At 67.5% G+C, this 57671-nt stretch carries 51 protein-coding genes (2 of these 51 cut by a window edge); 18 read left to right on the forward strand and 33 right to left on the reverse strand.

Going from position 1 to position 57671, the window contains the following annotated elements:
- Nucleotides 1-415: the 5' portion of a TetR/AcrR family transcriptional regulator gene (locus ABTV10_RS24505; protein ID WP_499031356.1), read on the reverse strand. 194 nt of this gene lie to the left of the window's left edge; only the first 415 of its 609 coding nucleotides appear in the window; its start codon is at nucleotides 413-415; its stop codon lies off the left edge, out of view.
- A gap of 326 nt (nucleotides 416-741) precedes the next feature.
- Between ABTV10_RS24505 and ABTV10_RS24510 the strand changes: the two genes are divergently transcribed.
- Genes ABTV10_RS24510 through ABTV10_RS24520 form a run of 3 tightly spaced genes read left to right on the forward strand, consistent with a single transcriptional unit; the run spans nucleotide 742 to nucleotide 2711 of the window.
- A complete protein-coding gene (locus tag ABTV10_RS24510) occupies nucleotides 742-1533 on the forward strand; it encodes a cyclase family protein (protein WP_499031359.1) in 792 nt (263 codons plus the stop codon).
- 45 nt (nucleotides 1534-1578) lie between these two features.
- Nucleotides 1579-2511, forward strand: coding sequence for a fumarylacetoacetate hydrolase family protein (locus ABTV10_RS24515; RefSeq protein ID WP_499031362.1), 933 nt, complete (start codon nucleotides 1579-1581; stop codon nucleotides 2509-2511).
- Nucleotides 2512-2522: 11 nt separating this feature from the next.
- Nucleotides 2523-2711, forward strand: coding sequence for an AMP-binding enzyme (locus ABTV10_RS24520; RefSeq protein WP_499031365.1), 189 nt, complete (start codon nucleotides 2523-2525; stop codon nucleotides 2709-2711).
- 159 nt (nucleotides 2712-2870) lie between these two features.
- Here ABTV10_RS24520 and ABTV10_RS24525 read toward each other — a convergent pair whose 3' ends face one another.
- The 10 genes from ABTV10_RS24525 to rpsF all read right to left on the reverse strand — a co-directional run bounded on the left by ABTV10_RS24525 (nucleotide 2871) and on the right by rpsF (nucleotide 14327).
- The gene (locus ABTV10_RS24525; protein ID WP_499031368.1) at nucleotides 2871-3728 is read right to left on the reverse strand and encodes an SDR family NAD(P)-dependent oxidoreductase; all 858 of its coding nucleotides are present in this window, start codon (nucleotides 3726-3728) and stop codon (nucleotides 2871-2873) included.
- The gene (locus ABTV10_RS24530) at nucleotides 3706-5259 is read right to left on the reverse strand and encodes a class I adenylate-forming enzyme family protein (RefSeq protein ID WP_499031371.1); all 1554 of its coding nucleotides are present in this window, start codon (nucleotides 5257-5259) and stop codon (nucleotides 3706-3708) included. The genes ABTV10_RS24525 and ABTV10_RS24530 overlap by 23 nt, the downstream gene beginning before the upstream one ends.
- The gene (locus ABTV10_RS24535; protein ID WP_499031373.1) at nucleotides 5256-6503 is read right to left on the reverse strand and encodes a thiolase family protein; all 1248 of its coding nucleotides are present in this window, start codon (nucleotides 6501-6503) and stop codon (nucleotides 5256-5258) included. The genes ABTV10_RS24530 and ABTV10_RS24535 overlap by 4 nt, the downstream gene beginning before the upstream one ends.
- Before the next feature lie 2 nt (nucleotides 6504-6505).
- Nucleotides 6506-7807, reverse strand: a complete 1302-nt coding sequence (locus ABTV10_RS24540; protein WP_499031376.1) for an MFS transporter — start codon at nucleotides 7805-7807, stop codon at nucleotides 6506-6508.
- Nucleotides 7808-7954: 147 nt separating this feature from the next.
- Entirely contained in the window at nucleotides 7955-9106 is a 1152-nt protein-coding gene (locus ABTV10_RS24545) for a PucR family transcriptional regulator (protein ID WP_499031379.1), read from the reverse strand.
- 375 nt (nucleotides 9107-9481) lie between these two features.
- Nucleotides 9482-12121: a replicative DNA helicase gene (gene dnaB / locus ABTV10_RS24550; protein ID WP_499031382.1), complete on the reverse strand. Its 2640-nt coding sequence runs from the start codon at nucleotides 12119-12121 to the stop codon at nucleotides 9482-9484.
- A gap of 545 nt (nucleotides 12122-12666) precedes the next feature.
- Nucleotides 12667-13122, reverse strand: a complete 456-nt coding sequence (rplI, locus tag ABTV10_RS24555) for a 50S ribosomal protein L9 (RefSeq protein ID WP_280763022.1) — start codon at nucleotides 13120-13122, stop codon at nucleotides 12667-12669.
- 17 nt (nucleotides 13123-13139) lie between these two features.
- Nucleotides 13140-13382, reverse strand: coding sequence for a 30S ribosomal protein S18 (gene rpsR, locus ABTV10_RS24560; RefSeq protein WP_127917760.1), 243 nt, complete (start codon nucleotides 13380-13382; stop codon nucleotides 13140-13142).
- 40 nt (nucleotides 13383-13422) lie between these two features.
- The gene (locus tag ABTV10_RS24565) at nucleotides 13423-13950 is read right to left on the reverse strand and encodes a single-stranded DNA-binding protein (protein WP_499031385.1); all 528 of its coding nucleotides are present in this window, start codon (nucleotides 13948-13950) and stop codon (nucleotides 13423-13425) included.
- A gap of 89 nt (nucleotides 13951-14039) precedes the next feature.
- Entirely contained in the window at nucleotides 14040-14327 is a 288-nt protein-coding gene (gene rpsF, locus ABTV10_RS24570) for a 30S ribosomal protein S6 (RefSeq protein ID WP_433608474.1), read from the reverse strand.
- Nucleotides 14328-14509: 182 nt separating this feature from the next.
- Here rpsF and ABTV10_RS24575 point away from each other — a divergent pair, with 182 nt between their 5' ends.
- Nucleotides 14510-15856, forward strand: coding sequence for a glycosyltransferase 87 family protein (locus ABTV10_RS24575; protein WP_499031388.1), 1347 nt, complete (start codon nucleotides 14510-14512; stop codon nucleotides 15854-15856).
- Here the strand turns inward: ABTV10_RS24575 and ABTV10_RS24580 are convergent.
- The 3 genes from ABTV10_RS24580 to ABTV10_RS24590 form a co-directional block, all read right to left on the reverse strand.
- On the reverse strand, nucleotides 15815-17437 hold the full coding sequence (locus ABTV10_RS24580) for a glycosyltransferase family 87 protein (RefSeq protein ID WP_499031391.1): 1623 nt from the start codon (nucleotides 17435-17437) through the stop codon (nucleotides 15815-15817). The two genes, ABTV10_RS24575 and ABTV10_RS24580, sit on opposite strands and share 42 nt — an antisense overlap.
- Before the next feature lie 22 nt (nucleotides 17438-17459).
- Complete coding sequence (locus tag ABTV10_RS24585; protein WP_499031394.1) at nucleotides 17460-20048, reverse strand: transglycosylase domain-containing protein; 2589 nt, start codon at nucleotides 20046-20048, stop codon at nucleotides 17460-17462.
- A 78-nt stretch (nucleotides 20049-20126) separates the two neighbouring features.
- Nucleotides 20127-20555 (reverse strand): DUF5318 domain-containing protein, encoded by a 429-nt coding sequence (locus ABTV10_RS24590; protein ID WP_433608482.1) that lies wholly within the window; start codon nucleotides 20553-20555, stop codon nucleotides 20127-20129.
- 147 nt (nucleotides 20556-20702) lie between these two features.
- On the opposite strand from ABTV10_RS24590, the gene ABTV10_RS24595 reads away from it, so the two are divergent.
- The 7 genes from ABTV10_RS24595 to abc-f all read left to right on the forward strand — a co-directional run bounded on the left by ABTV10_RS24595 (nucleotide 20703) and on the right by abc-f (nucleotide 27560).
- Nucleotides 20703-21560 (forward strand): DUF1707 SHOCT-like domain-containing protein, encoded by an 858-nt coding sequence (locus ABTV10_RS24595; RefSeq protein ID WP_499031398.1) that lies wholly within the window; start codon nucleotides 20703-20705, stop codon nucleotides 21558-21560.
- Nucleotides 21560-22156: a hypothetical protein gene (locus ABTV10_RS24600; protein ID WP_499031401.1), complete on the forward strand. Its 597-nt coding sequence runs from the start codon at nucleotides 21560-21562 to the stop codon at nucleotides 22154-22156. Before ABTV10_RS24595 ends, ABTV10_RS24600 begins: the two co-directional genes overlap by 1 nt.
- A 90-nt stretch (nucleotides 22157-22246) precedes the next feature.
- Nucleotides 22247-23104 (forward strand): DUF1707 SHOCT-like domain-containing protein, encoded by an 858-nt coding sequence (locus tag ABTV10_RS24605; protein ID WP_499031404.1) that lies wholly within the window; start codon nucleotides 22247-22249, stop codon nucleotides 23102-23104.
- Entirely contained in the window at nucleotides 23101-23913 is an 813-nt protein-coding gene (locus ABTV10_RS24610; protein ID WP_499031407.1) for a DUF1707 SHOCT-like domain-containing protein, read from the forward strand. The genes ABTV10_RS24605 and ABTV10_RS24610 overlap by 4 nt, the downstream gene beginning before the upstream one ends.
- A 106-nt stretch (nucleotides 23914-24019) precedes the next feature.
- Nucleotides 24020-24583 (forward strand): PadR family transcriptional regulator, encoded by a 564-nt coding sequence (locus ABTV10_RS24615; RefSeq protein ID WP_433613761.1) that lies wholly within the window; start codon nucleotides 24020-24022, stop codon nucleotides 24581-24583.
- Nucleotides 24576-25670: an inositol-3-phosphate synthase gene (locus tag ABTV10_RS24620; protein WP_499031410.1), complete on the forward strand. Its 1095-nt coding sequence runs from the start codon at nucleotides 24576-24578 to the stop codon at nucleotides 25668-25670. The genes ABTV10_RS24615 and ABTV10_RS24620 overlap by 8 nt, the downstream gene beginning before the upstream one ends.
- A 279-nt stretch (nucleotides 25671-25949) precedes the next feature.
- Nucleotides 25950-27560, forward strand: a complete 1611-nt coding sequence (gene abc-f, locus ABTV10_RS24625) for a ribosomal protection-like ABC-F family protein (protein WP_499031413.1) — start codon at nucleotides 25950-25952, stop codon at nucleotides 27558-27560.
- 16 nt (nucleotides 27561-27576) lie between these two features.
- On the opposite strand, the gene ABTV10_RS24630 is transcribed toward abc-f, so the two are convergent.
- The 4 genes from ABTV10_RS24630 to ABTV10_RS24645 all read right to left on the reverse strand — a co-directional run bounded on the left by ABTV10_RS24630 (nucleotide 27577) and on the right by ABTV10_RS24645 (nucleotide 31441).
- Entirely contained in the window at nucleotides 27577-28173 is a 597-nt protein-coding gene (locus tag ABTV10_RS24630; RefSeq protein WP_499031416.1) for a M23 family metallopeptidase, read from the reverse strand.
- A 204-nt stretch (nucleotides 28174-28377) separates the two neighbouring features.
- On the reverse strand, nucleotides 28378-29139 hold the full coding sequence (locus tag ABTV10_RS24635; RefSeq protein ID WP_499031419.1) for an SDR family oxidoreductase: 762 nt from the start codon (nucleotides 29137-29139) through the stop codon (nucleotides 28378-28380).
- Nucleotides 29139-30212 (reverse strand): phosphotransferase family protein, encoded by a 1074-nt coding sequence (locus tag ABTV10_RS24640; protein ID WP_499031422.1) that lies wholly within the window; start codon nucleotides 30210-30212, stop codon nucleotides 29139-29141. Before ABTV10_RS24640 ends, ABTV10_RS24635 begins: the two co-directional genes overlap by 1 nt.
- Nucleotides 30209-31441 carry an acyl-CoA dehydrogenase family protein gene (locus tag ABTV10_RS24645; protein WP_499031425.1) on the reverse strand — a complete coding sequence of 411 codons (1233 nt, stop codon included), beginning with the start codon at nucleotides 31439-31441 and terminating at the stop codon, nucleotides 30209-30211. The genes ABTV10_RS24640 and ABTV10_RS24645 overlap by 4 nt, the downstream gene beginning before the upstream one ends.
- A 93-nt stretch (nucleotides 31442-31534) precedes the next feature.
- Between ABTV10_RS24645 and ABTV10_RS24650 the strand changes: the two genes are divergently transcribed.
- Nucleotides 31535-32128 (forward strand): TetR/AcrR family transcriptional regulator, encoded by a 594-nt coding sequence (locus ABTV10_RS24650; RefSeq protein ID WP_499031428.1) that lies wholly within the window; start codon nucleotides 31535-31537, stop codon nucleotides 32126-32128.
- A gap of 35 nt (nucleotides 32129-32163) precedes the next feature.
- Here ABTV10_RS24650 and ABTV10_RS24655 read toward each other — a convergent pair whose 3' ends face one another.
- From ABTV10_RS24655 to ABTV10_RS24670, 4 genes are all read right to left on the reverse strand, one after another.
- The gene (locus ABTV10_RS24655; RefSeq protein WP_499031431.1) at nucleotides 32164-33834 is read right to left on the reverse strand and encodes a hypothetical protein; all 1671 of its coding nucleotides are present in this window, start codon (nucleotides 33832-33834) and stop codon (nucleotides 32164-32166) included.
- Between the two features lie 89 nt (nucleotides 33835-33923).
- Entirely contained in the window at nucleotides 33924-35588 is a 1665-nt protein-coding gene (locus tag ABTV10_RS24660) for a hypothetical protein (protein ID WP_499031433.1), read from the reverse strand.
- Between the two features lie 69 nt (nucleotides 35589-35657).
- Nucleotides 35658-37700 (reverse strand): NAD(+) synthase, encoded by a 2043-nt coding sequence (locus ABTV10_RS24665; RefSeq protein WP_499031436.1) that lies wholly within the window; start codon nucleotides 37698-37700, stop codon nucleotides 35658-35660.
- A gap of 70 nt (nucleotides 37701-37770) precedes the next feature.
- Nucleotides 37771-39921: a transglycosylase domain-containing protein gene (locus ABTV10_RS24670; RefSeq protein ID WP_499031438.1), complete on the reverse strand. Its 2151-nt coding sequence runs from the start codon at nucleotides 39919-39921 to the stop codon at nucleotides 37771-37773.
- Nucleotides 39922-40095: 174 nt separating this feature from the next.
- On the opposite strand from ABTV10_RS24670, the gene ABTV10_RS24675 reads away from it, so the two are divergent.
- Genes ABTV10_RS24675 through ABTV10_RS24685 form a run of 3 tightly spaced genes read left to right on the forward strand, consistent with a single transcriptional unit; the run spans nucleotide 40096 to nucleotide 42412 of the window.
- The gene (locus tag ABTV10_RS24675; RefSeq protein ID WP_433608507.1) at nucleotides 40096-40476 is read left to right on the forward strand and encodes a GntR family transcriptional regulator; all 381 of its coding nucleotides are present in this window, start codon (nucleotides 40096-40098) and stop codon (nucleotides 40474-40476) included.
- 20 nt (nucleotides 40477-40496) lie between these two features.
- Entirely contained in the window at nucleotides 40497-41354 is an 858-nt protein-coding gene (locus ABTV10_RS24680) for an ABC transporter ATP-binding protein (RefSeq protein WP_499031440.1), read from the forward strand.
- Nucleotides 41351-42412: an ABC-2 membrane transporter-related protein gene (locus ABTV10_RS24685; protein WP_499031442.1), complete on the forward strand. Its 1062-nt coding sequence runs from the start codon at nucleotides 41351-41353 to the stop codon at nucleotides 42410-42412. Before ABTV10_RS24680 ends, ABTV10_RS24685 begins: the two co-directional genes overlap by 4 nt.
- Before the next feature lie 42 nt (nucleotides 42413-42454).
- Here ABTV10_RS24685 and ABTV10_RS24690 read toward each other — a convergent pair whose 3' ends face one another.
- From ABTV10_RS24690 to ABTV10_RS24705, 4 genes are all read right to left on the reverse strand, one after another.
- On the reverse strand, nucleotides 42455-42898 hold the full coding sequence (locus tag ABTV10_RS24690; protein ID WP_499031445.1) for a hypothetical protein: 444 nt from the start codon (nucleotides 42896-42898) through the stop codon (nucleotides 42455-42457).
- Nucleotides 42899-42931: 33 nt separating this feature from the next.
- On the reverse strand, nucleotides 42932-43366 hold the full coding sequence (locus ABTV10_RS24695) for a DUF2231 domain-containing protein (protein ID WP_499035238.1): 435 nt from the start codon (nucleotides 43364-43366) through the stop codon (nucleotides 42932-42934).
- 468 nt (nucleotides 43367-43834) lie between these two features.
- On the reverse strand, nucleotides 43835-44308 hold the full coding sequence (locus ABTV10_RS24700; RefSeq protein ID WP_499031447.1) for a GtrA family protein: 474 nt from the start codon (nucleotides 44306-44308) through the stop codon (nucleotides 43835-43837).
- Nucleotides 44309-44688: 380 nt separating this feature from the next.
- The gene (locus ABTV10_RS24705; RefSeq protein WP_499031450.1) at nucleotides 44689-44886 is read right to left on the reverse strand and encodes a hypothetical protein; all 198 of its coding nucleotides are present in this window, start codon (nucleotides 44884-44886) and stop codon (nucleotides 44689-44691) included.
- Between the two features lie 324 nt (nucleotides 44887-45210).
- Between ABTV10_RS24705 and ABTV10_RS24710 the strand changes: the two genes are divergently transcribed.
- A complete protein-coding gene (locus tag ABTV10_RS24710) occupies nucleotides 45211-46755 on the forward strand; it encodes an MFS transporter (protein WP_499031452.1) in 1545 nt (514 codons plus the stop codon).
- 40 nt (nucleotides 46756-46795) lie between these two features.
- On the opposite strand, the gene ABTV10_RS24715 is transcribed toward ABTV10_RS24710, so the two are convergent.
- From ABTV10_RS24715 to ABTV10_RS24745, 7 genes are all read right to left on the reverse strand, one after another.
- The gene (locus ABTV10_RS24715) at nucleotides 46796-49099 is read right to left on the reverse strand and encodes a transglycosylase domain-containing protein (RefSeq protein WP_499031455.1); all 2304 of its coding nucleotides are present in this window, start codon (nucleotides 49097-49099) and stop codon (nucleotides 46796-46798) included.
- A gap of 259 nt (nucleotides 49100-49358) precedes the next feature.
- Nucleotides 49359-49556, reverse strand: a complete 198-nt coding sequence (locus tag ABTV10_RS24720; protein ID WP_433608525.1) for a hypothetical protein — start codon at nucleotides 49554-49556, stop codon at nucleotides 49359-49361.
- Nucleotide 49557: 1 nt separating this feature from the next.
- Complete coding sequence (locus tag ABTV10_RS24725; protein ID WP_499031458.1) at nucleotides 49558-50526, reverse strand: carbohydrate ABC transporter permease; 969 nt, start codon at nucleotides 50524-50526, stop codon at nucleotides 49558-49560.
- Nucleotides 50526-51620 carry a carbohydrate ABC transporter permease gene (locus ABTV10_RS24730; protein ID WP_499031460.1) on the reverse strand — a complete coding sequence of 365 codons (1095 nt, stop codon included), beginning with the start codon at nucleotides 51618-51620 and terminating at the stop codon, nucleotides 50526-50528. The genes ABTV10_RS24725 and ABTV10_RS24730 overlap by 1 nt, the downstream gene beginning before the upstream one ends.
- A gap of 35 nt (nucleotides 51621-51655) precedes the next feature.
- Nucleotides 51656-52942: an ABC transporter substrate-binding protein gene (locus ABTV10_RS24735; RefSeq protein WP_499031463.1), complete on the reverse strand. Its 1287-nt coding sequence runs from the start codon at nucleotides 52940-52942 to the stop codon at nucleotides 51656-51658.
- Nucleotides 52943-53074: 132 nt separating this feature from the next.
- The gene (locus ABTV10_RS24740) at nucleotides 53075-54157 is read right to left on the reverse strand and encodes an ABC transporter ATP-binding protein (protein WP_433608531.1); all 1083 of its coding nucleotides are present in this window, start codon (nucleotides 54155-54157) and stop codon (nucleotides 53075-53077) included.
- Between the two features lie 101 nt (nucleotides 54158-54258).
- On the reverse strand, nucleotides 54259-54744 hold the full coding sequence (locus ABTV10_RS24745) for a nitroreductase family deazaflavin-dependent oxidoreductase (protein ID WP_499035240.1): 486 nt from the start codon (nucleotides 54742-54744) through the stop codon (nucleotides 54259-54261).
- 362 nt (nucleotides 54745-55106) lie between these two features.
- Between ABTV10_RS24745 and ABTV10_RS24750 the strand changes: the two genes are divergently transcribed.
- Entirely contained in the window at nucleotides 55107-55793 is a 687-nt protein-coding gene (locus tag ABTV10_RS24750) for a TetR/AcrR family transcriptional regulator (RefSeq protein ID WP_499031467.1), read from the forward strand.
- 366 nt (nucleotides 55794-56159) lie between these two features.
- Nucleotides 56160-57671, forward strand: the 5' portion of a protein-coding gene (locus ABTV10_RS24755; protein ID WP_499031470.1) for a purple acid phosphatase family protein. It continues 156 nt past the right edge of the window; only the first 1512 of its 1668 coding nucleotides appear in the window; it begins with the start codon at nucleotides 56160-56162; its stop codon lies off the right edge, out of view.

Genomic DNA, 57671 nt, shown 5'->3' on the forward strand with positions numbered 1-57671 from the left:
GGTAGTCGGCGTAGTAGCGGCGCAGTGTCCGATACTGCTCGGCGTAGGTGTCACGCACCGGGGAATCCTTGCTCGTCGCCTCGAGGAGAATCGTCGCGAAGATCCGTGCCTCGGGCTGCGACATTATTGCGAAGTTGGCTTCGATGAGTGCCGCGACGCCCTGTTCTGGCGCGGACGCGAGGTTGTCTCGCAGCTGGGCCAGCGCCCACTGGAACGATTCCTCGACTACTGCGCGAATCAGTCCGTCCTTCGATCCGAAGTGCCATGCGACTGAGCCGCGGCTGATGCCTGACAGCTCTGCGACGGCCTGGATGGACATGGCTGTGGCCCCGCGTTCGGCCGCGAGTTCGGTAGCGGCTGCGACGAGGCGCCGCCGTGTTTCCTCGGAGATTTCCTGTTTGCGTGTCGATGCCATCGGTCTTCTGCCTCGTTCTGGATTGCTGTGAGCGCGTGTAGGGCGAGCCTGTGCTCACAAGCGGGGAGCCCCACGCTGGACGTTCTATGTTATCGGTCCAATGATCGGATACTCGTCCTGCTAGCCACCCTCGGTCGAGGCTTCTGACACATTCGCGCAGGTGGGACTCGCCTTTTCTTGCCGTTCCGCCCCTCCGGTCGGAGGCAGATCGAAGCGCTGCCTGGCAGTCAAGCGCCGCACTCCCAGATCGCCAGACCTTGCCTATGCCGCACGTCCAGTTCTATGCTGACCGTCCAATAACTTAGTTGGAAGGGTGTGAAGTGATCGTGCAATTGATCGACTTGACGCGGACGTTGGACCCGGCGGATCGCGATCTGCTGCCGGAGCAGCTGCGGCCGTTGGCCGCGGTGGTCGCGCCGACCGTGACCTACGCGCATCCGGCCGGTACGGGCCGGGACGAGTTCGCGACGGCGATGCGGTGCTCGGTCGAGGATCTGCCCGAAGGTGAGGGGTGGGGCTCGGAGATGCTGACTGATTTCAACACGCATCTGGGTACGCACGTCGACGCGCCGCTGCACTACGGATCCACCTGCGAAGGCAAGCCTTCCCGCACGATCACCGATATCGCTCTCGATGAGCTGTGGTGCGAGGCAATCGTTCTCGACCTCCGGGATCGCTGCGCAGCGAACACCGCCATCTCGGTCGACGCGCTCGAAGCTGCACTGGCGGAGAACGGGGCCCAGATCCCGGCCGGCGGCGCAGTACTGCTGCGCACCGGACAGGAGCGATTCACCCTGGCTGACCCGCAGTTCTTCCAGTACCCGGGAATGAGCCGCGAGGGCACGTTGTTCCTCGCCGAGCGCGGCGCCAAGGTCCTCGGGACCGATGCCGCCGGCTGGGACCTGAGCTTCGCGGTGATGGCGCGCAAGTTCGAGGAAACCGGCGACAACTCGGTGCTGTGGGACGGCCACCGGGCCGGTCGCGAGCGCGAGGTCTTCATCGTCCAGCAGATGACGAATCTCGCCGCGCTGCCGCCGTCCGGGTTCCGGGTGGCGTTCTTCCCCATCAAGCTCGCCCGCGCCAGCGCCGCACCCGCTCGCGTCGTCGCGTTCGTGTGAGTGCCCAGCACGGCGACTCGGCAGAACGAAAGGAATTGATCACCGATGAAATTGGCAACCGTTGGGTATGAGGCATCCGAACAGACCGCGCTCGTGTTCGAGGACGGTGGAAAGCTCCTTCTGCTGGGCCGCGCACATGTCCTGCTGACGGGGGAGCCTGCCCTGGAGCTGTCCACCATGCAGCGCATCATCGACGGCGGCGCCCCCGTGCGAGCGATGCTCGATCGGATCGCCGCCGCAGCCCCGGACGAGGCCGTCGTCGAGGCGGGCGAGGTTCGCTGGATGTCGCCGCTGCCCCAGCCCGTGCAGATCCGAGACTTCGGATGCTTCATGGACCACTTCCGCAATGCCAGGGCGCGAATTCAGGGCATCCCTGTCAGCGAGGTCGAGCTCCCCGCAATTCAGCTCGAGCGGCCGCTGTATTACGTCGCCAACCGGTTGTCGGTGACCGGTCACGGCGCCGACGTGGCGTGGCCGGCCTACTCGACGGTCAGAGACTACGAGTTGGAGTTCGCGTGTGTACTCGGCCGCGGCGGAATGGACATCCCCCGCGAGCATGCTCACGACCACATCTTCGGCTACACCATCTTCAACGACTTCAGTGCCCGGGACACCCAGCTCGAGGAGATCTCGACTGGTCTCGGGCTGAGCAAGAGCAAGGATTTCGCGGATTCCAACGTGCTGGGCCCGTGGATCGTCACTGCCGACGAGCTGGACGACCCGTATCGGCTTCAGATGGTCGCCCGAATCAACGGCGAGGAAGTGAGCCGCGGAACCAGTGCAGAAATGCATCACACTTTCGCGGACATGATCACGTTCGCCTCCAGCTCTACCCGGCTGCACGCGGGCGAGGTGTTGTGCTCGGGCACGGTACCGACGGGCTGCGGGCTCGAGCACGGGCGCTACCTCCAACCCGGCGACGTGGTCGAGCTCGAGGTCAGCGGCCTCGGTGTACTGCGCAACCGGGTGATCGTGTAAACAGCGATGTGATGGTGCTGGACGTCGGCGCCACCCCCTTCGCCGCGGTTGTCCTTCACACCGGCCACACCGCCACTGCTCGAGAACTCGCCGAACACGTCCGCGCCACCAAGGGCTCGGTCTGGGTGCCCAAGCGTATCGACGTATGCGACGCCCTACCGACGACACCGCTGGGCAAGATCGACTTTGCCGGCGGCTGAGTCGTCATGGCTTCCAGGCCAGCCGCGGACGGACAGTGGGGCCGTGGATCACCGGACGGGCCTTCGGGTCGGCTGATGCGTTTCTGGTACGTCGCATCGTGCCGCCGGAAGGCCCGTCCAGTCGGTTCGACCCACACCGGGCGGGCGGCGCCGACTACGTCACGACGCGCGACAGTTCACTTCCGTCGCGGTAGCGGTGGGCGCTCTACCAGGGTCGATGGCGCTTGCGAGTCCCGCATCGACTGGGAGAACGACTCCGGTCGTCCAGCGCGACTCTGGTCCAGCCAGGTAGCGAACCGCTTCTGCCACATCCCATCCCGTGCCCTCGGTTCGAAGCGGTGCAGCTTCGGCCCGCAGGCGACGCGCATGCTCGTCCAGCCCCTGTGCGTCCATCAGCGGTGTGTGCACCAAACCGGGCGCGACGGCATTGACCCGGATCCCATCGGGACCGTGCATCGCGGCCATGGCTTGGGTGAGGCTGAGCAGTGCACCCTTGCTGGCTGAGTACGCGACGGACGGGTGACCGCCGCGCAGTGCTGCGACTGAGGCCATGTTGACGATCGCTCCGCTGCCGGCCATTGCGGGAATCAAGTATCTGGATAGTAGAAGCACCGAATCGATGTTGATACGCAGACACGTTCGCCAAGCATCCAGGTCGATATCCACCACGCTTCCCGATGGACCGGTGACACCCACGTTGTTTACCAGGATGTCCACCCGGCCATGCTGCTCGAGCACGCCCGCGGCGAGGCTGCGGCAGGTCGAGTCATCAGCAACGTCCGCGACGACCGCCGAGACGTGCACACCGAGAGAGGCACACATCTGGACGGTGCCTTCGAGATTCGCCCCAACGTTGTCGACCAGAACGACATGGGCCCCGGACTGGGCGAGTCGGACAGCGCAGGCACGGCCGATGCCGATCCCAGGCCCACGCGATCCCGCACCGCTGATGACTGCAACTTTGCCCGACAAACGGTCATCGAGCACGTCTGGTTCAGATTCGCTGTGCACTGTCACTCCAGTAGGATTCACGCACATCCTTCTTCAGTACCTTTCCGTTCGAACTGCGTGGCAGCCGATCGACTACATCGATCCGTTTCGGGGCCTTGTAGCTGCCGAGCTTGTCCTTGCATCTCCGAATCAGAGCTTGCCGGTCGAGAGTGGCGCCCTCGTTGAGCTCGACGACTGCTACCACCTGCTCTCCCCAATCCTCGTGCGGCACACCAACTACCGCACAGTCCTGGATTGCCGGGTCCGACCACAGGACTTGCTCGACTTCGCTTGGGTATACGTTGAGTCCGCCGGTGATGATCATGTCCTTCTTGCGATCAGTGATGTAGAGGTAGCCGGCATTGTCCAGGTGGCCGATGTCGCCGGTGTGGAGCCAGCCCTCGACGACAGTCTCGGCAGTCTTCGCAGGCTCGTGATAGTAGCCCTGCATGAGGAGGTCTCCAGCTACACAAACCTCGCCGCTCTGCCCCGCCGGTAGCGAGTTTCCGTTGTCGTCGCGGATTTCGACGTTCACGAACGGTCCTGGGCGGCCGCAGGAAGCGAGGATGCCGTCGGTGCGCAGGCCACCGTCGACAAGATGCTCCTCAGGCCGAAGGAAAGAGATGGCGCCGAAGGCTTCGGTCTGGCCGTAGAACTCGATGAGGACCGGGCCGAAGACCTGGATCGCACGGCGTAGCTTCTCCTCGGACATCGGCGCCGCACCGTAGATCAGATAGCGAAGGGACCCGAGGCAGTAGTTCTCCTCCTCGACCGTTTCGAGCAACCGGTAGATGACCGTCGGAGGCAGAAAAACCTCTGTCACGGAGAACTTCTCGATAGCGGACAGCACCGCCTTTGGTTCCGCCCGTTCGATCACCACCACGGTTCCGCCACGAGCGGACACTGGGAGGCTGAGCATGCCTGCCGAATGCGTCAGCGGCGCGGCGGCGAGATTGACCACAGGCTCGTCCGCGTCGTATGTCAGGCCCAGCATGAAGTGAGCGAACGTGACACCGAAGGAACGATGTGTGTTCACAACGCCTTTCGGCCTTCCGGTGGTTCCTCCGGTTGCCGAGATAGAGACCACATCGTCGGGTCGAACATGTATGGGCGGTGCTGTCTTCGGCTTGTCCGAGCACCAATCGATCAGCGAAGGTTCGTCTCCGAGGGGTGCGTCGATGCACACCACCAGACGAACCTTCCCCGATGCACGGATCCGGTCGACGACCGAGGTCATGGTGCTGTGCACGAAGAGCACGGTGCAGTCGAAACTGTCGACGAGGTCGACCAGTACGTCCTGCGAGCTGGACGGGTTCAGGGGAACCCAGACCATTCCTGCCCTCCACGTGCCCAGGACGGTGATCCAGGCCAGAGGGTCGTTCGGGGCGATCACCCCGACCTTGGCGTGGGCAGGCAGATCAGCGTCGAGCAGTCCATGAGCAATCCGGCAGGACAGTTCGCCCGCCTCGTCGTAGGTCCAGGATCCTCGCTCGCTGACATACGCGGTGCGGTGTCCACCCATACGCCAGCCGCGGTCGAACATGTCGATGACACTCACGAGTCGGTCCTTCCGAGAATGGTGACTGCGGCGACGGCCTCCTCGTACCCGAGGAATCCGCCTCCGTTCTCGGTCACGCCGATCCGAGCATCGGCGACCTGCCGGGCGCCCGCTCGACCACGCAACTGTTCGACGAGTTCGAAGATCTGACCGAGTCCGGTCGCGGCGAGGGGGTGTCCTTTCGATTCGAGCCCGCCTGATGGATTGATGGGGATTCGCCCCCCAACGGTGGTTGCTCCGTTCGCCGCTTCCATTCCTCCGCTGCCGGGCTCACACAAACCCAGCATCTCGCTCACCAGAATCTCCGCGAATGCGGTCGCATCGTGTACCTCTGCGACATCGACATCTCCCGGACCCACACCTGCCTGTTCGTAGGCGGCACGCCCCGCAACACGGGTGACGTGTCGATTCCAGTCGCCGGGATCGCGATCCTCACCGGACACCACCACGCTGGCCATCACATCGACAGGGTCGGGGACGCCGAGCTTCCCGAGAGCCTCGGCGCTTCCCACCACAACCGCTGCTGCGCCGTCAGTGAGCGGGGCACACATCGGCACCGTCAGCGGCGGCGCGAGAGGACGTGCGGCGAGCACCTCGCGAACCGTCATCCCCGCTCTGTAGAAGGCACGTTCGTTGTGAACGGCATGCAGGTGGTTCTTGGCCGCGACGGCAGCGATCTGTTCTGCGGTCGTGCCGAACTCTCGCATATGGGCGCGCGCAACTGCCGCATAGATATCCATGAAGACCGAGCGCTCACCGATGGTGGAGTCGTCGACGTCACCGCCGAGCTCGGCAAGGGCCTCGACGAGGGTCTCGGGCCTCGAGGTGTCGTACGCTCCGTCGAACACAGCCATCGCGCGGGCGCGATCACCGACATTCATCTTCTCCGCACCGACGGCCAGCGCGATATCAGCAAGCCCAGCCCTGACGTGAGCGACCGCGAGGTGGAAAGCGCTTGTTCCACTGGCGCAAGCATTCTCGACGTTGAAGATCGGAATTCCTCCCAAGCCGAGTCTGCGCAGGGCAATCTGTCCGCCGATCATGTGCTGACCTTCCAGCGGCGATTGCGTGGTGTTGGCATAGAACGCGACGTCTATATCCGACAGCGAGAGAGCGGCGTCAGCGACCGCGGCGTGCACAGCCTCAGCGGCGAGGTCGGCCACGGAGCGGTCCGCGTGGCGGCCGAAGGTAGTCATTCCTGCGCCGGCTATCTGAACCGAAGCAGAGTTGGAAACAGTGGTCACGGTCAGTCCTCGAGTGGTCTGCGGGCGGTCTCCGGCATGGAGACGAAGGTCAAGAAGGTGATGGCGGACAGGGCTGCGATGTACCAACCGAACAGTGAGGTTCGACCCGAGTCGATCAGCCACGTGGCGATGTAGGGGCCCGTTCCACCGAAGATCGCCACTGTGAGCGCGTAGGGAAATCCGATACCGAGGACGCGAATCCGGGCGGGGAAGAGCTCGGCCTGGACCGCTGACGCGATGGACGCGAAACACGCCAGCGCGGCCATGCCGGCACACTGCACGACAAGCAGGCTCCAGAAGCTGTTCGACAGCATCCCCAACAACGGCACCGTGCCCACGGTGAAGGCGAGGGAGCTGGCATACAAGAAGGGCTTACGGCCGACCTTGTCGGAGGCCCATCCGCATAGGGGGACAACAGCCCAGAAGAAGATCAGGGATATCAGTCCGATACGGATCGACTCCGCCCGATCGAATCCAACGGTGATCTGCGCGTACGTCGGCAAGAACACCACCCAGGTGTAGAAGGCGACGGATGGTCCGAGTTGCATCCCGACCACCTGCAGAGTCTGACGGGGATGCTGCCTGACAAAGTCGAACATTCCAGCCTTCGCAGCCCTCCCCGAGGGCGCTTCACTCGTGGTGAGGGTCTCCACGCTGCTACGGCGAATCCAGATGGCGCACAACGACGCCGCAGCGCCGATCAAGAACGGTACACGCCATCCCCATGACTCCATCGCGGCTTGATCGAGGATTCCCGAGAGCAGAGCAACAGACCCGACGGCTGCAACATTGCCGGCCGTCGCGCCCAGATAGAAGAAGCTCGAGAAGAACCCCCGCCGGTTCGGAGGGGCCGATTCGACGAGAAATGCCGAGGCGGAACCGTATTCGCCGCCCGTGGACAAGCCCTGGAGCAACCGCGCGGCGATGAGGATCACCGGAGCGAGAAGGCCGATCTGATCGTACGTAGGAGACAGCCCGATCAGCAGGCTGCCGACCCCCATCAACGAAACAGTGGTTTGAAGCGCCTTCTTCCGCCCGTAGCGATCACCGAGTCGGCCGAGGAACAAGCTCCCGAGCGGACGCATGAAGAAGCCGACCGCAAAGACCCCGAGTGCCGCCAGCAGCGGGACGAGACTGTCTTCGCTGTCGCTGGGAAAGTACTGCTCGGCAAAATAGACCGCCAGCAGCGAGTAGATGTACCAGTCGTACCACTCGATGAGATTTCCGACGACAGCAGCAGCGATTTGCCTATACGGGCGTTCCGCTGCTGGGACGTGGGATACCTCGGCAATCTTCGATTCCATACACATGCCTCCGCAAGCTCGAGTTCGCATGACAGCCCTCGCCTGTGATGACGGTCATGTTCGCTCGAACAAGCATGTGGTGACACAGTCCGCTAGTCGACGGACACCAGTCCGAAGATCATTGGAGATTCGAACAATCCATCGCTGTCAATCGATGCCGATCTCGAGCGCCCAGCTGAGCCCGATGATCACGTCGGTGCACTCGAGGTCGACATCGAGCAGTGCCTGGATCTTGTTCAACCTGTATCGGAGCGTGTTCGGATGCACCACGAGGGCGGCAGCGGCAGATTGGACATTGCGGCGATGCTCGAGAAAGACCGCAAGCGTGCTCTCCAACTCTCGGGATGAACGATCCTGTGCCCGAAGTGGATTGAGGTACCGATCGCGTAGCCACTCGCCAACCACGGGGGCGCACCGTGCAGCTGCCCGCCAGGTCACATCGTCGAGCGTGTACACCCCCGGCACGCCGCGAGGTGCCACCACGGCGTACACCAGTTCGGCGATCTGCATCGCTGCTGCGGCAGAGGCGGGCTCGCACGATGGCCCGAGGGCAACAACACCGAGCCGGCCGGGATCGGGCTTTCGGGGGCTCAACCCGATGCAACGCTCGTCCCACACACATGTCAGCGCCGCACGATCGCCGCTTCGTCCCGTCGATTCGAGCCGTTGCCGCAGAGCATGGTGACCGACACCGTCGATTGGTCGTGCGATGAGGGGATGGTAGGAGCTAGTTGGGGACAGCCCGTGCTCCGAAGTAATCACAGAACCGAACGCGCCGGTGACCACATCGCGAATGAAGTTCGTCCGCGCCCTGTCCTCCTCCAACGCGTTCTCGATACCGATACGTTGGTATGTCACCGCGGCCTGGCTGATGAAGTGGTCCCCGAGACGCCAGAGCAGGCGGGCGCCGGCGAGCACCTGGGCTGGATCGACCTGTTCCCGAGCTGCCCACTCGTTGAACCGTTCATAGATCACGGTTATCGACAATCGGTAACCGCGGATGATGTCCTCGATCGGGATTCCCTGCGCGGCCCGCTCCGCGGTCGTACCAGTGGCCTCTGCCACGGTCTCGGGGGCCGGGACGTCTCCGCGCTCGAGGACCTCGGCCGAACGCATCACGTTGCGGTGGAGCGAGTTCCGAAGGTTATCGACAGTGATCGCCCGATACGAAGGAATCTCGTTCATCCCGCGGTCGATGCAGTCCGCCGTGATGCTGTCGACATCACGGCGCATCATCGACGCGCCCTCGGCTAGGACACGTAGTGTGCGCTCGTCAAGCATCCGTTCCTGCCCGTCCATTCTCGCGACATCGGCATAGAGACTGCATCAGCCCGGGTGACGACAACAATAGGACGAGGGCTGGCAAGAGGCACGAGGGGTCATCTCGACGCACCATCACGTATGCACCGAAGCGAGACCGTTGGCCCACTCCGCGTCGCGAGACCTCTGGTTCTGGGCACCGGCTCTACTGGTCGAGGTCGGCAATGACCACGGCGCGAATCTCGATCTGATGGAAAGCACGTCGCAGTAGGACGCCACTCGTCGACGGGTTGGCGCGATGCGGGGTCCGCCACGCAAAAATCCCACCGTCGATGAACATCATGACAAGTGCGGGACATACAGACCCGGAAAAGGCCATCTAGATCCGGAACCTACAGCCCGCAGCAGCAGGGCTTACCCCCGCGCCATGTCCACGAACCGCGAGTAGTGCAGCTGGTGGGCCACGGTGATGGTGGCCGTCGGACCGCCGCGGTGCTTGCCGAGGATGATGTCGGCCTCGCCGCCGCGCGGATCGTCCCGCTCGAAGGCGTCGGGGCGGTGCAGCAGCATGACCATGTCGGCGTCCTGCTCGAGCGAACCGGACTCGCGGAGGTCGGAAACCTGGGGGCGCTTGTCCGTTCGCTGCTCGGGGCCACGGTTTAGCTGACAGATCGCGATCACCGGAACCTCGAGTTCCTTCGCCAGCAGCTTGAGGCTACGGGAGAACTCCGAGACTTCCTGCTGACGGGACTCGACCTTCTTGCCCGACGACATCAGCTGCAGGTAGTCGATGACGATCAGCCGGATGTTGTGCTTCTGCTTGAGCCGGCGGGCCTTCGCGCGGATCTCCATCATGGTCAGGTTGGGGGAGTCGTCGATGAACAGCGGGGCCTCGCTGATCTCGCTCATCCGCCGCGCCAGACGGGTCCAGTCGTCGTCGGACATCTTGCCCGAGCGCATGTCCGAGAGCTTGATCTTCGCCTCCGCCGACAGCAGACGCATCACGATCTCGGTCTTGCTCATTTCCAGCGAGAAGATGACGCTCGCCATGCCGTGCTTGATGGAGCACGAACGCATGAAATCCATTCCGATGGTGGAGTTGTGCGTCGGCACCATCGACCGCCCGGCCAGGTACAGGTGGTCGGCATTGTCGACCTCCACACACCGCACCGGCACGCTCTCGATCTTGCGGACGTCCACGATGTACCGCGAACCGATACGACTCGTTCCACGAGACGCGCGGCGCTCCTTGTGCAGCAGCGCCTTTCGGGGAAGCCCGAACACGTCGTCGTCGGCACCGAAGGTGAGCGTGTACGCGGTGGACGTCGCCTCCGAACGCCCGCGCACCCTCTTGGTGCTCATCTGCACGCGGTAGCCGAGGCTCACGACGAGTTCCGCCACGTCACGGACGAGGCGTTGGTTGGTCCCTGTGAACTGAACCGAGCCGCCGTGCGTCACCGTGCCGTCGGTGTCGAGCAGGCCTGCCAGCAGCGCTCGGCGCTGAGATTCGGACGCACGCAGGTACTGCATCGGAATGTGCTTGTCGCCCAGCACACTGAGGGTCCGCAGACGCGAACGGACACTGCCGACAGTGTTCCGGCAGGTCTGGCACATCCGCAGGCCGATCGATTTGCCACCACAGACCGGGCACGCGGGAGCAGGAACCGGCTCGGACACGAACCGAGCCTTACCGCCACAGGATTGACCGCACGTCCGCACCTCGCTGGTGAAGGGGACGAAGCTCTTGCCGCACACGACGCAATCCCGCGCCTCGATCGGATCCTCAGGCGCAAGCTTGAGGCTGTACCGCATCCGGGCGGTCTCCGACGGAACAGCGACCAGTCCCTCGGCCTCGATCAGCATGATGATCTCGGGGTCCGCGGTCGTGAACTGCGACGCGTCGGAGGTGCCGTCGCCCAGCCAGGCGCCCAGCGTGTACGGCGGGAGGAGCAGATTCTGCGTCGGCAGCTGCAACGGCTCGGTGTTCCTCACCGAGTGGTTGATGCGCCGGTCCGCCGTCTCGCACCGCACCGTCGCAGCGATCTCGCCCGTCGTCCGCACCGCAGCAAAAGTGCGCTGATTCTTGTGGCGGTTGTAGCTGCTGGCCGCCTGCTGGGCCGACCGGCGCGACGCCCGCGTCTCCGTCAGCCACTGGTGCTGTTCATCGGCGACGAGGACAGTGCCATCCGAGAACTCCACCTCGTAGCAGGGGCGGCCGGTCATGACCTCGGTGGCCGCGACGACCGTCGTGGGCCGTCCATGGGCGTCGATCAGCTGATCGCCGACGGCGACCTCGCCCATCGTGGTCCAGCCGGACGGCGTCGGCAGCGGAGTGTCGAGCGCGAGCGCCTTGCCCACGCCCGGCCGCGCCGCGACGATGATCATCTGACCGGCGTGCATGCCGTTGGTGATCTCGTCGAGTTCGCTGAACCCGGTGGGCACGCCGAGGGAGATACCGCCGCGGCTGGCGATGGAGTCGATCTCGTCCATCGTCGGCTGCAGCAGCTCCTCGAGCGGCATGAAGTCCTCGGTGGTGCGGCGCTCGGTGACCTCGAAGATCTCGGCCTGCGCGCGGTCGACCACCTCGGCGACGTCCTGGCCGTCGGAGCCCGCGTAGCCGTACTGGACGATGCGGGTGCCCGCGTCGACGAGACGACGCAGGATCGACTTCTCGGCCACGATCTCCGCGTAGTAGGCGGCGTTCGCGGCGGTGGGCACCGTCTGGGTCAGGGTGACGAGATAGGGGGCGCCGCCGATGCGGCGCAGCTCGCCGCGACGGTCGAGTTCTGCGGACACCGTCACCGGGTCGGCGGGCTCACCGCGGCTGTAGAGGTCGAGAATCGCGTCGTACACCGACTGATGGGCGGGGCGGTAGAAGTCGCCGGGCCGCAACACCTCGAGGACGTCGGCGATCGCGTCCTTGCTCAGGAGCATGCCGCCGAGCACGGACTGCTCCGCGACCATGTCGTGCGGGGGCTGCCGACCGAACTCCTCGCTCGGCTCCTCCGGGGGTCCCGGGTACTCGGAATGACCACGATCATCTACAACCGCCAACGCGACCACCCTTCCACGCGACGAGGCCAGACGCCGACTCGCGCGATGCTCCCGATCGCCGGTTCGCACGGCGTCTGTCGCCGTCTTTCACACTCTTTGTACCCGCATCCCCCGACAATTCGGCTCCGCCTCGCGGGCGCCTCGAGAGACACGTTTTTCGTGACTGCCAGGGGACGTTAGGGACCCGACGGGCGCCATACCAAACCGCCCTGTGCACACAGCTGTGGACAAAATGGGGACGCGCCAGGTCAGCATGTTAACCGCCTGGGGAAAACTGGGGATAACCTGGGGACAGACGAACATCACACCGAAGAATCCCCAGGTAGACGACTGTTTTTTGTTTCACACCCCTGTGGATGAAAGATCGTTCGGCGTGTCGGTCCGGTTGACAACCCGGGCGTGTTGGGTAAACACCCACCCAACCGGAGTATGCCCCAGGTCACAGAATCGGCACCGAGTAGCGGATCTATCCACAGCCCGTCCCCAGCAAGACGAACGGCCCCGCGGACATGACGTCCACGGGACCGTTCGATCGAACGCGTCGACTAGGCGGCGACGACGTTCAGGTGGAACTTGGCGGCAACCTCGGGGTGCAGGTTCACCACGATGAGGTGCTTGCCGGTGGCCTTGATGTGGGCCTTCGGCAGCTCCAGGTTGCGCTTGTCGACGACCGGGCCGCCGGCAGCCTTGATGGCGCCTGCAACGTCGGCCGCGGTGACGGAACCGAACAGCTTGCCCGAGTCGCCGGCGGTCTTCACCGACAGCGACACACCCTCGAGACCCTCGATGGCAGCCTTGAGCTCCTTGGCGTGGTCGAGACCACGGACCGCGCGCGCTTCCTGCGCACGACGGATGCCCTCGACCTGCTTCTGAGCGCCACGGGTGGCAACGATGGCCAGGCCGCGGGGGAGCAGGTAGTTACGGCCGTAGCCGTCCTTGACCTCAACGGTGTCGCCGGGCGCACCGAGGTTGTCCACGTCAGCAGTGAGAATCAGCTTCATGTCGTCCCTCCCTTTCCTTAGCGAGCCGTCGAGACGTAAGGCAGCAGAGCAACCTCACGCGAGTTCTTCACGGCAACCGCGATGTCCCGCTGGTGCTGGACGCAGTTGCCGGTGACACGGCGGGCGCGGATCTTGCCGCGGTCGCTGACGTACTTACGCAGCAGCGTCGTGTCCTTGTAATCGATCTGCGTGTTCTTTTCCTTGCAGAACGTGCAGACCTTCTTCTTCATAACCTTGTCGCGCAGCGGCGGCTTCGGCATGTCTATCTCCGTTTTCTGGATGCTGTCGATTCGGTACGGATCAGAACGGCGGTTCGTCGTCCGAGCCCTGGGAGCCTCCGAAGGAGCCCGCCTGCGGCGCGCTGCCCCACGGATCGTCTCCGCCCTGGCTGTAGTTGCCGGACGCCGGACGTCCGCCGCCGGATCCGCCGGAGGAGCCACCGAAGCCGCCCCCGCCACCACCGCGGCTGACCTTGTTGATCTTGGCCGTGGCGTAACGGAGCGAGGGGCCGATCTCGTCGACCTCGAGCTCGACGACAGTGCGCTTCTCACCTTCACGAGTTTCGTAGGAGCGCTGCTTGAGCCGGCCGCTCACGATCACTCGCGAGCCGCGGGTCAAGCTCTCCGCCACGTTCTCCGCTGCCTCGCGCCAGATGTTGCAGCGCAAGAACAGGGCCTCGCCGTCCTTCCATTCGTTGGACTGACGGTCGAAGGTGCGGGGCGTGGACGCGACGGTGAAGTTCGCGACCGCTGCACCCGCGGGGGTGAAACGAAGCTCGGGATCAGCCGTCAGGTTTCCGATGACGGTGATGACGGTGTCGCCTGCCATGTGGTTCCTCCTGCTGTGTGTGCAGTTCCTGTTGTTCCAGAGCCTAGGTGCTGGTACCGACCAACGCCCGGGCCCGAATCACACGGGAATCACTTGCCGTGGCGCAGGACCTTCGTGCGAAGCACCGACTCGTTCAGACCCAGCTGACGGTCGAGCTCCTTGACGGTGGCCGGCTCGGCAGAGATGTCGATGACCGCGTAGATGCCTTCGCCGTTCTTGGCGATCTCGTACGCGAGACGACGCTTGCCCCACACATCGACCTTGTCGACACTTCCGCCGTCCTTACGGACGACATTGAGGAACGTATCCAGCGACGGGGCGACGGTGCGCTCGTCCAGGCTGGGGTCGAGAATGACCATCAGTTCGTAATGACGCATAAGACCTCATCACCTCCTATGGACTGTGAAACGGCCACGGACTGTCCGTGGCAGGAGGGTCGTTGCGTCAGCAACCTTTGCAGGGTACACGAGCCGCCTGTGACCTGGGAAATTGATCTGTAGGCCCACCCCCGCTGGTCGCCGATCCGCCATGGGCCCCGGATCGCCTTACGCTGGAATGCATGCGGGCGGAGGCGGGCTCCCGAGCCGGAACCATGGTCACGATCCTGACCGCCTGCCTGCTCGCGCTCGTGTTCGCGTACCTGGACAAGGCCCGCTGCGCCGGTCCGCCGTTCGGCCCCGACGGGCGCAGCCTGATCTTCGACCGGATCCGGGACCGTGACGTCTGCTACTCCGACATCCAGTTCCTGTGGCTCGACCGCGGCATCGACCAGCACCTGTTCCCCTACACCGGCGGCATCACCGGCGACGGCCGGCTGGTCCCCGGCACCGTCGAGTACCCGGTGTTGAGCGGTGTCCTGATGTGGATCGGCGGGCTCGGCGCGCACACCGACGCCGCGTTCCTGCTGCACTCGGCGGTGCTGCTGGCGCCGTTCGGGCTGCTCACCGCGTGGCTGCTGGGCCGGCTCGCGGGCCGCGCCGCACTGCTGTGGGCGGCCGCCCCGCCGCTGGTGATGTACGGCTTCCACAACTGGGAGCTGCCCGTCGTCGCGACGTCGGTGGGTGCGATCGCGGTGATGGCGTCGGAGCGGTGGTCACTGCGCACCCGCGGGACGCTGGCCGCCGTCCTGCTCGGTGTCGGGTTCTGCCTCAAGCTCTATCCCGGCCTGTTCGTGCTGCCGCTCGCGCTGTACGTCCTCACCGCCGGCCGCCCGCGTGGCCGCCTCGACGTTCGGGGCGCGGCCACGGTGATCGCGGCCGCCGCCGGGACAGTGGTGGCGATCAACCTGCCGTTCGCGCTCGCCCACTACGACGGGTGGCGCGCGTCGTTCACGTTCCAGCTGCAGCGGCAGGCCGATCTCACCAGCAACAGCATCTGGTACTGGGGTCTGCGACCGCTGATGGGCGGCGGGCTACGGGGGTCGGACGCCTACCACCACGTCGTCGGCATCGTCTCGCCGATGCTGCTGATCGCGGCCCTCGGTCTGGCACTGTGGCTGGGCTGGAGGCGATTCGAACGCGAGGGCGTCTACCCGTGGATCGGTGTCAGCGGTGCGATGCTGTGCGCGTTCATCCTGCTGCACAAGGTGCATTCGCCGCAGTACACGCTGTGGCTGATCCCGTTCCTCGTCCTGCTGCGCGTGCCCTGGCCGCTCGTCGGCGCCTACCTCGCCGCCGACCTGGCGCTGGGCATCGGCGTGTTCCGCTGGTTCGACGCGCGCGTCCGATCCGATTCCATCGCAGCCGAATTCGTCGTCAATCTCGGCGTGTGGAGCCAGGCCGTGCTCCTGGTGACGTTCTTCGTCCTGCTGCTGCGGGTGCCGCCGCGCCGCGCCGTCGACGCACGCGTCACGGCAGCACACCCGTCACGGTCCGACGCGGGACTCCTCGTGGGCCGCATCGGCTGACGCCGGTTCGGGGATCTTCGGTCGCAGCCAGGCCGGCAACCACCGTGGCGGCGCGTCCTCGGCCTGGTCGAGGACGCCGCCGACGGGATCGTCGATGAAGCCGAAACGCACCAGGTCCTCCGACGGCCGGTAGATCTGCCGCAGGACCAGCACGCACAGCGCGACGACGGCGAGGTCCCGGATCAGGACGGTGCCGGTGAACCACTCCTCGGGCAGGCCCTTGTTGGCGACGCCGAGGTAGTACATCATCCGTGGCACCCAGACGAGGGCGTCGATCGTCATCCACGCCAACAGGATCCGGCGATGGGGGAGGGCGAGGACGGCGAGCGGGACCAGCCACAGCGAGTACTGCGGGCTCCACACCTTGTTGGTGAGCAGGAATCCGGCGACCAGCAGGAAGCACAGCTGCGCCACCCGCGGGCGCCGCGGGGCCGTCAGCGCGACGTACCCGATACCGACGCAGACCGCGACGAACAGCAGCAGCGACACCGCGTTCAGCACGCTCGGCGCCTCGCCGGGCGCGAGGGGCCCGTCGAACCCGGCCCAGCCGGTGAACGACGCGATCACGTTGTAGATCGAGTCGGGGTCGGCGGCACGTTCGGAGTTGAGCCGGAAGAACTCCGCCCAGCCGCGCGGAAACAGCAGTGCGATCGGCAGATTGACCACCAGCCACGCGCCGACCGCCGCGAGCGCGGCCTGCGACCACGCCCGCATGCGCCCGGCCCGCAGACACAGCACCAGCAGCGGGCCCAACAGCATCAGCGGGTACAGCTTGGCGGCACCACCGAGGCCGAGCAGGACGCCCGCGAGCACCGGACGTTTCCGCGCCCATGCGAGGAGGCCGCCGGCCGCGAACGCGGTCGCGAGCGGGTCGAAGTTCGTGAAGGCGTGCACGATCACCAGCGGCGAACACGCCACCAGGGCGGCGTCCCACACGCGTCTACCGGCCAGCAGCGCGCTCGCCCACACCGTCACCAGCCACGCGATCGCCAGACCGAACGCGACCACGTTGAAGTAGATGACCACCTGCAGGCCGCCGGGCAGCCACGGTGTCGCGTGCCACGCCTTCGCGACCACCATCGAGCCGTACTGGTAGAGCCCCGACAGCACCGGGTACTCCATGTAGCGGCGCTGCACCGAGCCGTCGGATCTGGGCTCCTCCCACCACTTCTTGTACGGGAAGGCGCCCTCGTCGAGATGCTCGGCCCCGTACAGCGGGACGGTGTCGGAGTAACACATCGCGACGTACTGACGGTTGCCGCCCCAGTCGAGTCCGAGGGCACCGTTGGCGCCGACGGGGCCCTGCTGGATGCAGCCCGCCTTGCTGAACCAGCCGAGACTGAGGAACACCACGGCCAGCAGCAGGATCACCCGCATCGGCGTGAAGAAGCGGGTCCGGCCGATCAGCGCGTGCCGACCGACCGGACCACCGATCGTGGACGTCAGCCGCGCGGTCAGCGGATCCGTGTGACCGGGCACGTCCCGCCAGTCCGCGGACCGTCGATCGGCGGCGAGCGGTGCCGGTGACACCACCTCGCCGCCGTCGCGGGGTTCTGTGCTGCCCGTTGTGTTGTCGGCCACTCCGCGAGGCTACCGGGAACGCCTACCCGGCGGGCACCGGCTGCGGGGCGTACCGCAGCTGGCCCTGCTGACCCTGACCGGTCGGCGGCTCATCTTCTTCCGACGTGGTCGAGCCGGGCGTGTTCGTCGGCGTCGGCTCGGTGGTTCGGCCCGGTACGACACCCGGGATCGGGATCGTCACACCCGGCAGGATCTCCACGTTGCTCGTGGTGATCTCCAGCGGCGGGAGCGTCGTGGTCGGCTGCGTGGTGCTCGGCGGGGCCGCCGACGTCGTCTTCGGCGCGGCCGGCGCCGAGTACGCGGGAACGCCCGAGACACCGGCGATCGGATCCGGCGTCGGGAACTTCTCGACGTCGGTGCCCTTCAGTGCACCGTCCATCGTCGCCTTCCAGATGTCCGACGGCAGACCCGATCCGTAGATCATTCCGCCGTAGCTGTTCTCGAGCGGCAGACCCTGTTCGGTGCCGACCCACACCGCCGTGGACAGCGACGGGGTGTATCCGACCATCCAGGCGTCCTTGTTGGAGCCGGTGTCGCCGAGCTGCGCGGTACCCGTCTTCGACGCCGACGGGCGTCCCCCGGCCAGCCCGTGCCCGCGCGAGTACGCGGCGATCGGAGTCATCGCGGCCGTGGTGTTGTCGGCCACGGCGGGGTCGATGCGGTCCTCACCGACCGGCGTACCGCGGTCGAGCAGGACGGTGCCGTCGGAGGTGACGACCTTCTGCACGAAGTACGGCTCGTAGTACGTGCCCGACGCGGCCAGCGTCGCGTACGCGGACGCCATGTCGAGCGGACGGGACTGGTACTGGCCCAGCACGATGCCGTTGTTGGGGCCGCTGCCGTCCGGTTCGGTGAGCGAGGGACCCACGCCCGGGATGTCCTCGGGGATGCCAGCCTTGTGGGCCATGTCCGCGATGGCCTGCGGGCCGTCGTCCATCGACAGCATCTGCCGGTAGAAGCTCGTGTTGAGCGACCGCTTGAGCGCCTCGGCGATGGTGCAGGTGCCGCAGGACTCGCCCTCGACGTTGCCGATCGAGATGCCGTTGACCGTGAGCGGGCCACTGTCGTACATCTGCGACAGCGGGATGCCCTGGTCCAGCGCGGCCGCCAGACCGAACACCTTGAACGACGAGCCGGTCTGCAGGCCGGCCTGCGCGAAGTCGTAGCCCGTTCCGTCCTCGCCGCCGTAGTAGGCGCGGACGGCGCCGGTGTGCGGGTCGACCGAGACGACCGCGGTCCGCAGCTCGGACGGCTCGCCGTCCATGTACGTCTCGACGGCGTCGAGCGCGGCCTGCTGCGCCTGCGGGTCGATCGTCGTGGTGATCTGCAGGCCCTCGGTGTTGAGGTCCTGTTCGCTGATGCCGGCCGCCGTCAGCTCCTGCAGGACCTGCTGCTTGATGTGGCCCTCCGGACCGCCGCCGCCGGTGCTGTTGTCGACCTCGGCGAGCGGGACGACCCGGGGGAACTGCGCGGCGGCGCGATCGGTGGCGCTGAGCGTGCCGCTGTCGACCATGCCGTCGAGGACGTAGTTCCACCGCGTCTGCGCGCCGGTGGGGTTGCTCTCCGGGTCGAGGTTCGACGGCTGCTGGATGATGGCCGCCAACATGGCGCCCTCGGCGACGGTCAACTCCTCGACCGGCTTGCCGTAGTACGCCTCGGAAGCGGCGGCGATGCCGTAGGCGCCGCGGCCGAAGTAGATGGTGTTGAGGTACGCGGCGAGGATGTCGTCCTTGGACCACTCGCGGGCCATCTTCGAGGAGATGACCAGCTCCTTCATCTTGCGGGTGAGGGAGCGCTCGGAGCCGACCAACGCGTTCTTGACGTACTGCTGGGTGATGGTCGAACCACCGCCGGCGCTCTCACGACCCAGGATGTTGTCGCGCGCCGCGCGGGCGAAGCCGCTGACCGAGAAGCCGGGGTTGGAGTAGAACTGGCGATCCTCGGCCGCCAGCACGGCGTTGCGCACGTGAACCGGGATCTGGTCGATCGAGACCTCGGTCCGGTTACCCTCCGGCGGCACGACGCGGGTGATCTCCGTCGTCCCGTCCGAGGCGAGGATCGTCGCGACCTGGTTGGTCTTCATGTCGCCGGGCTTCGGGACGTCCGCGGCCACGTACGCGACCATGAACGTCAGCATCGGCACGATCAGGCCCACCGCGACGACCGCGTACGCGGTGCGGCGGATGATCTTCCAGCGGCTGGACTTCGCCTTCTTCGGCGGCGTCGGGGGCTCACCACCCGATCCACCGCCGGGCTTGCGGCCGGTGGGCGGCGGGCCGGCCGGTGGACGGCCACCCGGTCCGCGTCCGCCACCCTGCGCCGGACGTGCGCCTCCCTGGGCCGGATTCCCCTGCGGCGGACGGCCACCCTGCCCCTGCGGCGGACGGCCACCCTGCGGCGGGCGACCCCCCTGGCCCTGCGGCGGACGCCCGCCCTGACCCTGCGCGGGTCCGGGGCGGCCGGACGGCGGCGGGCCGGGGTTGCGGCGAGGAGCCGGGCCACCCACGGGACGGCCGGGCTGCTGCCCGGCCGGTCGTCCACTCTGCTGGGGCCCGCTGGGCCGGCGTGGTCCTGTGGGACGGCCGCCCTGCGGGTTGTTGGGGGAACTCACGTACGAATCTCCAGTAGTCGGGTGACTGCGGGCAGTCCTCGGTGACGTCGTGCTGTGGACACAGCTGTCGGCTTCCTACTACTCACTCGCGGTGCGTCGGCGGGGAGAACGGGACGAGGAGGATCTCCTCGGCCGCTTCGGCGCCGGCACCGCACCGAGAACGTAGGACTGGACCAGATGGTTCCAGCTGCATGTGCGGCACACCTCGACCACGTGCACCGAGAATTCCTCCTCGGTGGCGGCCAGACGAACCAGTTCCTCGGGTGTCCGCGCCGAGCCCGACACCGGGCCGAGCTTGTCACCGAACACCCAGGACACGAGGGTCAATTCTTCCTTGCGGCAGATCGGGCACATGACCTCGCTGCGGCGGCCGTGGAACTTGGCCGCGCGCAGCAGGTACGGGCTCGCATCGCAGACCTCGCTCACGCCGGTCCGCCCCGAGTAGACCTCGGCGAGCAGGGACCGGCGCTGCAGCGCGTAGTCCACGACCTGCCGCTGTATCCGCACGGAGACCAGAGTACGTGCGTCGGCCGCCGGTGGGGTGCGGTGGGAGTATGCGCACGTGGGGACCGACACAAGGTCTTGACAGGTCGCGACTGGATCGGTTCGGATGCGACGGCTCGACATTCCGAACGGTTTCCTAGGATCACGAACGTGTCCGAGCAGGTTTCCTCCAGAACTCGCGCGCGCGACATCGATCGTGCCCAGACGTGCGGGCTCCTCGACGCCGGATACGGCGAGGGACAGCTCGACCCGACCGAGTACGAGGCTCGGACCAGGGCGGCAATGAAGGCCAAGACGTTCGGTGAGCTCGAGTCGCTGGTCTCGGACCTGCAGATTCCGGCGCATCTCGTCGAGACCGCACTCCGATCCGCAACGGCAAACCGACGGCTGCGTCGCGGTCCGGTGATCGTCGCGGCGGTCGCCATCGCAATCGGGGCGGTGTTCCTCGTCGCACGTGGCAACGACGGGGCCGCGCAGACCGAAGCCGCGCCGGGGGTCGTTGCCGCCGCCGAGGAACCCGCGCCGCTGTCGGCACCGATTCCGGGCGAGCCTGACGCGATCGTGATCGAACCGATCGACACGACGACCGTCGAGGGGATCCGGGCCTTCATCGACCGGTACCGCGCCAAGTTCGGGGACACCCTGGTCGACCGCGCCATCTTCTACCCCAATCGTGTGGATGTGACGCGTGCGGTCGACGGGGCTCCGCATCTGCACCAGCGATACGTCTTCATGAACGGGTTCAAACCGTCGATGACGCCCAGCCCACGCGCCGATCCCCAGTCGATAGATCTCGCAGCGATCGATCTCGACCGGCTCGCGGCCAACCTCGCCGCGGCACCGGATCGGGTCCAGCTCTCGACCGGGCGGATCAGCGACGTCGATGTCCGCAGTACCGGTGGAGAGGTCGAGTTGGTCATCGGCGTCGACAGCCCCGACAAGCGATCCGGCAGCGTGCACACAACACTCGGGGGCGACGAGATCTCCGTCCGAATTGCGGACAAGTGATGACGCCGACCGTAGGCCGAAACATGCGGTGGATCGCCGCTCTCAGCACCGCGGCCGTGCTCGGGGTGGGCGGGGCGGTCGTCGTGACGCGGTCGGGCGACGATGCGCCGTCCGCCGCTGCGGTCCGTGCAGAATCGGCGGACCTGCTGACATTGACCGAGATGACCCGCTTGTTCGACACCATCGAGCAGAAGCTCGGCGGCCTGGAGGTCGACGAACTGCGCGTGTACCCCGAGCACGCTCACATCGAACGCCCTGTCCCGGGAAAGCCCGGCCGGAGCGAGGGCTACAGCTACAAGATCGACTCCGGGAGTCCCAGCATCAAGGGTCCCGACGACGATGGAACCCGCACACCCACCGTTCCCGTCGACCTCGCGGAACTTCGGCCGAGCCTGCCCAAGCTGATCGGCTTGGTCCGCGGGATCGAGCAGAGCGTCGCAGTACCGAACCCGGACTCGGTCTATCTGCGGATCGAGCGCGACGACGACATACCGATCGTCGAGATCCTGGTGTCCAATCGGGACATCGCCGCCTACGGGTCGCTGATCATGGATTTCGACGGCGAGATCCTGGAAGTCCGCAGAGCAGACCGGTAGGTACCTCACGACCGCTCTTCTTCACCCCTGCAGTTCGTCGGTTCGGACGTGGTTGCACAACATTCCGAACGGTTTCCTAGGATCACGGGCGTGTCCGCTCCCGTCTCTGCCAAAGCTCGCGCGCGCGACATCGATCGCGCCCAGACGTGCGGACTTCTCGACGCCGGCTACGCCGAGGGACAGCTCGACCCCACCGAATACGAGTCCCGCACCGCCGCCGCGATGAAGGCCAAGACGCTCGGGGAGCTCGACGCGCTGGTCTCGGACCTGCAGATTCCCGAACATCTCGTCGAGACCGCACGCGCTTCCGCGCCGCCGCCACGCAGGCGCGTTCCGGGCCGTGTCGTGGCCGCCGGGGTCGTCGCGGCCGTGGCGGTCGTCGGAACGGTCGTGTTCACGACCCGAGGCCACGACACGGCACCCGAGACGGTGGTCGCGGCCGATCCGGTTCCGGCGCCTGTCGCTCCCGGCGAGCCGCAGCCGATCGTGATCGAACCGATCGACCCGGTCTCCGCGGACGGAGTCCGCGACTTCGTGCGTCAGCTCGGGGTGAAGTTCAACGGCGATCTGCGGGTGGACCAGGTCACGTTCTACCCGACCTACGTGTTCTTCACCCGGATGCTGCAGGACCAACCGCATCGCGAACAGGATTGGAGCTACCGGAGCGGCTTTTCCCCGACGCGGGAGCCCGAGTCACGTTCCCTCGACACCACCACGGTCGATCTCGCGGACCTCGACGTCGACCGGCTCGCCGACGTGCTCGCGACGGGTGCGAATCGTGTCGGGGTGCCGACCGGATGGGTGGAGCACATCTTCGTGCGCGCGGATTCGTCGACCGGTGAGGGTCTGGTCAGCGTCTTGTTCGAGGACAAGGACAAGCGACGGGGAATGATGGACACGCGACTGGACGGCACGGTCGTCGACGTCTCCAGGGCCGACGAACGATGACGACCCCGAACAGCCGGCGGCCCCGGACCTCGGCACTTCGGTTGCGCGCCCGCGATGTCGACCGCGCCGCGGTGTGTGACGTCCTCGATGCGGCGTATTCCGACGGCCAGCTGACCGAGGTCGAGCACCGGAGTCGGACCGAGGCGACCCGGTCGGCGCGGACGCTCGCAGACCTCGATCGACTCGTGCGGGACCTGCAGGTGCCTGCGGATCTGCGGGACGCCGTGCCCACGCCGCCACCGACGCCGAGCACCCGCTGGGCTGTCGCGCTCTCGGCCGCCGTGGTCCTGGTGTGCGGAATCGTGGTGGTCACCTCGGCCCGGGACGACGGTGAACCGGCCGCCGCCGCAAGTTCGAGCGCGTCCGAGTTGACCACCGCGGCGGGTTTCGGGCGGATGCTCGACGAGATCCACCGCGAGCTGGGCGATTCACAGGTCGACCAGCTGACCGTCTACCCCGAGTACGCGACATTCTCGTGTGCAGTTCCCGGCAAACCCGGCCTCGAGCAGTCGTATATGTACGAGGACGGAAAGCTCACGGACAACGGGACGTCGTCCAATCGCACCGAGGGCGTGCCCGTCGACCTGGCGGAGTTGCGACCGAATGTGCCGCGAGTGATCGGGCTGCTCCACGGCGCCGATCGCACGCTTCGCGTCGACGACCCGACCCGGATCTTCATGCACGCGAAGCGCGGCGACGACGGATCGGTCGTGAGCATCCACCTGTGGAACGAGGACGCGGGCACGGAGGGTTTCCTGACGGTCGGGTTCGACGGCGAAGTCCGCAGCGTCTCCCGAGCCGACCAGTAGGTCTCCGACCCGCGATCTTCCGAAACGGTGGGCCCGTATATATCGGTGCGATATAGTTGGTAATCGCATCTATCGGTTATGTTCGGGACACTCAGGGGGTGTGATCATGCTCGAGCTGGCAATTCTCGGGCTGCTCCTCGAGTCACCCATGCACGGATACGAGCTGCGCAAGCGGCTGACCGGGCTGCTCGGTGCGTTCCGCGCCTTCTCCTACGGCTCGCTGTACCCGACGCTGCGCCGCATGCAGGCGGACGGGTTGATCGCCGAGGACGAGAGCGAGGACGGCACCGTCAAACGCCGGGCACGTCGTGTGTACCAGCTCACCCCCGTCGGCAAGCAGCGTTTCTCCGAGCTGGTGGCGGACACGGGACCCCAGAACTACACCGACGACGGGTTCGGCGTGCACCTCGCCTTCTTCAGCCGCACCCCCGCAGAAGCGCGGATGCGCATCCTCGAAGGCAGGCGACGTCAGGTCGAGGAACGCCGGGAAGGCCTCCGAGACGCCATCGGGCGGGCTACCGGGTCGCTCGACCGCTACACCCGCCAGCTCCACCAGCTCGGTCTCGAGTCGAGTGAACGCGAAGTGCGGTGGCTGAACGAGCTGATCGCCGCCGAACAATCATCAATAGCAGCACCCAAGAAGAAAGAAGGAGAACCCGACCATGGGTGAGAACAGCACTGCGGTGCGCGTAGCCATTGTGGGCGTGGGTAACTGTGCCTCGTCCCTGGTCCAGGGCGTGCAGTACTACAAGGACGCGGACGCGAACTCCACCGTTCCCGGCCTGATGCACGTGAAGTTCGGCGACTACCACGTCCGCGACGTGAAGTTCGTCGCCGCGTTCGACGTCGACGCCAAGAAGGTCGGGTTCGACCTCTCCGAGGCGATCAACGCCAGCGAGAACAACACCATCAAGATCGCCGACGTCCCGCCGCTGGACGTCCCCGTCCAGCGTGGCCCCACCCTCGACGGCATCGGCAAGTACTACGCGCAGACCATCGAGGTCTCCGACGCCGAGCCCGTCGACGTCGTCAAGGCCCTGAAGGACGCCCAGGTCGACGTCCTCGTGTCCTACCTGCCGGTGGGCTCGGAGGAGGCCGACAAGTTCTACGCGCAGTGCGCCATCGACGCCGGTGTCGCGTTCGTCAACGCGCTGCCCGTCTTCATCGCCTCCGACCCGGAGTGGGCCGAGAAGTTCCGCGCGGCCGGTGTCCCGATCGTCGGCGACGACATCAAGTCGCAGGTCGGCGCCACCATCACCCACCGCGTGATGGCGAAGCTGTTCGAGGACCGCGGCGTCGTGCTGGACCGCACCTACCAGCTGAACGTCGGCGGCAACATGGACTTCAAGAACATGCTCGAGCGTGAGCGCCTGGAGTCGAAGAAGGTCTCCAAGACGCAGGCCGTGACCTCCAACCTCAACGGCCCGCTGGCCGGCAAGGTCCACGACCGCAACGTCCACATCGGTCCCTCGGACTACGTGGAGTGGCTCGACGACCGCAAGTGGGCGTACGTCCGCCTCGAGGGCCGCGCGTTCGGTGACGCCCCGCTGAACCTGGAGTACAAGCTCGAGGTCTGGGATTCCCCGAACTCGGCCGGCATCATCATCGACGCCATCCGCGCCGCGAAGATCGCCAAGGACCGCGGCCTGGGCGGCCCGATCCTGCCGGCGTCGGCGTACCTGATGAAGTCCCCGCCGGTCCAGATGGCCGACGACAAGGCGCGCGCCGAGCTCGAGGCCTTCATCATCGAGGCCTGAGTCTTCGCGTAAACCTCCTGTGGCGGTGGTCGATTCGTTCGACCACCGCCACCGGCGTCTTCGGGCACAGCCGTGCCGAATATTCACTGGGCCACCGAAGTCCTCGGTGCTACGGTGACTTTCGTGGGCACTCTGAATCACTAGGTCGGGACGCCGCGTCGAGCATGCTCCGCGGCGGGTCCTGAGCGCGCAACCTCTCGACCGATTCGTTCGGGTCGATTGCGCGAGGGCACCTTTCCCGATCACCCCGGATTTCTTCCGGGCGTAAGGAGCACGCCCATGCCTGCCTCACAGCTGTCCCTTCGTGCCGTCGCGAAGCGCTACGGCGACCGCATCGTCCTCGACGGGGTGGACCTGACGATCGCCCCGGGCGAGAAGGTCGGCGTCGTCGGCGACAACGGGTCCGGCAAGTCCACCCTGCTGGCCCTCATCGCCGCTCGCATCCGCCCCGACAACGGGGACGTGCACGTCGTCGCGCCCGGCGGTGTCGCGTACGCGGCGCAGTCATTGGACCTGCCCGACGGGGCGACGGTCCGCCACGCCATCGACCACGTCCTCCACGACCTGCGCGTGCTCGAGTCGCGGATCCGTGACACGGAGGAGCGGATGTCGCGCGCCGCAGCCGACGAGCTGGACGCACTGCTCGACGAATATGCCCGACTCACAAGCCTTTTCGAGATCCGGGAGGGATACACCGTCGACGAGCGGGTGGACGCCGGCCTGCGGGCGCTCGGGTTGCCGCATCTCGACCGGTCGCGCCGGTTCGACACACTCTCCGGTGGGGAACGGGCCCGGCTGGCACTCGCCGCGAGCCTGGCGGCGCATGCCGAACTGCTCCTGCTCGACGAACCGACCAACGACCTCGACGACGGGTCCGTCGCGTGGCTGGAGGAACGTCTGCTCGAGCACCGCGGCACCGTGGTGGCGGTGACCCACGATCGCACCTTCCTGGGGCGCCTGACGCCGGTGATCCTCGAGGTCGCCGAGCGCGGTGTGCGACGCTATGGCGACGGCTACGACGGGTACCTGGTCGCGAAGGCCGCCGAGCGCCGACGACGGCTGCAGGAGTACCGGGACTGGCGCCTCGAACTCGACCGGAGCGAACGCCTCGTCGGGGCGAATGCGTCACGGCTCGAGGCGATTCCCCGCAAGCAGGAGAAGGCGGGGTTCGGTCACGGAGCCTTTCGGGCGCGCGGACGCGCTCACGGCGCGATGGGGCGAATCCGCAACGCCAAGGAGCGGATCGACCGCCTCACACGGGACGCGGTCCCACCCCCGGCGGAGCGGCTGCGGTTCACGCCCACGCTGTCGACGGCGACCGACGGCACGTCCGACGGCCCGCTGGTGCGACTGCGGGCCGTGCGTGTGGGGTCGCGGCCGGCGATCCCGGACCTGGAGGTGCGGCCCGGGGGTCGCCTGCTGGTGACCGGCCCGAACGGGGCGGGCAAGACCACGCTGCTCCAGGTGATCGCCGGCGAGATCGTCCCCGACGACGGCGAGGTGCGGGCACCGGCGAGGATCGGGTACCTGCGGCAGACCGCCGGCACGTGGCCCCGCTCGGTGACCCTGCTCGCGGCCTACGCCGCCGAGCGGAACGGCTGTCCGGACGAGGCCGCCGCCGAGCTGCTCGCGCTCGGGCTGTTCCGCCCCGACGACCTGCACCGGCCGCTCGCCGAGCTGTCGCACGGGCAACGACGGCGCCTCGAGGTGGCGCTGCTCGCAACCTCCGGCGCCGACCTGCTGCTACTGGACGAGCCGACCAATCACCTGTCCCCGGCGCTCGTCGAGGAGCTCGAGGACGCCCTCGGCTCGTTCGCCGGTGCCGTCGTCGCCGTCACCCACGATCGGCGGATGCGGCGACGCTTCCACGGCGATCACCTGGCACTGTGATCACCAGGCACTGTGATCACCAGGTCGGGGAGACGCCGTTGCTCCGGAGCCAGACCTGCGGGTCGACCTGCACGCCGCTGGGGTTCCAGACCTCGAAGTGCAGGTGCGGGCCCGTCGACTGGCCGCGGTTGCCGACGGTCGCGATCTGCTGGCCGGCGGCGACGCGCTGGCCGACGCTGACGAGGTAGGTGTCGACGTGGCCGTACACGGTGATGGTGCCGTCGTTGTGCTGCACGCGCACCCACTGCCCGAATCCGGAGGCCGGCCCGGCCGAGATCACCTTGCCGGCGGCGGCCGAGTAGATCGGGGTGCCGAGGCTCGCACCGATGTCGACGCCGTTGTGGTGGCTGCCGTCACGCGGGCCGTAGGGCGAGGTGAGGACACCGGAAACCGGCTGCACCACAGTGGAACTCGAACCGAACTGGTGAACGGATGCCGCAGCCTGGACTGCCTGCGGGGCGGCGGACGCGGTGGCGACGCCGAGTGTGGCCCCGCCGGCGAGGAGGGTGCCGGCGATGGCGAGGACGGCTGCCGCCCCGAGCGGGCGGCGGCCGGCCTTGGAGGAGATGGAACTGCGAACGGAATTGCGCGATGACTGGTGGTGCTTGCCCACGGGTGTTACCTCATTTGTGTCTTGCTCATCGGCCCGAAATGGTGAGTTCCAATCGGGCCCGTCACAAAAGAGTAACGAAGCGATATCAATCCGTCGAGCGTTATCGAATATTTATCTCCGGGGTTTATAAACCAACCAGTTTCGCACGAACCTCCAGGTCAGGGTCGTTTCGCATGACGAACGACATATCCGAGCGCGGTCCGGCTACGCCATCTTGGCGACCACCGACAGCGGCAATACCTTCATCGCGAGGGACAGTGGCGCCCACGGCCAGGACGGAACATACGCCTTGTTCGGTTCCTTTTCGATGGCCGCGGCCAGGGCCCGGCAACCCGTTTCGGTGTCGACGATGAACGGCACCTTCTTCACCTTCTCGTTGATTTCCGAACGGATGAAGCCGGGGAAGATCGTGCTGACGTCGATGCCGGTCTTCGCCAGGTCGGCGCGCATGCCCTCGCCGAGCGCCGCGACCCCGGCCTTCGACGCCGCATAGGTGGTGAGGTTGCGCGGCATGCCGCGCACCGCGCTCACTGACGAGATCAGCACCACGTGTCCGGCGTTCCGTGGGCGGAACAGCTCGAGCGCGGCCTCGCTCTGCGCGAGCGCACCGAGGAAGTTGGTGCGGGCGGTCGCGGCATTGGCGCGAAAGTAGCCGGTGCCCAACGGTTGTCCCTTGCCGAGGCCGGCGTTGACGATCACCCGGTCCAGGCCGCCGAGTTCCTCGTCGAACTCCCGGAACACCGTGAACACCTGGTCGTGGACGTCCACGTCGAGCGTGCGGATCGCGACCGTGATCCGCGGGTGCGCGGCCAGCAGTTCGTCGCGCAGTTCCTCGAGCCGGTCGGTGCGCCGGGCCGCGAGCGCGAGATTACGTCCCCGCGCGGCGAACTCGCGGGCCATGCCGCGACCCAGGCCCGAGCTCGCGCCCGTGATGAGAATGTTCCTGCGCGTCGTGCGGCTGCCCACTACTTGCCCTCCGTCATGGTGTCGATCAGTTCGTTGCAGCGGGTGTCGAGGTATCCGACGGCCACCCAGAAGTGCTCGAAGGCCGGGTTGGTGGTCTGTCCGTGGTGGAAGCGGTAGTAGATCTGCTGCGCGATCACCGCGAGCCGGAACAGCCCGAACACCTCGTAGAAGCCCCAGTTGTCGACCGGCAGGCCGGTGCGCTGCCCGTAATAGTCGACGATCTCGCGGCGGGTGAGCATGCCCGGCAGGTCCGACGGCTGCCGCTTGGTGGCCTGCAGCATCGGGTGGTCGTCGGCCTGCACCCAGTACGCCAGGCTCGACCCCAGATCCATCAGCGGGTCGCCGATCGTCGCGAGTTCCCAATCCAGCACCGCCCGCGGCTGCAGGTCGTCGCCGAGGACGACGTTGTCGAGCCGGAAGTCGCCGTGGATCACCGCGGACGCGACGTCGGCGGGCTGGTTGTCGGCGAGCCACCGCGTGACGCGCCCGAAGTCGGGCACGTTGTCGGTGCGGGCGGCGGCGTACCGCTTGGTCCACCCGGCCACCTGACGGGCGACGTAGCCCGTGCCGCGGCCGAACTCGTCGAGGCCCGACGCGGCCGGGTCGACGCCGTGCAGTTCGATCAGCAGGTCGACCACCCGCAGGCACAGCTCCCGCGTGTTCTCGGGGGTGAGCCCGAGTTCGGCCGGGGGAGCGGACCGCAGGATGGTGCCCTCGACGCGTTCCATGACGTAGAAGTCGCTGCCCAGCACCGCCGGATCGGTGCACAGGCCGACCATCGCCGGCACGTGCGGGTACACCGGCGCGAGCAGCGACTGGATGCGGTACTCGCGGACCATGTCGTGCCCGGACGACGGCTTGGCCCCGGCCGGGGGGCGGCGCAGCACCAGGTCGCGGTCCGGGTAGCGCAGCAGGTACGTCAGGTTCGACGCGCCGCCCGCGAACTGGCGCACCTCCGGAAGGCCCCGGAAGTCACCGGAAGCGTTCTCGCGCAACCACTGCGCCACGGCCTCGATGTCGAACGCATCCTCGTCGCGGACCGGGCGGGCATTGTCCGGCAGCTGGGCGGTCACAGGTACTTGCCCAACTCGAAGCGGGCCACCAGGCCCTGGTGCACCTCGTCGGGTCCGTCCGCGAGCCGCAGCGCCCGCGCCGCCGTCCAGGCGCCGGCGAGCGGGAAGTCCTCGGACAACCCACCCCCGCCGTGGATCTGGATCGCGAAGTCGATCACCTGCTGCGCCACCCGCGGCGCGGCGACCTTGATCTCCGACACCGCCGACCGCGCACCGAGGATGCCCTGGGTGTCGAGCAGCCACGCGGTGTTGAGCACCAGCAACCGCAACTGGTTGATCGCGATCCGGGCGTCAGCCACGCGTTCGCGGTTGCCGCCCAGATTGATCAGCGGCTTGCCGAACGCGACGCGCTCGGTGCCGCGGCGGATGGCGAGTTCCAGCGCCGCCTCCGCGAGGCCGATCAGGCGCATGCAGTGGTGCACGCGGCCGGGGCCCAGACGACCCTGCGCGATCTCGAATCCCCTTCCGGGACCGGCGATGATCGCATCCAAGGGCAATCGCACGTCCGTGAACGACACCTCGCCGTGGCCACCGGGCTCGTCGTAGAAGCCCATGGTCGAGAGCATCCGCTCGACCGTGACGCCGGGCGTGTCGATCGGGACCAGGACCATCGAATGCCGCTGGTGCTTGGGCGCTTCCGGGTCGGTGAGGCCCATGAAGATCAGGATCTTGCAGTCGGGGCTGCCGATGCCCGTGCTCCACCACTTGCGGCCGTTCAGCACCACCTCGTCGCCCTCGACGACCGCGGTCGCGGCCATGTTGGTGGCGTCGGACGACGCGACGTCCGGCTCGGTCATGCAGAACGCGGAGCGAATCTCGCCGTCCAGCAAGGGCTTCAGCCACCGTTCCTTCTGTGCGGCGCTGCCGTAGTGGTAGAGCACCTCCATGTTGCCGGTGTCGGGGGCGTCGCAGTTGAAGACGGCGGAGGCGAACTGGGAGCGGCCCATCTCCTCGGCGAGCGGTGCATACTCGACGTTGCTCAGCCCGGCACCGAGTTCGGCGTCGGGCAGGAAGAGGTTCCACAGTCCCTGCGCGCGAGCCTCGGCCTGCAGGGCACGGATCTGGTCGGACACCTGCCACATCGCGGCGCCCGGCACGTCGGCGCGCTGCGCGAACGGTGCCACCCGCTCGGCCCGCAGGCGCGCCTCGACGGGGGCGACCTCGGTCGCGATGAACTCACGCAACCGGTCGAGGTACTCCTTCGACCGGGCGCTCTGGGCGAAATCCATGCCAGCCTCCGTGACGTCGCGACTAACTGAGCATTGCTCAGTTAACCTAAACGTAGACTTGCCCCGCAATCAAGAACCTGGATGGTGCATTTCTTGTCCACTCGAACCGAGACGCCGGGACCGCCGACGCGGCGGCGGCTGCCCCCGGAGGAACGCAAGCGGCAACTCGTCGCGATCGGCCTGCAGGAGCTGGCGACGCGCCCCATCCACGCGCTGTCGATCGACCGGGTCGCCGAGCAGGCCGGTATCTCCCGAGGCCTGCTGTTCCGGTACTTCCCGACCAAACAGGACTACTACGTCGCGGTCGTGGGCGCGGCCGCCCGGCGTCTACTGCGTGCCGCCGTCGCCGATCCCGACGACGCGTCCGGTGAGCCGCTGCGCGCGGTCGTGCACGCGTTCGTGTCGTTCATCGACCGGCACGGGGCCAACTACCAGTCGTTCTTCCACGGCGGCTTCGGCGCCGACCCGCAGATCCAGGAGATCCGCGAGCACATGAAGAACACGATGGTCGACCGCACCCTCGAGGCCACCGGCACCGCACCGACCCCAGCCACCCGGATGCTGCTGCGCGGCTGGTGGTCGATGGTCGAGAGCCTCGCCATCGACCGCACCGCCGAGCCGGCCTTCACCGTCGACGACGTCGTCGACGCCGCCCTCGCGGCGCTACCGATTCCGCACGGCCGCTAGGCCAGTTCGCGGACGAACGGTTCCGGACGCCGTGATCAGCGCACGACGAGGTCGTGATCGGTCGCGCTGAGGCTGATCGGCGCGATCCGCTTGTCGCGCATCCACTCCCGCACGAACGCGTCGAGCACCGGATCGGAACCGCGTGCATCGAACGCCGCCTGCGGGATCTCGATCGCACCGACGAGATGCCGTGGCTGCGAATCCAGTCCCGCACCGCGCGGCGCGAACCGCAGACCGTCCGCGGTGTGCACGATCACCGGGATCCGCGTCCCGTCCGGCGCGGTCACCGTGGCCCCGCGCGTGGTCGCCACCGGATCGAAGTGGTCGATCGAGATCCGGTACCCGGACGGACCGGCGTGCAACCCGACCTGGTCGAGCAGGCGCGGATCGAGGATCGAGTACGGCAGCACGCTGTCCACCAGTACCTGGCCGTCCACCCACGCGTCCCGCGAGGGGAGGGTGGTGGACAGGTTCCACGGGGCCGGGGGTGCCAGCGTGTCGGTGGACCGGTCACGCTGCGAGTTCTCGAGCGGAGTGCCGGGCAGTTCCGCACCGGTCGCGGTGAACTCCCACGTCGGCGCGTTCAGGTGCTTGTGCCAGAAGCCGGTGACGCCGTCGCGGCTGCCGGCGACCCGGAGTTCGCGCGCGTCCGGGCCGATTCCGGTGGAGTGGACGGTGATCGCCGACGTGATGTTCCCGGGGATCTTGGGCTGGCGCTTCCAGTCCTGGGCGGGCAACTGGATCGCGGCGTAGCCCTTGAACCACGACTCGAACGCCGAGTTCGGCGCGGTCGGCTTGCCCGTCTGGTCGTCCCAGCTGTAGCGGAAGAAGATCGAGTCCGAGCCGGACGCGTCGGGATCGAAGTTCCGCGTGTACATGTCGCCGTACTTGTTCACCACGAACGTCGTCGACGCCGACGACGACAGCGCGACCGACTGGAACCGGCCGCCCAGCGGACCGCCGATCTCGTAGCTGTCGTCGATGGGGAGCCACGGGTCGGCGTAGGTGATGCGGCTGCCGTCGCCGGTCAGCGAGGGCACCATGGTCATCTTCGCCAGGCCGTAGTAGTGCAGGCGGCCCGCGACATCCGCGTACGTCTGGTTGTCCCACGGCGACGCGACGCTCAGCGCCCACTGCCCGGGCTCCCCGCCCAGCAGCTTCTTGCCGCCGCCCGTCCAGATCGGGGCGCCGAACGCGGACGTCCAGTTCCACGTGAGCGGGGTCTGCGACGCGTTGTCCATCGTGTAGATCCAGCCGTCGGCGTCGATGGCGGCCAGTTCGTCGTCGTCGGCGGAGATGCCGACCAGCCGATTGCGCAGACACTCCGGCAGCGGCGCGTACCGCCACGGCTCGGTGTTGCCGCCGGCCCACACGCGCGGCCGGGTCAACAGCGCGCCGTCGACCAGCGAGAAGTCCCAGAACTTGTTGAACTGGGTTGTCTGCGTGCGCAACTCGATCGACGAAGGCGCGTTGTCGCCCACGAACACGGGAAGGTTGGCCAGCCCGTCGCGTGCCCCCATCGACGGCAGGCCCGGGGGCAGCTGTGCGGTGCCGAACGGCACGCACGACGCCGGTGCGCTCGATGCGGGCTCCGCAACAGCGACGGGCGCCGTCGTCACCAGCCCGGCGATCACCGCGGCCCCCGCGAGGGGAGCACGGAAACGAAGTCGGGACGGGAAACGCTTGCGGCGGGCACGATCGGTCACGCCCTCGGATATATCAACTGACCAACCGTTTGTTACATTTCAACACGCTGTGTGACGCACACCATTCATGAAATCGTAACCTTCGCCGGTCAGCGCACCACCAGGTCGTGATCGGTCGCACTGAGGGTGATCGGCGCAATCCGCTTGTCGCGCATCCAGTCCCGCACGAACGCGTCGAGCACCGGATCGGAACCGCGTGCATCGAACGCCGCCTGCGGGATCTCGATCGCACCGACGAGATGCCGTGGCTGCGAATCCAGTCCCGCACCGCGCGGCGCGAACCGCAGACCGTCCGCGGTGTGCACGATCACCGGGATCCGCGTCCCGTCCGGCGCGGTCACCGTGGCCCCGCGCGTGGTCGCCACCGGATCGAAGTGGTCGATCGAGATCCGGTACCCGGACGGACCGGCCTGCAGCCCAGCCTGATCGAGCAGACGCGGATCGACCACCGAGTACGGCAGTCCCACATCGAGGAGGAACTGTCCGTCGACGAGGGCGTCCCTGGCGGGGAGCGACGCAGACAGGTTCCACGGCGCCGGCGGCGCCAGGGTCTCCCCGGACCGGTCGTGCGGAGAATTCGCCAGCGGGGTCCCGGGCAGTTCGGCGCCCGTCGCGGTGAACTCCCACGCCGGGGCGTTCAGGTCCTTGTGCCAGAAGCCCGTCGCCCCGTCACTGCGCCCCGCCACGCGCAATTCCCGGGCACCCGGCCCGACCCCGGTGGAGTGCACGCTGATCGCCGAGGTGATCTCACCGGGAATCTTCGGCTGCCGCACCCACTCCTGCGCCGGCAGCCGGATCGCCGCGTAGTCCCGATTCAGATACTCCGCGAACAGGTCCGGAGCAGTCGGCTTGCCGTCCTGACCGTCCCAGCTGTAGCGGAAGAACACCGAATCCGAACCGACGGCGTCGAAATCGAAATTCCGCGTGTACATGTCGCCGTACTCGTTCGTCACGAACGTGGTCGACCCCGCCGACGACAACGCGACCGAGCGGAAGCGTCCACCCAGCGGACCGCCGATCTCGTAGCTGTCGTCGTTCGGCAGCCACGGATCGGCGTACGTGATGCGGCTGCCGTCGCCGGTCAGCGACGGCACCATCGTCATCTTGCCCAGCCCGACGTGGTGGATACGGCCGTCGGCGTCGACGTAGGTCTGGTTGTCCCACGGGGACGACACGCTCAGCGCCCAGGTGCCCGGCGCCGGTCCGGCGACGCGCTGGCCGGCCCCGAACCACAGCGGTGCCCCGAACGCGGACGTCCAGTTCCACAGCAGCGGCGCGTGGGCCACGTTGTCCATCGTGTAGATCCAGCCGGCCCCGTCCACGGCGATCAGTTCGTCGTCGTCCACCGAGATGCCCACCAGCACCCCGCGCAGGCATTCCGGCAGCGGCGCGTACCGCCACGGCTCGGTGTTCGCGCCGGTCGACGCCCGGGGCCGGGTGAGCAGCGCGCCGTCGACCAGCGCGAAGTCCCAGAACTGGTTGAACTGCGTTGTCTGCGTCCGCAGCTCGATCGACGATGGCGCGGCGACGCCGACGAACGTGGGCAGCGCCTGAAGTCCGTCGCGAGCACCGGTCGCCGGCGTGCCGGGCGGAAGCTGCGCGGTGCCGAACGGGACGCAGGACGCCGGACCGGCAGCGGGGTCGGCGCCCGCCGGGGGCGCAGCGGACACGAGCGCTGTCACCGCCGCTGCACAGACGAGCGACGCACCGAACCGGATCCGAGAGGACGTGCGGGACCGATCGCGATCTCTCATGCGGTCCAATATCCCCCAGAGCCGATCCGGACCCGTGCACCACACACCGGAAATGTGACGCGAACCGCGTCAGTCGGGAACCAGGCGGTTCAGTTCGTCGATCCACGCGACGGTTCCGACGTCGCTGGGGGCGCGCCAGTCTCCGCGCGGGGACAGCGAGCCGCCCGAGCCGACCTTCGGGGCGTTCGGCGACGCAGACCGCTTGAACTGATTGCGCAGGAATCGTTCCAGGAAGACCCTCAGCCACGTCTTGATCGCCGCGAGGTCGTACTCGTGGCGCATGTCCTCGGGGACGAGGTCCGGCCAGGACCCCCGCCCCGCGTCACCCCAGGCCTGGTGCGCGAGATATGCGATCTTGCTGGGCCGCATCCCGAACCGGATCAGGTGGTAGAGGAAGAAGTCGTGGAGTTCGAACGGTCCGATCGCCTTCTCCGTGTCCTGTGCGGTCGACGCGTCGGCCGGGATCAGTTCCGGCGTGATCACGTTGTCGAGCACCGACACCAACACCTCCGCGACCGCCCCGGAGACGTCCGTGCCCACACTCGACCATCGCAGCAGGTAGCGGATGAGGGTCTTAGGGACCGAGGCATTGACGTCGTAGTGCGACATCTGGTCGCCGACGCCGTATGTGCACCAACCGAGGGCGAGTTCGCTCAGGTCCCCGGTCCCGAGGACGAGCGCCCCGTGCTGGTTGGCCAACCGGAACAGGAGCGACGTGCGTTCGCCCGCCTGCACGTTCTCGAAGGTGGTGTCGTACACCGGCTCACCGTGGGCGTACGGGTGATCGAGGTCCCGGAGCATCTGCATGGACGACGGCCGGATGTCGATCTCCGACGACGTCACCCCCAGTGCCTCCGTCAGGGAGTGTGCACGCGCCGTCGTCGCGTCACCGGTGGCGAATCCCGGCAGGTGATAGGCGAGAACATTGCTGCGGGGCAACGACATCCGGTCGACCGTCGCTGCCGCGACCAGCAGCGCCAGGGTGGAGTCCAGACCGCCCGAGACTCCGATGACGACGCGCTCGATCCCGGTGGCCTCCAGTCTTCGGCGTAGGCCGTTCACCTGCATCTCCACGACCTCACGACACCGTTTGTCGCGGTCCTCGACCCCGGCGGGCACGTAGGGGAAGCGCGGGACGTCACGTCGGAGGGGACGCGCCCGGGCCGGTCCGGCCGTTCCGAACGCGACCCGGCGGAGCGCTCCCGCATGCTCCGCGTGGTCTCCGACCTGGTCCTGAAAACTCGTGGTGCGCATACGTTCGCGCCGCAAGCGCTCGACATCGACGTCGGTGACGACGAGCTGCTCGACGTCGACAAATGTGCGGCTGCGGGCGAGGACGATGCCGTTCTCGCAGACCAGGGCGTCACCGTCCCAGGCGAGGTCCGTCGTCGACTCCCCCGGCCCGGCACTGACGTACAACTGCGCGGCCAGGCAGCGGGCCGAGTGTGCCGCGCACAACAGTTCGCGGTAGTCGGACTTGCCGGTCGTCGCGTTGCTCGCGGAGAGGTTCGCCAGCACCGTCGCGCCGCCGAGCGCGGCCCAGGTGCTCGGCGGGATCGGCACCCACAGGTCCTCACACACCTCGAGATGAACCACCAGCTCCGGGACTGCGTGCGACCCGAAGAGCAGATCGTTGCCGAACGGCACCTGGGCACCGAGCAGCCGGACCGATCGGAACGGCGCGTCACGTGCGGCGGAATAGACCCGCTTCTCGTAGAACTCCCGGTAGTTCGGAAGGTACGACTTGGGCACCACGCCCAGGACCGCGCCGTCATGGAGCACGACCGCACAGTCGAAGAGACCGTCGCCGAAACGCAGCGGTGCACCGACCGCACACAGCGTGGGCAGACCACGGCTCACGGACCGGACGACGTCGACCGCCTCGACACAGGCATCGAGGCAGGCGTCCTGCTGCACCAGATCGTCGATGCTGTAACCGGACAGGCACAGCTCCGGAAACACGACGACATCCACATCGGCATCGGCGGCCTGCCGCAGCAACCCCGACACCTGACGTGCGTTGTGGTGCGGATCAGCGATTCGGATCCGGGGAAGACCCACCGCGACCGAGACGAAGCCGTGCGTGCGCGGCGACTCGAAACGGTGGGTCATCGGACGCCTCCCTGCACGGACCGGCTCCATCGAGTCTAGGTGCCGGTCCGGTCGCGGGGCGCCGAGTCTGCTATCCGGGCAACGTGATCTTGACGCCCGGCAGGATCTCGATGACACGGGGACCCGGCGGCGGGAGGGCCGGCAGCTGCGGCAGCTCCGGCAGCTGCGGCAGGGCCGGGACATTCGCCGGTCCCGGAGCGGGGGTGGGCGCCCCCGAGGTCGGGCCGACGCCCGTGAAGGCGGGCACACCGGCCTGGCCGCCGATCGGCGCCGGCCACGGGAACTTCTCGACCGGGGCGTCGTCGAGCGCGCCGTCCATCGTCTTCTTCCAGATGTCCGACGGCAGGCCCGAGCCGTACACCGGCCCGCCCCAACTGTTTTCGATCGCCTTCGCGTCGGCCGTACCAACCCACACCGCGGTGGACAGCTGCGGCGTGTAGCCGACCATCCAGGCGTCCTTGTTCTTTCCGGTGTCGCCGAGCTGCGCGGTACCGGTCTTCGACGCGGACGGGCGGCCGCCGGCCAGGCCGTGTCCGGCCGAGTACGCCGCGATCGGCAGCATCGCCTGCGAGACGTTGTCGGCGACCGCGGCATCGAGCCGTCGCTCACCCTCCGACGCCGGCCGGTCGAGCAGCACGTCGCCGTCGGCCGTCACCACCTTCTGCACGAAGTACGGCTGGTGGTAGATGCCCGACGCCGCGAGCGTCGCGTACGCCGACGCCATGTCGATCGGCCGGGACAGGTACTGGCCCAGCACGATTCCGTTCTCCGGCGGGCCGCCCTCCTGCGTGAGTGTCGGGTACTGCCAGCCGGGGACGGTCTCGGGGATGCCGGCCTGGTGGGCGGCGTCGGCGATCTTCTGCGCGCCGTCGTCCAGTCCCAGCGTCAGCCGGTAGAAGCTGGTGTTCAGCGACCGCTTGAGCGCCTCGGCGATGGTGCACTTGCCGCACGATTCGCCACCGACGTTGTTGATCGTGACGCCGTAGATCGAGAGCGGGCCGCTGTCGTACGTCTGGGACAGCGGAATGTCCTGCTGCAGCGCGGCGACCAGGCCGAACACCTTGAAGGACGAGCCGGTCTGCAGGCCGGCCTGCGCGAAGTCGAAGCCCTTGCCGTCGGCGCCGCCGTAGTAGGCGCGCACCGCCCCGGACTTGGGATCGACCGACACCACCGCGGTGCGCAGATTCTCCGGTTCGCCCTCGAAGGTGTCGGCGACCGCCTCGATCGCGGCCTCCTGCGCCCTCGGGTCGATCGTCGTGGTGATCTGGAGGCCCTCGGTGTTGAGGTCCTGCTCGCTCACCCCGGACGCCGCGAGCTCACGCAGCACCTGCGTACGGATGAGACCCTCCGGCCCCGGCGCCTCACCCGAGTCCGCGGCCGGGGCGGCCGGCAGCACAGCCGGGAACTCGATGGCCTGGCGCTCGGCCGGCGGGAGCGCCGACATCGACACCATGCCGTCGAGCACGTAGTTCCAGCGGGCGGTCAGCGCCTCGGGGTTCGTGACGGGGTCGAGGCTGGACGGGCTCTGGATCACCGCGGCGAGCACCGCGGCCTCGCTCACCGTCAGGTCGGCGAGCGGCTTGCCGAAGTACGCGTTGGACGCGGCCGCGATGCCGTACGCGCCGCGACCGAAGTAGATGGTGTTGAGGTACGCGGCCAGGATCTCGTCCTTCGACCACTCGCGGGCCATCTTCGACGAGATGACCAGTTCCTTCATCTTGCGGCTCACCGACCGCTCGGATCCGACGAGCGTGTTCTTGACGTACTGCTGCGTGATCGTGGAGCCACCGCCGGCGCTGTCGCGGCCCAGGATGTTGTCGCGCGCCGCCCGGGCGAACCCGGAGACCGAGAAGCCGGGGTTGGAGTAGAAGTCTCGGTCCTCGGCCGACAGCACGGCGTTGCGCACCTGGACCGGGATCTGGTCGATCGAGACCTCGGTCCGGTTCCCCTCCGGCGGCACGATCCGGGCGATCTCGGTGGTGCCGTCGGCCGCGAGGATCGTCGACACCTGGTTGGTCCGCATGTCGCCGGGGCGCGGCACGTCGGCGTCCCTGTACGCCACACCGAACGCGACGAGCGGCGTGACGATGAGCAGAACCAGCACGCACAGGCTCACCCACAGTGCAATCCGCCGGCCCTTGCGGCGAGGTTTGCGGCGTTCGGCCTTCGGGTCCGACGCGGCTTTGCGCTTGGCGGCGCCGCCGGTGTTGGTTGAATTCACAATCAAACTTCCGTCTCAATCAGTGCACTTGACACGAATTTTCACACTGGTCGGTACCTTCGAGCCACATTTGGCGCGACACGCTATACCTCGCAAACCCCTCGAACCGGTTGACAACAGGCACTACCTGCGGCAACCTTCATTTCACTATTGTTGTAGTGAAATGGAGATTCGATGGTGGAGTTCCACATCAACCGTCGATCCGGGATCCCCGCGTACGTCCAGTTGGTGCTCCAGGTCAAGCAGGCGCTGCGCCTGGGGGACCTGAAGCCGGGCGACCAACTGCCGACCGCGAAGGAAGTGGTCGCAGCCGTGACGGTCAACCCCAACACGGTCCTCAAGGCGTACCGGGAACTCGAGAACGAAGGGTTGGTGGAAGCCCGTCCGGGGCTCGGCACCTTCGTGACCCAGTCACTGCTCAAACCCGGGATGGCGGAACGCAACGCACTGCAGGCGGCACTGGCCGACTGGGCGCGGCAGGGCGCGGACGCGGGACTCGACCGCTCGGACCTCGAGGCACTCGTGGCAGCGGCGTTCGACAACGAATTCGGTTAGAGAAAACAGGGGGGGTTCACATGAGTGAGGCAGCAGCAGCGCTGACGCTGCACGACGTACACAAACGATTCCGCCGCAACGAGGCCCTGCGGGGGTGCACGTTCGACGTCGAACGCGGCAGCATCACCGCGCTCGTCGGTGCCAACGGCGCAGGCAAGTCGACGCTGATGTCGATCGCAGTCGGCCTGCTCGAGCCCGATGCGGGGGAGGTGACGGTGCTGGGCCGCCGGCCCGACCGCCGCGGCATCTGCCCCGGCCTGGCGTACGTCGCCCAGCACAAGCCGCTCTACCGGGGCTTCACGGTCGGCGACATCCTCCTGTTCGGTGAGAAGTCGAACACGACGTGGGACGCCGCGTATGCGGCGCGCATCGTCGCCGGCGCGCAGATCCCGCTGTCGGCGCGGGTGAAGACGCTGTCCCCCGGCCAGCGCACCCGCGTCGCCCTGGCACTCGCGCTCGGGCGACTACCCGACGTGCTCCTGCTGGACGAACCGCTCGCTGAACTCGACCCGCTGGCACGACGTTCCGTCGTCCGCACGCTCATGGAGGACGCCGCCGACCGCGGCACGACAATCGTGCTGTCCTCGCACGTGCTGTCCGAGGTGGCGGAGATCGCCGACCGTCTCGTGATCCTCGGCTCCGGGAAGGTCCGCCTGTCCGGCGCACTCGACGACCTCCTCGACGACCACTACCTGCTCACCGGCACCGCCGACCCGACCGCCGTGATCGGCACCGGGGCAGTCGTCGAATCCCGGCACCGCACCCACCTCGTGCGCGGCGCCCGCCCCGCACCGGGCGACGGCTGGCGCGTGGAGGCACCGGACCTCGACGACATCGTCCTGGCCTACCTCGCCGAAACCGACGGAGCTGCAGCATGATCTGGAGCACCTGGCGGCAGCATCGGACGACGCTCCTGGCCGCGGTCGGCTCGGTCCTACTGCTCGCGTTGGTCGCGGTGGTCTGCGGCCTCACGATTCGGGGCGCGACCAGACCGGAGCCGTTCGGCAACTTCTACGGCTGCATGCCCGGTGATGGGGCCGCGGAGTGCTGGGCCGAGTCGACACTCATGCTGCTCATCCTTGCCACGGTGGTTCTGCCCGTGCTGCTCGGCGTACTGGTCGGCGTCACCGTCTTCTCCCGGGACATCGAGCCCGGCACCCACGTCCTCGGACTGTCCCAGTCCGTCAGCCGTGCGCGGTGGTATTGGACGCGGGTTCTGGTCGTGTTCGTGCCGGCGACCCTCGCCATGGTCGTCCTCGGATCCGTGCTCGAGTGGACCCGCACGGTGGCCACCGGAACGAACTTCGGATTCGTCTCGTCCGGTTGGGCTGGCTACTCGACGCTCACCTTCCCCCAGTTCCAGTCCACCGGGTTGATCGCGGGGGCCTACACGTTCATGGCACTGATCCTCGGAAGCCTGCTCGGCCTGCTGCTCCGCAACACGCTCGGTGCCATGGCGGTGACGCTGGTCGCGATGACGGCACTGCTGGTGGGATTCCAGGCGGCCCGGCCGCAGTACGCGACGCCCGTGGTCGAGGCGCAGCCGCTCGACCGGATGAACGGTGCGGCTTCGTACATTCCGGATGACACGAGCTACTGGCTCCTGAAATCGGGGTACGTCGACTCCCGGGGAAACTACGTCGACGTCAACCTCTCGGCCTGCGACTGGATTTGGATCGGCGAGGGCGCAGATTGGGATCCGCGACCCGATGAGACGGGCGCACAGTTTGCCGCCCGCCAGGAGATCCTGCAGACAGACCGGAACCGCGACATCAACGCGTGCATGCAGGGACAGGGCGCGGACCACTTCGAGGTTCACTACCAGCCCAACGACCTGTTCCGGCGATTCCAACTCATCGAAGTGGCTCTGGCGCTTGCCCTGTCGGCCTTGTTGTTGATTCCGTCGCTGTGGGCGCTGCGGAGGCTGCGCCCCTGACGCATCGACCGTCGGGCGCTCGGTGTCGCCGTCGCCTTCGCGTCAGCTTCCGCCCACGCCGAGGGCGGTCAGCAGCACCAGCACGACGGTCACGACGGCAAGCACTCCGTGGCCCGCGACGACCGCGACAGGGAAGTGCTTCTCCGCCGGGTCCTGCTGCGCCGGTGCGGGCCGTCCACCGCCCGCACCGGCTGCCGCTCCGGCGCGGTAGGTGGGAATCCACCGCACCAGCATGGCGAATCCCAGGAGTGCAACCGGAACCAGCAGGCCGAAGGCGACCCAGGCGAGTGCCGTCTCGTCGACGATGAGATACACGATCCACACGACCAGGCCGACCACGGCGAGCGCGAAGTGTCCGAAGATCAGCGCCGGCGGAAAATGGCTGGCGCGCGGGGTTTGGGTCCCACCTTTCGCGATCCAGGTGGCGAGCATGTAGAAGCCGCCGCCCGCCGTGAGTAGCCAGGTCACGAGCGCTGCGATACCCATGTCGTCTCCTAACACGTGGTGCGCGAGGGGGGATCACGGCTGCACCGGTGGCGTATGCCCGGCGGGTGGCCCGAAGCCCTCGAGCTGGTCTGCGTCGTGGACCACCCGGACGCCGTACCGGAATGCGAGCTTGCCGCCGAGGTATCCGGACACACCCAGAGCGATGATGCTGCCCGCCGACAGCACGATCTGTCCGACGCTCACCGGATGCGGCCGCCCGTAATCAGATTGGCGCCACACGAAGTTCACGGCGAACGCCACTGTCACAGCCAGATTGAGCGCCATGTGCACCAGGCCGGTTCGAAACGCCGGTGTCCCCGTCGGTATCCCGAACAGGTCGAGGAATCCGACCATTGCCGCGGCGAGGGCGCCGAGGATCCCGATCGCGATCAGCCATTCCGAGCCCTGGGCGAGGAATCCGGGCCGGTCGGCGATCCGCGACGCGATGTCGAAGACCAGTGTCCGGATCCAACGCGGCGGCCGTCACTCGCTCACTCACCGGGCGGGCGAACGGCCGACATTCGGTGCAACTGAGGATCCGTGGACGTCTCCGGAATACTCCGGTGCATGACCTACCTCGTCCTCATCGCCGTTGTAGTGCTCTTCTTGACCTTGGGTATCCGTGCTGCGACGCGGAAGCGGTCGCCGGATCGGTCACAGAGGCGGCCGCGGCCGGACTCGGCGGCAAGTGGAGTGGCCGACGGGTCGAACGACAGCCAGAGCGATTCCGGAGGAGATGGCTCCGGCAGTACCTGCAGCGACAGCGGCGGATCGTCCGACAGCGGCGGATCGTCCGACAGCGGCGGAGGGGGCTGCGACTGACGACCACCGTCTACCGGCCGGTGTGAGGGGTTCTGCCGACAATCTCTGTGCGCTTGCGGTTTCTCGCCGAGCGGGAGACCGCGTACCAGCCGCCCCATCGCTGAGTGGCGAGGTTCAGGGTTGGACTTCCTGCACGGCCGCGCCATATTCCTGTTCTGGAACAACAGGACTCGGAAACACGAACTTACGCATGGCCCACCAGCGGAACACGGTGGCGAGGAGGGTCCCGACGATGGTGGCACTGACGAAGTCGGCGACGTTCTCCGCGAAGAGCGACACGTGCGGGGTCTGGAGAGCGAAGACGTATCGTGAAACCGCCAGCGGCAACTGATTGATCACCAGGCCCACACCGGCAACCAGGAAGAACAGGACCGCCTCGTGCCGACGCTCGCGACCGCCGCGGGCGGTGAAGGCCCACTCCCGGTTGAGCACGTAGGACAGCACCGTGGCGACCAGCACCGCCACAACATTGGCGGTCACCGGCTTGCCCTCGAGGACTGTCCATTTCAAACCGAAGAACAGCACCGACGTGGCGACGAACGCGATGGATCCCACCGTCAAGAACTTCAACAGTTCCGCGTTGCGCACGAACACGGACAGCAGCCGTGCGGGCATCCGAGCGGCGACAACCTGAATCGGGAACATCCGAGACAGCTTACCGATCGAAAGCGTGCCGAAGGGGCCAACTTTCGGGTGAAATGGGGGGTTGGATATCGGACAGGGACGACATCTATCGAGCGTCGATCGAGAACACCGGGCAGTGGAGCCAGCAGCGTCAGTCCGCCGGCATCACCGGCCCGATAGCGGAGGCGGTCCGAGCACACTCGTTTCCAACTCGCAGAGTGCCGTTGCCCCACCGATAGATAGCGTCACGACGGCAACGAGTGCACGGGAGACTCCGGAGAGGATCGAGTACCGGCGGACTGGACCGCGGCGGAGGGGTCTCGGCCCCGCATTGGCGCAAGCAGTTACGGAAGTCCGAGGAACCGCCAGACAGCGATCACGATCGGCTCGAGCCATGCGCGAACTTGCGGGGGAAGTCCCGCATACGGGTCGTATCCACCAGGTGAGGCACCGGCGACGCCGGCACCGAGGAAGAAGAGCACCCCCACCGTCGCAACCGTCGTTGCTGCTCTGATCTTGTTCATGTCGGTGGTATCCAGCATTCGACGTCCGCCGTTACCGACATACATCGGCGGCCCACTCGAAGAGTCGTCGATCGATACACGGAATCCACATATATCGGACATGCCCTCGCCCCGAACGGAATTCGTTAGGTAGAGCACCGATCTGACCGCGGCCACGAAGTGTCCCACTGAACGGGCATGTGACTGGCGTCACTGTTTGGACGCCAGTGTGATGTGAGGGCACCGTCAGCCGGCCGAGGGTGCCACGGTGGGCGTGGTCGCACGTCCATCTGCTCCGGAGACTCCCCCCTGCCCGAAAACACTTGGGCCTGCTTCTTATTGGTGTCTGAAAGGATTCCACGGATGGTCACCACCCCCACCGGCGGCGCTGTGCCGTCGCCCGCCGACCCTGCGGGTCGGACGCACGAGGAAGGATGGAGCCCCCGGCTCATCCTTTCGCTGCTGTCGATCGTGCTGCTGCTCGAGCTGCTCGCCGTCAGCTACATGATGATCTCGACGGCCCTGCCGTCGATCGCCGCGCACTACCAGACCACCCAGGGCGCCTGGCTGCTGACGGCGTTTCTGCTGGTGGGCGCCATGGCGGCGCCGCTGATCGGCAAGCTCGCCGACATGTACGGCAAGCGCAAGATGCTGCTGGCCTGTGTCGGGATCGCGCTCGTCGGCTCGTTCCTCTCGGCTATCGCCACGTCGTACGCGATGATGATCGCCGGCCGCTGCCTGGCCGGCCTGCTGGTGCCGACGCTGTTCCTGAGCTACTCGCTGATCCGCGACGTCTTCCCGCCGAAGACCGTTGCCCTCGCGGTCAGCATCGCCACCAGCGGCATGGGCCTGATCGCGATCGCCGCGCCGTTCCTCACCGGCTGGCTGATCGACGACTTCGGCTTCCGCGCCATCTTCTGGTTCTTCGTCATCTGCCTTGTCGTGCTGGGTGGCCTGATCCAGCTCACGACGCCCGAGTCGAACGTGCGACTGCGCTCGCGGATCGACCTCGTCGGCGCCATCCTGCTCGGTGCCGGCATCGCGGGCGTCCTCATCGCGGTCAGCTTCGGTCCCTCGTGGGGCTGGACGGACGCCGGCACCCTCGCCTACCTCATCGGCGGCATCGTGCTCCTGATCGGCTGGGTGGTGTCCGCGCGGATGATCAAGGAACCGCTCATCGACCTCGACGTGCTCGGCAAGCGTCCAGTCCTGCTCACCACGATCAGCGCCGGCGTGGTCTACGGTTCGTCCGGCCTGTTCACCATCCTGCTGCCGATGATGGTCATGACTCCGGCCCTGTTCGGCCTGGGCTACGGCTTCGGCGTCGATGCCGAAGGCTTCGCCCTGTACCAGGTGCCGATCGGCGGCGCTGTCGTCCTCGGTGGTCTGCTCGTCGGCACCCTGGTCGGTCGCAACATGCGTCCGCGTCCGCTGCTGGTGACCGGCCTGCTGCTCAATGCCGTCGCGTTCGCCGCGATTGCCCAGACCCACGACACCAAGGGCGTCGTCATGGTCATCTGCGCGGTCTTCGGCTTCGGCATGGGCATGGGCTACGCCTCGATCCCGAACCTGCTGATCGAGGCCGTGCCGCCGCAACTGCAGGCCAGCTCCGCGTCCATGGTCGGCGTCTCGCAGTCGGTGTTCCCGGCCGTGCTCCCCGTCATCGCGTTCGCGGTGATGAACAACTCGCACATCGTCCAGTTCCCGCCGGAGATCCAGGCAACGCTGCAGGGTGCCGTGTTCTACGACGACGCCGGCTTCCAGGTGGCCTTCTGGATCGGCGCGGTCTTCGCCCTCGTCGGCGCGGTCGTGGCCTTCCTGCTGCCGCGCAAGATCGCACAGGTCGAGGTCCCGCCCTCGATGACGGGTACGACCACGGACGGCGACGAGCTGGTGGCCGCGGGCTGACAACCCGACGATTCCGGGTTGTCCACTCACTGAATCGGACTCAGCCCGGGAGGGGAATCGTCACCCCGGGGAGGATCTGGATCCCCGGCGCCGGCGCAGGAGCCGGTGCCGGGGGCGGGGGAGCAGGGGCCTGCGGAGGGGGAACAGGCGCCTGCTCCTGTTGCGGTACAGGAGCATTCCACTGCTGTTGCGGTGGAATGCTCTGCTGTTGGGGGACCGGTGCCTGCTGCACCGGTGACTGCGTCCGGGCCGGCGGAGCGGACCACTCCGTCTCCTCCTGGTACGTCTGTGCGGACCGCTGTCGCGTCGGGGCCTGATCGCTGTAGCCCTGTTCCGTCGTGCCGACCGCCGAGTTCCCGGTCGAGGCGCTCCCGCCCGACGAGGCACCCGTCGACGGCGCCCGGGACTGCTGTCCGCCGGGCTGCTGCGGGGTCGGGAACTGCTCGTTGGCGCTGCCCGCCAGGGCGCCGTCCATCGTCTCCTTCCAGATGTCCGACGGCAGCCCGGACCCGTAAATCGATCCGCCCCAACTCGTCTCGATGGCCTTGCCCTCCGCCGTCCCCACCCACACCGCGGTGGACAGCGACGGCGTGAACCCGACCATCCAGGCGTCCTTGTTCTCGCCGGTGTCGCCCAACTGTGCGGTGCCGGTCTTCGCCGCCGACACCCGTCCACCCGCGAGAGCGTGGTTGCGCGAATACGCCGCGATGGGCACCATCGCCTGCGTGACGGTGTCCGCGATGGCCGGTTCGATCCGCTGTTCACCGGCGGACGGTTCGCGCTCGAACAGGACCCGGCCGTCGGCGTCGACCACCTTCTGGACGAAGTACGGCGGGTGGAACTTCCCCGACGCCGCGAGCGTCCCGTATGCCGACGCCATGTCGATGGGACGGGTCTGGTACTGGCCCAACACGATTCCCGTCTCCGGGGGAGCCCCGAACTGGGTGAGGCTCTCGTGGTCGATCCCCGGGATCTGCTTGGGGATGCCGGCCTGGTGGGCGGCGTCGGCGATCTTCTGCGCGCCGTTCTCCATCGACAGCGTCAGCCGGTAGTAGCTGGTGTTGAGCGACCGCTTCAGCGCCTCCGCGAGGCTGCACGTCCCGCAGGTCTCGCCCTCCACGTTCTTGATGGTGAGGTCGCCGACCGTCAGCGGAGCGCTGCTGAACTGGGTCGTCAACGGCACCTTGTCCTCGAGAGCCGCGACCGCCGCGAAGACCTTGAACGACGAGCCCGTCTGCAGCCCGGCCTGTGCGAAGTCGAAGCCCGCGCCCTCGGCGCCGCCGTAGTACGCCCGCACCGCCCCCGATCTGGGGTCGATCGACACGACCGCGGCCCGCAACTGGTCGGGCTGCTTGGCCAGGGTCCGGTTCACCGCGTCCACCGCGGACCGCTGCGCCTTCGCGTCGATCGTGGTGGTGATCTGCAGTCCGCCGGTGTCGAGGTCGCTCTGGCTGATCCCGGCCGCCTGGAGTTCGTGGGCCACCTGCGTCCGGATCAGTCCCTCCGGCCCCGGGGCGACGTCGGACGGCGACGGCGGCGCCACCGGCAGCACCTCCGGGTACGCGGTGTTCGCGCGCTCGGTCGCGGCGAGCACCCCCATGTCGACCATGCCGTCGAGCACGTAGTTCCACCGGGCCCTGAGGGCGTCCGGGGCGGTGTCGGGGTCCAGCGCGGACGGGCTCTGGATCACCGAGGCCAGCACCGCGCCCTCCGCGAGCGTCAACTGCTCGACGGGCTTGCCGAAGAACGCGTGGGACGCTTCCCCGATGCCGTACGCGTTGCGTCCGAAGTAGATGGTGTTGAGGTAGGCGTCGAGTATCTCGTCCTTGGACCACTGGCGCGCCATCTTCGCCGACACGACGAGTTCGCGGGCCTTGCGGGCCACGTTCCGGTCGGTGCCGACGAGCGCGTTCTTGACGTACTGCTGCGTGATCGTCGAGCCGCCGCCGGCGCTCTCGCGACCCAGCAGGTTGTCCCGGCCGGCCCGCAGGAACCCGGAGATCGAGTACCCCGGATTGGAGTAGAAGTCGCGGTCCTCCGCCGAGAGCACCGCGTTGCGGACGTACCCGGGCACCTTGTCGAGCGGCACCTCGGTGCGGTTGCCCTCCGGCGGCACGACCTTCGCGACCACCGTCGACCCGTCCGACGCGAGGATCGTCGCCACCTGGTTACGACGCATCTCCGCGGGGCTCGGGACGTCGGTCAGCAGGTACGCCGCACCGAGCAGGACGAGGGGGACGATCACGATCAGCGCGACGACGCGAAGCACCGTGCGTCGGCGGGATCGGTGCCCGCGCTCGGGCCGTCGGGGGTTGTCGGGCTTCGTGCTGCTCGTGGGATTCACGCGCGCAACTTCCGGTCCGCAGGCGGCGATCCAACCGGGCCCCGAAACCGGGGTCGGTCGAATCCGGTCGTCCCTCGATCGTCGCACTTGGCCGCGTCGACGGCACGGGATTGTCCATCCGCCCAGGTCGGACCGGACATACCCGACGCCAGCACGGACGGGAGCGGCCGGCGCCTCCGCGTTTTGCGCACTTATCGGTGGCCCGGAGGCCCGTCTCGCACCGCTATGTGCGCAAAACGGGGGAAGGGGAGTGGTCGGGTCAGCTCCGACGTCGCAGCACTATGGCGCCGCCGAGCAGCACGACGCAGCCGAGCAGGACCAGCGACGCCGTCGCCGACGGCTCGCCGCGGACGATCGGGACGACCGCCGCGACGAACGCCATGAACGTGAAGAACCCGAGTATGCCGATGAGCATCTCGAGGGACTGGCGCCCCCGCGACGGCCTGCCGGACGGCATGTCAGCTCTTCACGCCGCCGGCGGTCAGACCCGAGACGATGCGGCGCTGGAACACGAGCACCATGATCACCAGCGGGATCGTGACGATCGTGCCGGCCGCCATGATCGCGGCGTACGGCTGCTCCCACGAGTTGGCGCCGGCGAAGCGGGCGATCGCGACGGTGACCGGTTCGGTCTTCTCGGTCGACAGCAGGCTCGCGAGCATGAACTCGTTCCACGTCGCGATGAAGGCGAGGATCGCGGTGGTGAACAGCGCCGGCGCCGCCAGCGGCAGGATCACCAGCCGGAACGCCTGGAAGCGGCTCGCGCCGTCGATCCGGGCGGCCTCCTCGAGCTCCCACGGCAGATCCGACAGGAAGGACGTGAGCGTGTAGATGGTCAGCGGCAGCACGAACGAGATGTTCGGGATGATCAGCGCCTGGTACTGGCCGATCCAGCCGAAGTCGCCGAACAGCTGGAACAGCGGCGTCATGAGCGCGACCGTCGGGAACATCGACGCGCCCAGGATGATGCCGGTGACGATGTACTTGCCGCGGAACTCGATCCGCGCGAGCGCGTACGACGCGAACACACCGAGCAGCAGGCCGACGGCCGTCGTGACGGCGCCGATGATGAGGCTGTTGACGATCGCACCGAGGAAGTCGTTGCCCTTGTCCGTGGACAGCGCGGCCCGGAAGTTGTCGAGCGTCACGTACGTGGGCCACGGCGTCGTGTCGAAGGTGTGGTCGACCTGCCGGAAGGCGGTGACGACCATCCAGTAGAAGGGCGCCAGGCCCCAGATGAGGATGATCGCGACCCCGAGATAGGTCCGCGTCATCTTGCCGCGGTCGGTGCGGCGGCGCGGCTTGCGCGGAACCGACGGTTCCTGCTCGGCCGCGGCGGTCGGTGCGGCGACGGCCACGGACATCGGGGTCACCGGCGTCGACAGCTCGTGCGGTTCGAGGTCTTCGGGCTTGCTGTGACGTCCCATCAGCGGTCCGCTCCCTTCCGCTGCTCGTCCTGGGTGCGCACGGCGTTGGCGCCGAGGAACTTCACCATCACGAACGCGACGGCGAAGATCAGGAGGAAGATCAGGGTCGACAGAGCCGATGCGCTCTGGAAGTTGCCCTGCCGGATGTCGGCCATCACCAGGATCGACAGCGTCGTGTTCGGGGTGGCGCCGGAGGTGCCGGACAGGATGGCGGGCAGGTCGTACATGCGCAGCACGTCGAGGGTGCGGAACAGCACCGCGACCATGAGCGCGGGCTTCACCAGCGGCAGTGTGATCTTGGTGAAGCGCTGCCACGCGGTGGCGCCGTCGACCTTGGCGGCCTCGTAGACGTCCTGCGGGATCATCTGCAGGCCCGCGAGAATGAGCAGCGCCATGAACGGCGTCGTCTTCCACACGTCCGCGATGATCACCGCGAACCGCGACGCCCACGGGTCGGTGGTCCACGCGATCGAGGTGCCGAGCAGCTTATTGGCGATACCGTTCTCGGCGAAGATGAAGAACCACAGCTTCGCGGTGACCGCGGTGGGGATGGCCCACGGGATCAGCACGCTCGCGCGGAGCAGGGAGCGGCCCCAGAAGGTCTTGCCCATGACCGTCGCCATCCACAGGCCGAGGAGCACCTCGATCGTGACTGTGACGACGGCGAAGAACAGGGTGACGCCCAGCGCGGGCCAGAAGTCGTGGGCCAGCGTGCCGGGAGGGCACGTACCGGCGCCGGCGCCACAGTCCTGCACCAACCACTGCAGGTAGTGCTTGAAGCCGGCGAACCCACCCTCGGTGAACCGGCCGGTGTCGGGATCGATGCCCTTGTTCGCCTGGAACGACAGGAGCACCGCACGGATCACCGGGTACACGATGACGACGGCCAGGATCACCATCGTCGGTGCGATCAGCCAGATCGGGCGGAAGTCGCGCTTGCGGGGCGGAGCGACCACCCGCGGTTCGTCATCGTGACCCGTGCGCCCGGTCTCGGGCGCCTCGCGCCCGGAAGCGCGACCGCCGTGGTCGGGGTCGTCGACCCCGACCACGGCGCGGGCCTCGTCTGCTCGCCTCAGCTCAGCAGAGTCAGCCATCGTGCGTTTACCTGATCTCTCGTGTTCGGACGTGCCTACTTGGCGGCGTTGTTGATCGCCGCGGTCATGTCGGCGACCGCCTGGTCGACCGTGACCTTGCCGCTGAGGGCAGCGCTCGCGTTGTCCTGGATGGCCTTCGAGATCGCGGTGTAGTACGGCGTGACCGGACGCGGCTTGGCGTTCTCGAGGGCTGCCTTCAGCGCCGGCAGGTACGGGTACCTCGCCTGCAGCGCCGCGTCGTCGTACACCGACTTCAGGACCGGCGGGAAGGAGGCGTCCGCGAAGGACATCTGGTTCTCCTCGTTCTGGACGAACGCGACGAAGTCACGCGCGGTCGCCTTGTTCTTGGAGAAGACGTTGATGCCGTTGTTGTAGCCACCCAGGGTCGACGCTCCGGCGCCGGTCGGGCCGACGATCGGGGCGACGGCGACGTTGCCCTTGACCTTCGACTCGTCCTTCTGGGCGTTGTCCCACATGTACGGCCAGTTGTAGGCGTACATCGCCTCGCCGCCGACGAACGCGAGGTTGGTCTCCTCCTCGGTGAAGCCGGTGGAGCGCTTGGCGATCTGGCCGCCCTGGTAGGCGTCGACCATGGCCTGGATGCCGGCCTTGGACTGGGGCGACTCGACCTCGGGGGTGCTGCCGTCGGCGCCGACGACTGCGCCGCCCCACGAATTGATGAACTGCGTGGTGTTGACGGTCAGGCCCTCGTACTGCTTGAGCTGGGTGACCATGCAGTCCTGGACGCCCTTGTCCTTGGCGATCTGGCAGCTGTCGGTGAGCGCCTTCCAGTCCGCGGGGGCCGCGGGCGTGAGGTCGGTGCGGTAGTACAGCAGCTGCGCGTTGGTGTTCTGCGGGGCCGCGTACAGGGTGCCGCGGTAGGTGGCCGACTCGACGGTGGCCGGCAGCAGCGGGGCGGTGTCGATGGCCAGCTCACCCTCGAGCGGCTGCAGCCAGCCGTTCGCGGCGAAGCCCGCGGTCCAGACCACGTCGAGCGCCATCACGTCGTAGTCGGCGTTGCCGGCCTGCAGCGACTGCTCCAGCTTGTTGCGCTGGTCGTCGGCCTCGCCGGGCAGTTCCTTGAGGGAGACCTGCTCGTCCGGGTGGGCGGCGTTCCACTTGGCGATCACCGGCTGCAGCTTGTCGGTGTCGTTCTTGCCCATCGCGAACGAGATCGCGCCACGGCCGTCGAGGTTCTGCTTGACGGCGTCGTCGGCGCTGGTGCTGCCGCCACCGTTGTCACTCGAGCAGCCTGCGAGCGCGAGCAGCGCGACGGCCGAGGCCGCGACGGCGATCCGTGACCGCGTGTTGAAGGAACGCATGGTCCACCTTTCAGATAGACGTCTTCGGCCCTGTGGACGAGAACTCCACCGGACCGAGGCATATGTCGCCGCTCACTCTCGCACGAACGGCACCCAATTTCGGTCATTACCCCCGGACTGGATCGTTCAGGGTCACCCGAGGCGCCGACCGTCGGTGACCGAGAACAGGTGCACCTCCGACGGGTCGACGTGCAGATTGACCCGCTCGCCGCGCCGCGGGGGATTGCGCCAGTCGGCCCGCGCGACCAGCTGGTGCTCGCCGGGACCGCCGACACCGGTCCGCCCGTACACGTAGGCGTCGGAGCCGAGCTCCTCGACGACGTCGACGGCGAGGGGGATGCCCGCATCTCCGGCGGCCGGCTCGAGATGCTCGGGGCGGATGCCGAGCACCACCTGTCCCTCCGGAATCTCGGCGATGGTTTCACGGGAAACCGGGATCACCGCGTCGCCGAGCACGACACCGGTCTCGGTGACCGGCAGCGTGAGCAGGTTCATCGCCGGTGAACCCATGAAGCCGGCCACGAACTGATTCACCGGGCGGGTGTACAGCTCGCGCGGCGACGCGCACTGCTGCAGCACGCCGTCCTTGAGCACGGCCACCCGGTCGCCCATGGTCATGGCCTCGACCTGATCGTGCGTGACGTAGACGGTGGTGGTGCCGAGCCGCCGCTGCAGCTGCGCGATCTGGGTGCGGGTCTGCACGCGCAGCTTCGCGTCGAGGTTCGACAACGGCTCGTCCATCAGGAACACCTGCGGCTGCCGCACGATCGCCCGGCCCATCGCGACGCGCTGCCGCTGGCCGCCGGACAGCGCCTTGGGCTTGCGCTCGAGATACGGCTCGAGGTCGAGCATCTTCGCCGCCTCCTGCACGCGGCGCTTGATCTCGTCCTTGGGCGTCTTGGCGAGCTTGAGTGCGAAGCCCATGTTCTCGGCCACCGACATGTGCGGGTACAGCGCGTAGTTCTGGAACACCATCGCGATGTCGCGTTCCTTGGGTTCCTGCGCGGTGACGTCCCGGTCGCCGATGAGGATGCGGCCGTCGTACACCTCCTCGAGCCCCGCGAGCATTCGCAGCGAGGTGGACTTGCCGCAGCCCGACGGACCGACGAGGACGAGGAACTCGCCGTCCTCGATGTGCAGGTCCAGCTTGTCGACCGCGGGGGTCGTCGCGCCCGGGAACAGGCACGTGGTCTTGTCGAATGTCACCGAAGCCATGGTGGAGCGGTCCCTTCACCGGCAGGAACGTGCCGGACGATCCGAATGAGGGTGCACGGGTGTGCGGGCACAGCATAGGCGTCCGAAGTGCCGGGAAACCATCACCCGTGCACGGGCCGCAGCCGCACGAAACGGATATTGCGGCCCGCCTCGCGGAAGTCGGCGGCGCTGCCGTCGACGTCGAAGCCCATGCTCTTGCAGAGGCGGACGCCGATCTTCGGGTGCACGCGGCCGTAGTGCGCCATCAGGTCGCCGCCCTCCTCGGTACCCAGGAAGTCGGCCTCGACCGCGCATCTGCGTCGCCCCACCTGCACCCGCGCCCGGGGGTGCGCGGGCAGGTTCCGGTACCAGTCCGACGTCGTCCCGTACCCGGCGGCGACCACCCACCCGTCGGGCGCGGCGTGGCGCACCTCGTCGTGGTTGACCACCTCGAGGACCACCTGCCGCGTCCTGCCGCTGCGACGGCCCACGTGCTCGAGGAGCACGAACCGATGGCCGAGCAACACGCCGAGGTGCCACCGGTAGCGCGTGATCGGCATGCGGAAGAACCGGCGCTTCCAGCCGGTGGGCGGGCTCGGGCGCTGCATGATCCGCACGTCTCCAGTGTGCTCCCGCTCCAGTGGTAATTCGGCCGTGCGACATCGGGTCGTCGACGACGACGTCGACCCGAGCATCGACTACGGGCCTGTCGCGAACATTTCCGCCTGGCCGCGCGAGGCCTCCGCTGCGCGGCATCGAGGCTGCAACCCGCGCGGCGAGCCGTTCTGCCACAACACATTCCTAGGATTCGGACATCTGGTCGATGTTCCTTCACGTTCGACGAACACCATGATCGGCATGTCCGGGGTTGTGGGGGAGCCCGTGAAGCGATGGCGTCGCCGCGCCCGCCGACGTGAATCAATATGCTCGACTGCCGGTGGTCGCACGTGCACGGAAGGGACGGTCCACGATGGCACCCGAACGGGCGGACTCTGCGGACGACACATCCTCGCCTCGGCGCAGGCCTCGGCCACGTCGGCGCTACGCACCGGGCGAGGACACCCACGAGCGGATCCTGGCCGCGGCGGTCGATCACTTCTCCCGCTACGGCTATGCCAGCACGTCCATCGCCCGAATCGCCGCGGATGTGGGCATCAGCGATGCCGCGATCATCCATCACTTCGGGACCAAGCAGGAACTGTTCCTCACTGTCATCGATGTACGTGAGCAGCCGTTCGTGTCCATCTACGCGGAGTCCGGATCGGCGCGAGAGCTGTTCGGACGGTTCGTCTCGTCGGTGCGGGAGAGCATGCAGCAACCGGAACTCGTGCGTTTCCGCGCCGTACTCAACGGCGAGTCACTGCTCGAGTCGAATCCCGCACGCGACCGAATGCGGACCAACGTGGCGTCGACTCTCGACAAGCTCGTTCCGGTTCTCGAGCGCGGCGTCGCCGACGGCGAGCTCAAACCGGATGTCGATGCGCGGCAGGTCCTTCTCGAGCTGATAGCGCTCAACGACGGGTTGCGATCGCAGTGGGCGATCCTGCCCGACCAGATCGACCTCCCCCAAGTCTTCGAGGCGGCAGTCGACGCACTGCTGGCGCGCATAACCGTTGATGGAAAGGGCCTCTCGGCGCCCGGCGGCGCCGACAGCTGAGGCACCGGCGCACTGCCACCGCGCAATCGCGCAGGTCATGAGGTATTCACAAATGCTTAGTAATCACTTAGTGTTTGCGCTCGGATGACACACGCCCCGAACCGAACCGGAAAGTCGTCCATGAGGACCCCGAGCGTGGTTCGGGGTGGCGAGTGGGCCCTGCGGGTCGACGTCCTCGCAACCTCATGGGCCGGGTCGGTCTGCAGGGTGTGGTGGACGCATTCGCCGCCCACCGTCATCCGACGAGCACGTGACGTCCTTGTACTGCCGGAGAAGTGACCTGGCTTCGCATCCGTGCGCGGGTTGGCGAGCGCAGACACTCGTCGACCGCACACCCGGGTGCGGCGCACCTATCGAGAGGTGAGTATGACCAACTTTTCCAGACGTTCGATCCTGACCGGCGGCGCGGCGAGCCTGGGCGTCGGCATCCTCGGGGCAAGGCCGGCCCAAGCCGGGATCCAGCGGAAGTGGAACCCTGATCCCGACCTTTGGAAGCAGACCGGGGGCTTGGATGCCCCCAGCATCACCGGCCTGCACCTACAGTTCGGATCCGACGCCTCGCGCGAGATGACCGTCTCGTGGGTCACCCCGAAGGGGGTCAAGAACCCCCGCGTCGAGTTCGGGACGATCTCCGGTGGTCCGGGACGGACTGTGCAGGCGGAGACCAGGCACTACCGAGACGGGGTGGACGGCGGCGAATTGTTCGCCCACCACGCACGAATCACCGACCTGAACCCCGACACCCGGTACGTGTACTACGCCACGCACGAGGGGGCGACCCCCGATACTGGCGTGTTCACGACCGGGCCACGGGGCCGCCGGCCGCTCCGATTCACCAGTTTCGGCGACCAGGGCACCGTCAACCTGCGCGCGGAAAGGAGGTTTCCGCCCGGCACTCCCGGCACCAACGGGCCGTACCCCCTCTACACGAGCAACAACACCAGCAGCCAGGCGTCGGCCGACATCGTGCAGGCAATCGAGCGAGCCGATCCCCTGTTCAACATGCTCAACGGCGATCTCTCCTACGCGGCGATCGGCTCCTACATGGGTGAGGCGCGGACCCCCACCTGGGCCGACTGGTTCATCAGCAACAGCCGGTCCACTCGCTACCGGCCGTGGATGCCGTGCGTCGGGAACCACGAGAACGAAAGGAACAACGGACAGTTCGGGTACGACGCGTACCGAAACATGTTCGCGCTGCCCTCGAACGGCGGCGACCCCGCCTTCCAGGGGTTGTGGTACTCCTTCACTGCGGGCTCGGTCCGCGTCATCAGCCTCAGCAACGACGACGTCGCGATCCAGGACGCCGGCGACTCCTACATCCGAGGTTATTCCGGTGGCGCACAACAACGCTGGCTGGAAGCAGAGCTGAAGGGAGCCCGCGCCGACAAGGGGATCGACTGGATCGTCGTGTGCATGCACCACACGATGATCTCGAGCGCACAACGACACAACGGCAGCGATCTCGGGGTGCGGCAGGCGTGGGGACCGCTCTTCGATCAGTACGGCGTCGATCTGGTCGTGTGCGGTCACGAGCACCACTACGAGCGATCCCATCCACTCCGCGGCGCGAGCGGCAACGACACCGCCACCCCGATCCCCGCCGATACCAGGACCGACCTGATCAACACAGAGAAGGGCACGGTTCACATGGTGATCGGCGGAGGCGGAAACTTCGCCACCTCCGAAAAGGACCTGTTCGAGCGACCCCAGGGGCGGGTGATCGTCGCGCTGAGCGACCAGGACAGCCCGATTCTGCCCGGCCACAAGGACTCGGTCTGGATCACCGAGGATGCGCCGTGGGCGTCGGTCCAGGACCGCCAAAACCCACACGGGTTCGCCGCCTTCGAGGTCGATCCGGGGCGCAGCCCCGGCGAC

It is taken from the genome of Paraburkholderia sp. RHO2, from assembly GCF_050955445.1.
Taxonomy (GTDB): Bacteria; Actinomycetota; Actinomycetes; order Mycobacteriales; family Mycobacteriaceae; genus Prescottella; species Prescottella agglutinans_A.

What these genes read in the sequence shown, in the direction of transcription:
- ABTV10_RS24515 (WP_499031362.1), top strand. Translation starts at nt 1,579, where the DNA reads ATGAAATTGGCAACCGTTGGGTATGAGGCATCCGAACAGACCGCGCTC.
- ABTV10_RS24520 (WP_499031365.1), top strand. Translation starts at nt 2,523, where the DNA reads ATGGTGCTGGACGTCGGCGCCACCCCCTTCGCCGCGGTTGTCCTTCAC.
- ABTV10_RS24540 (WP_499031376.1), bottom strand. Translation starts at nt 7,807, where the DNA reads ATGGAATCGAAGATTGCCGAGGTATCCCACGTCCCAGCAGCGGAACGC.
- ABTV10_RS24545 (WP_499031379.1), bottom strand. Translation starts at nt 9,106, where the DNA reads ATGGACGGGCAGGAACGGATGCTTGACGAGCGCACACTACGTGTCCTA.
- rplI (WP_280763022.1), bottom strand. Translation starts at nt 13,122, where the DNA reads ATGAAGCTGATTCTCACTGCTGACGTGGACAACCTCGGTGCGCCCGGC.
- rpsR (WP_127917760.1), bottom strand. Translation starts at nt 13,382, where the DNA reads ATGCCGAAGCCGCCGCTGCGCGACAAGGTTATGAAGAAGAAGGTCTGC.
- ABTV10_RS24565 (WP_499031385.1), bottom strand. Translation starts at nt 13,950, where the DNA reads ATGGCAGGCGACACCGTCATCACCGTCATCGGAAACCTGACGGCTGAT.
- rpsF (WP_433608474.1), bottom strand. Translation starts at nt 14,327, where the DNA reads ATGCGTCATTACGAACTGATGGTCATTCTCGACCCCAGCCTGGACGAG.
- ABTV10_RS24575 (WP_499031388.1), top strand. Translation starts at nt 14,510, where the DNA reads ATGCGGGCGGAGGCGGGCTCCCGAGCCGGAACCATGGTCACGATCCTG.
- ABTV10_RS24600 (WP_499031401.1), top strand. Translation starts at nt 21,560, where the DNA reads ATGACGCCGACCGTAGGCCGAAACATGCGGTGGATCGCCGCTCTCAGC.
- ABTV10_RS24610 (WP_499031407.1), top strand. Translation starts at nt 23,101, where the DNA reads ATGACGACCCCGAACAGCCGGCGGCCCCGGACCTCGGCACTTCGGTTG.
- ABTV10_RS24615 (WP_433613761.1), top strand. Translation starts at nt 24,020, where the DNA reads ATGCTCGAGCTGGCAATTCTCGGGCTGCTCCTCGAGTCACCCATGCAC.
- ABTV10_RS24620 (WP_499031410.1), top strand. Translation starts at nt 24,576, where the DNA reads ATGGGTGAGAACAGCACTGCGGTGCGCGTAGCCATTGTGGGCGTGGGT.
- abc-f (WP_499031413.1), top strand. Translation starts at nt 25,950, where the DNA reads ATGCCTGCCTCACAGCTGTCCCTTCGTGCCGTCGCGAAGCGCTACGGC.
- ABTV10_RS24645 (WP_499031425.1), bottom strand. Translation starts at nt 31,441, where the DNA reads ATGGATTTCGCCCAGAGCGCCCGGTCGAAGGAGTACCTCGACCGGTTG.
- ABTV10_RS24660 (WP_499031433.1), bottom strand. Translation starts at nt 35,588, where the DNA reads ATGAGAGATCGCGATCGGTCCCGCACGTCCTCTCGGATCCGGTTCGGT.
- ABTV10_RS24665 (WP_499031436.1), bottom strand. Translation starts at nt 37,700, where the DNA reads ATGACCCACCGTTTCGAGTCGCCGCGCACGCACGGCTTCGTCTCGGTC.
- ABTV10_RS24675 (WP_433608507.1), top strand. Translation starts at nt 40,096, where the DNA reads ATGGTGGAGTTCCACATCAACCGTCGATCCGGGATCCCCGCGTACGTC.
- ABTV10_RS24680 (WP_499031440.1), top strand. Translation starts at nt 40,497, where the DNA reads ATGAGTGAGGCAGCAGCAGCGCTGACGCTGCACGACGTACACAAACGA.
- ABTV10_RS24685 (WP_499031442.1), top strand. Translation starts at nt 41,351, where the DNA reads ATGATCTGGAGCACCTGGCGGCAGCATCGGACGACGCTCCTGGCCGCG.
- ABTV10_RS24690 (WP_499031445.1), bottom strand. Translation starts at nt 42,898, where the DNA reads ATGGGTATCGCAGCGCTCGTGACCTGGCTACTCACGGCGGGCGGCGGC.
- ABTV10_RS24705 (WP_499031450.1), bottom strand. Translation starts at nt 44,886, where the DNA reads ATGCTGGATACCACCGACATGAACAAGATCAGAGCAGCAACGACGGTT.
- ABTV10_RS24710 (WP_499031452.1), top strand. Translation starts at nt 45,211, where the DNA reads ATGGTCACCACCCCCACCGGCGGCGCTGTGCCGTCGCCCGCCGACCCT.
- ABTV10_RS24720 (WP_433608525.1), bottom strand. Translation starts at nt 49,556, where the DNA reads ATGCCGTCCGGCAGGCCGTCGCGGGGGCGCCAGTCCCTCGAGATGCTC.
- ABTV10_RS24725 (WP_499031458.1), bottom strand. Translation starts at nt 50,526, where the DNA reads ATGGGACGTCACAGCAAGCCCGAAGACCTCGAACCGCACGAGCTGTCG.
- ABTV10_RS24730 (WP_499031460.1), bottom strand. Translation starts at nt 51,620, where the DNA reads ATGGCTGACTCTGCTGAGCTGAGGCGAGCAGACGAGGCCCGCGCCGTG.
- ABTV10_RS24735 (WP_499031463.1), bottom strand. Translation starts at nt 52,942, where the DNA reads ATGCGTTCCTTCAACACGCGGTCACGGATCGCCGTCGCGGCCTCGGCC.
- ABTV10_RS24740 (WP_433608531.1), bottom strand. Translation starts at nt 54,157, where the DNA reads ATGGCTTCGGTGACATTCGACAAGACCACGTGCCTGTTCCCGGGCGCG.
- ABTV10_RS24745 (WP_499035240.1), bottom strand. Translation starts at nt 54,744, where the DNA reads ATGCAGCGCCCGAGCCCGCCCACCGGCTGGAAGCGCCGGTTCTTCCGC.
- ABTV10_RS24750 (WP_499031467.1), top strand. Translation starts at nt 55,107, where the DNA reads ATGGCACCCGAACGGGCGGACTCTGCGGACGACACATCCTCGCCTCGG.